Raw genomic sequence first — 57,671 nt, 5'->3', positions numbered from 1 at the left:
ATTCTTCTTCCTTATCTTTTAAAAGAATATCAAGCGCGTGCTCTACATTTTTATTTCTTTCTGTCAGTAGCTTTTTCTGCAGATCTAAATAAGTAGATTGGTATTCATTCTGTTTCTCTTTATTGCCTAATTTTCCGTACAGATCAGAAATCTTATCATACAGATCATTATTTACAAAATGGTAAGGCGTAATAGACTGATCTTTTATATTTTGGATAGCCTTTTCATAATAATCTATAGCCTCGTTATATTGTTTTTGACTAGCGTAGTAATCACCAAACGAAGTATAATTAAAGAAGAGGATGGGATCATTATATTTTTGGTTGATCTTGATACTTTTCTGATAATAATAAAAAGCAGAGTCTGGTTTTGTCTCAAGAAGCTCAGAACCTTTATATCTGTAAAAATCGGATAATTCTAAATGAGAATCTTTTTCTGGAAGTTTCTTTAGTTCATTATAACATAACTGAGAGTAATATTTCGCAGAATCGGGTTTAGTAGATCCAATATTTAAATAAGTTCTTTGAAGCAAAATGATAGCTTCTTTGTCATTTTCCCCTTTCAATAGCTTTACAATGCGAGGTAATTCTTTGTCGAACTGGGAGGTTAAACCCAAACTGTAATAGTTAAAAGCTTTTACTTCTTTGAGCTGTGCCTGGATAAGCTTACTCTTTTTAGAATACGGCTCCTGATACGCTTTATTGATATAGATAAAACTTTCTTTTTGTAATTCTAAAAAAGATAAAGCACGGGCTATATTATAATAGCATTCTGTTATTTTTTTTGAGTCACCAGATTTTTCTGCTAAAACACTTGCTTGTTTAGCATATTTTAATTGATCCAGGTTGTTGAATTCCTGTCGGCTTTTTTCTGCTTTTTGTAATAAATTATCTATTTTCTTAAACTGATCTTGGCAAAACGCAAAGTTGGAAAGAATAATAGCAAAAAATACGATGCCGTTTCTTATTAAATTATTTGTTGTGATCATACTAACTTTCGCCCCTTAAAGCTGTATAATTATTATTGGGATTATTACAAATTTAAATAATTAAACTGAAAGATATAGTATATAATATTTGTTTTCATTATTTGATTAATAATGTAAATGTAATGGGGTTGAATTTGATTGTTTTTTGAAGTTACAGGAAGTATCTGTAGAAAAAAGAAAATTAATAGTGGAAGGGCAAGTACTTGGGTTAGAAATATTACCCTTTCTCAGCTATTAATTTTCATCATTGTGTGTTTGTGTTTTGCATCATATAAAATTGGGATATTTTATAGATACGTTTTTCATCATTGTATTTTTAACTTACTTTTTTACGAGGGCATAATCCGGTAAGTTGTCTTTCATTTTTAATAGGTCTTTTGGTGAATCTGATTATTTTTTCATCATTTGTTTGGGAATATTTTCTTAACCAGATCCTTCGATTGACTTACTGGTACAAATAGAAACAAAATTCATGAAAAAATTAAAAAAGTAGCATACTATTTATATACTACTTTTGTTTATTGTGCTTGTTTTCAGTTGTTTAATTTTATTTATTCTCCTCGTTAATTAAGTTTCTTAACCAAATTCCCAGATCTTCTTCTGTTTGCAGACTAAATTTTTTCCTTAGATTTTGCTTCCTGTTACGAACAGTATTTATAGATTTAAAAGTATACTCTGCAATATCCTTAATATTGAACCCTAAAAATAGATAGGCACAAAGTACAAGCTCGGAAGTTCTTAGATTTTGGTTGATTTCTAATACTTTTTTTTGAAATTCCGGGTAAACTTCTTGAAAACGGAAATAGAAGCTGGGATCATTATTATTTGCTAAGTTGATGACTTCTGTGTAAGCGTCGTTTACTTTTTGTTGAAGCTCTTCAGTTTCAACATTCTTTTTTGAAATTATTTCTTCTTTTTCTTGTAAGGTGCTGGTATATTTTGTGATGGTTGTTTCTTTATGTTTTAAATTCTTTCTCAGCAGATTATAGATAAAGAACAAGATGATAATCAGAGCTAATATTCCACTAAATATCCAGGTATATTTTTTATTTTGAATAGAATTGTATTCATTTTTTTTATCGTTTAAGATAACATTGAGTGCATAATCTACATTCCTGTTTTTTTCTAATGTAAGCTGATGCTCTTTTTTTGAATATATTTCAGCAAACTTACTTTGTTCATCTTTATCTCCTAAAATGCCATATATATTTGATATTTTTAGATTAATATAATTAAAATGTGTTGGGTTTGCAGAATAGTCTTTCATATTTTGAATTGCTTTTAAATACAATTCTAATGCTTTTTCGTATTGTTTTTGATTTTCGTAATAATTTCCAAATAGCATGTATTGGTTAAAAAGTACGGGATCTTTATATTTGATTTTTAGGTCGTAGCTCTTTTTGAAATAATATAAGGTAGAATCTTTCTGACCTTTTTTCATAAAGGCGTTGCCCAGTGCTACATAAAAACTAGAAATTGTGATATATGCATTTTTCTCTGTTAACTTTTTTATTTCTTGACCTCCAAGTCTGTAATATATAAATGCCGAATCTAGTTTATTATCATCAAAATATTTATTTGCAATATTGGCATAAGTTTTTGCCATTATTTTGATAGAGGAGGAATCTTTTTCTGCTTTTAAAAGATATAAAATTTTCTTTCTTTCCTTTAAACACAATGAATTTAAGGATAAAACAGAGTAGTTATAGGATTTTATTTCTAGTAATTTTGCCTGGAGAAGAGGTGTGTTTTTTGTGTATTCTAAGGAGGAGGCCTTTTGTATATAATAAAGACTCTCTTTTTGTAATTCGAGACAAGATAATGCTCTAGCTAGTATGTAGTTACTTTCGGCTATTATTTTTGTGTTATTACTTTTTTCTGCAAGAACATTTGCTTCTTTAGCCAATTTTAACTCTTCAAAATCTCTGTATTTTCTATGGCTTTTTTCTGCCTTTTCCAGTAATTCATCAATTTTTCTTACTTCGCGATTCTGAGATGCGAAGAAATTGGATACTAGAAGAAAAATAATAAATATATAGTTTCTTACGAAGGATTTTTTTTTGATCATATCACTTTTGCCCCTTAAAAATGGATGATTAGGATAAGGCAAAAATAGGTAGTTATTTCAAATATAAATCGATTAAGGTTTATTTCAATGAAATTTATGATTTCAATAAATAAAATTAATTGATACGGTTTTACGGATTGTAATTATGAAGATGATGGATAAAAAAAGAAAACTAATAGTGGAAGGGTAAATACTTGGATTAGAAATATTACCCTTTTTCCGCTATTAATTTTCATCATTGTGTGTTTGTGTTTTGCATCATACAAATAGGGGGCGATTTGCAGATACAGGTTTCATCATTTGTGTTTGTAAACTTACCGTTTTCTGCTTGGGACATCATGCGGTAAATTTTCTTTCATTTTTACTTTTTAATAAATCTTTAGGTTACTCTGATCATTTTTTCATCATTTGTGTCGGAGTGTTTCTTTAATCAGATTATCCTATTGATTTACTGATACAAATAGAAACAAAATTCGTGAAAATTCAAAAAAAACGGTATACCATCCATATACCACTTTGGGTTAACTGATTGTTGGTTAATCGTTTAATTGTATTTTCTCAAAATGATAGATTAATTTAATAGTTTACATTTTACAATTTATTCTGTTTTGAAAATTGATTTTTTTTAAAAAATTCCTATGCTGGAATGAATTTTATGAGCAAATTTCATAAAGTAGTATATATTATTTTAGTCATTCAGCGTAAAAAAAAGATAAGTTTTAAGTTGAAGTTTGGTGATTCGAATTTTATTAATGGATGGGTTAGAAAAGGAGCTGTATTTTCTTATGATGATTTTATAGGATCATAATACAGCTTTAGGAGAATTACACGCCAGATTTTATCATTTCGAATTTCTGCTTCAGATTTTTCCTATAGGAGATATTTGTTTCTTTATCATATGAATGGTAAAGAAATATATCGTTTGGTAATTAAAAAAAGTGAGATTGTTGCTTAAGATGCTTTTTATAGCAATGCTACAAAAATAGTATTGTAATCATCGTTAGCTAAATAAAGAGAAGGTTGGAATAAAAAAAGAAAACTAATAGAGGAAGGGTAAATACTTGGATTAGAAATATTACCCTTTTTTCCGCTATTAATTTTCATCATTGTGTGTTTGTTTTTTGTATCGTACGAAAATGGGGCGATTTTCTGATACAAGTTTCATCATTTGTGTTTGTAAACTTACCGTTTTCTGCTTGGGACATCATACGGTAAATTTTCTTTCATTTTTACTTTTTAATAGATCGTTAGTTGAATCTGATTATTTTTTCATCATTTGTGTCGGAGTGTTTTTTAACCAGATTCTCCTATTGATTTACTGATACAAATAGAAACAAAATTCATGAAATTATCAAAAAAACGGTATACCATCCATATACTACTTTAGGTTAACTGATTGTTGGTTAATCGTTTAATTGTATTTTCTCAAAATGATAGATTAATTTAATAATTTACATTTCACAATTTATTCTGTTTTGAATATTGATTTTTTTTAAAATTTAATATGATATAATGAATTTTATGACCAAATTTTATAGTGCATTATGTACTATTTTAATCATTCAACGTAAAAAAATAATACGTTTTTAAGTTGAAGTTTACCCGTCTGAATTTTATAAATGTATTGGAGAAGAATGGAGCTATATTTTCTGACTGCAATTTTATCAGACAAAGATGAAGTTTTAACGGAGTAGGAAGGAGTAAATATTTTTATGGCTTAGTGAGGGATAACTCTGTTGAGAATTTTTCGCTAAGATGACTAATTCTAATAATGAAGGATAAACAAAACAGTTTCTTCCAAAATATTGATAAATAAAAAAAAACAGGTGAATAATCACCTGTTTCGTTTATGCTAAAGCTTCGAATTCTACTTCAAAAGTCTTTTTCCATTTTGCCAAAGTTGTTCGGCTTATTTTATATTTTCTAGACATATAACTTGTAGAAAATTCGTGCTTCTTTTGATATTGCAAAAGCTTGAGCATTGTTTTCTTGTCATACGTTTTTAACTTCTGGTTGTTTTTTTGAGCTTCTTTTGATTGCTCAAATAACTTCTCATTAAAATTTAACACATCTTCACTGCTGTTCAGATTGTTCAGAAGTTCTTTTATTTTTGGATCTTTTAGCTTTTCAGGATGTTCTAGCCTTAGCATGTCCTGATAGATTCTTGTGTAATTAGGGCGCATGAGACTTCTTTTTATTCGTTAATATTATTGTTTTTCTGTAACCAACGGTGAAGCGTACTCTTTGGAATTGAGTATTCTCTAATGACTTCACTTTGATTCATCTCACCGGAAAGAATTCTTTTAATAATAAATTCTTTAATTTCCTGCGTGTATATGTTTTTTCTGAAATAAGGTATTTTTTCAGATTTATTATGATTTTTATTAACTGCTGAAGGAGGTGCATACAAAATAAGATGCGAACTGTAGAGTCTGAAAAAATCATATTCTAATAATTTGCACCATCTTAGCAACAGCTCTGTATCCATAGATTTGCTTGCTAATAATTCTTCTACAACTTCTTCATCTTTATGTAAGAAATTACAGATTCTTTCCATCGTAATCTCTTGCTCGGCAACTCTTTCCTTAATGAATTGTCCTATATGTATTTCTTTGTATAACATTTATTTAATAAATATTTTTTTGTATTAAAACTCTGCCTTTAAAGAAAGAATAGATAGATATTATATTTTTTTTAACGGACCTTTTATGAATCAGTTTTTTTTATTCAAAAATAGTGTTTGAATGCAATTGTTGTAATAGTATAAAATCTGTGTAGATTTTACTTACCGCAAAAATTTCAGTAAAATGAATATATGGTTTACTAAAAAATCATTACTATATAAGGTATAACGATTTTTTGTTTCAGGTAGTTTTTATGTAAAGAATTCTTGCTTATTTCAATGCTTTTAGCGAGTATTCTTTTTTTTGATTCTCATCCAGTTCGCTTAATAAAACCTATATACTTATTTCAAACTTTCTTTTTTATAAGTATGAATAATATATTTACCTATTAAAGCTTTTTCATGCAATTTTCTTTATATAATTTGTTTGCTGTGATCCATCTCAATTCTCCCGTTTTTTCAGTCATTTATTTAAATAATTGCTTGAAAAAAAATATCAACTTCTCTGGTTTCAAATATATAAAAAATAGGAGTTAAACCAAAAGATTGAATTAAAAAATATTGTTAAAAACGAAATTTTAGTTAAAATTTAACATAATAAATCAGCTTATTGGTGAAGTAATGTCACTTTCCTCCTTTATGACTAGGGATTTGAGCACATCTGCAAAATCTGATTTTATAATTGTTTAAAGTACTTGAAGTACATACCTTTGCAGCGAAATGAATACTTATCTTACTATTTTCGATTTTTCAAAGAAAATAAATTACAAAAATGAGTTACTGGCAGGCTTTACAGTAGCGATGACCATGATTCCGGAATCTTTGTCGTTTGCAATTTTGGCAGGCCTCTCACCATTAACAGGATTATACGCTGCATTCATGATGGGGTTGGTAACTGCAATTTTAGGAGGCCGACCAGGAATGGTTTCTGGGGGAGCAGGCGCTACTATTGTTGTTTTAATTGCTTTAATAAAAACTCATGGGATAGAATATCTTTTTGCAACCGTTGTTCTTGCCGGAATTTTTCAATTGTTAGTTGGCGTTTTCAAATTAGGAAAGTTTGTTCGTCTGATTCCCCAGCCTGTAATGTATGGTTTTTTAAATGGTTTGGCGGTTATCATTTTTATGGCGCAGATCGAGCAGTTTAAAATCACAGACAGTAATGGAGTTGTCAGTTGGCTTCAGGGGACATCCTTATATATTATGGCGGGATTAACTGTTGTAACGATTGCTATTGTTTATTTTTTTCCTAAAATAACAAAGGTTATTCCAGCTTCTTTAGTTGCTATTGTAATTGTCTTTGGAATCGTTTTGGGATTTAATATTAATACAAAAACGGTTGCAGATATCGCTAGCATCAGTGGAAGTCTTCCTAGTTTTCATATTCCGCAGATTCCATTTTCATTAAAAACATTAGAAATTATCTTTCCGTATGCCATGATTATGGCAGGAGTGGGGTTGATAGAATCTCTGCTTACTTTATCAATGGTTGATGAGATTACAGATTCCAAAGGAAACGCAAACCGTGAATCTGTGGCACAAGGAGTCGCCAATATTACCAACGGATTTTTCGGAGGAATGGGAGGTTGTGCTATGGTAGCACAGACTTTAGTAAATTTAAATGCCGGTTCAAGAGCGAGGTTATCCGGAATTATAGCATCCATTACCATTTTAATGATCATCTTGTTTGGAGCTCCATTTATTGAAAAAATTCCGATGGCAGCTTTGGTGGGAGTTATGATGATGGTTGCAATAAGCACTTTTCAATGGGTATCGATTAGAATTGTGAATAAAATGCCTAAATCTGATATTTTTGTAGGGATTACGGTGGCTTTGATCACCATTGTTTTACATAATTTGGCGTTAGCTGTTCTAATAGGAGTGATAATTTCTGCATTGGTTTTTGCTTGGGATAATGCGAAAAGAATTAGAGCAAAAAAATATGTTGATGAAAAAGGAGTTAAGTACTATGAAATATATGGACCTTTATTCTTCGGTTCTGCAACAGCGTTTACAGATAAATTTGATCCTGCAAATGATCCTGATGAAGTCGTTGTAGATTTCAAAGAAAGTAGAATTGTTGATATGAGCGCTATTGATGCTTTAGATAAATTGTCAAAAAGATATGCTCAACAAAATAAAAAATTATATTTAAAACACTTAAGTGAAGACTGTAGAAAAATGCTTAAAAATGCAGAAGCAATTATTGAAGTTAATATTCAGGAAGATCCTACGTATAAAGTAATGCCTGAAGAGTAGGAGAGTTGTAGGGTGCTAGAGTTTGAGGGTTTATGAGTGTAATTGGATTGTAATTTGGATGATAGAAATTTAAAATAGTATGCAAACATCTGTGTAGATATGTGAGAAATAAAATTTGAAGTAAGAAGAAAATCTGCGTAATCAGCAAAATCAGCGAGAGAAAAAAATGACCATTCACTCCATAACCCAAACAAGGACTGCAAAATAAATTTACAGCCCTCGCTTTTTAAGTTATTACTAAATTTGAAATAAAATCTGGCACTAAAGCATAGTGCGACAATTTCATACTGATTGAAGCTCTACCACTCGTCAACGTTCTGAGATCAGAAATATACCCGAAAGTAGAAGCTAAAGGAACTTCCGCAGTGAATATTTTTCTTCCTGACCTTTCATCGATAGAAGTAATAATTCCTCTTCTCTTGTTGATATCAGCCGTTACAGCTCCCGTGTATTCTTCAATACTTTGAATCTCAACTTGCATGATGGGTTCCAATAATTTGGGTTTGCATTGTTTCGCAATTGCTTTATATCCATCTCTTGCAGCAGTTTCAAAATCATAAGCTGCAGAATCTACGCTGTGTGTGGAACCATCCAAAAGACTTACTTTCATATTTTCTAAAGGATAACCACTTAGCGGACCATTTTCCATGGCGTCTCTAAAACCTCTTTCAACATAAGAAATGAATTCATTAGGAATCACTCCGCCCTTAATTTTGTTGATGAATTCCAAACCGGGTTTATCATTTTCTCCAGGTCCAATCTCAAAAGTGATGTCTGCAAAATGTCCGCTTCCACCGCCTTGTTTAACGAGTTTTTCTCTGTGAGTTTTAGTCTCCGTTAAAATTTCTCGGTAGAAAACTTTAGGTTTTCCCTGATTGATCTCAATTCCGTGATTCAATCTGATCTTTTCTAACGTTACTTCAAGGTGTAATTCACCCAAACCACTCAATAAAGTTTCTCCCGTTTGTTGGTCTCTTTCAACAACCAACGAAGGATCTTCTTCCTGAATTTTAGCCAACACCAAGCCGAAGGATTTCTCATCAGCATTCGTTTTGGGTTCAATTGAAACTCGGATAACCGGAGCCGGAATGGTAATCGCTTCCAATACAACAGGTCTTTGAATAGAGGCTAAAGAGTCTCCTGTTTTAGCATCTTTTATTCCTGTTAAAGCGATGATGTCGCCCGCTTTTGCTTCTTCAATGGTTAACGTTTTATCAGACTGCATTTGCAAAATCCTAGATATTCTGAAGTTTTCATCGGTCCTTACATTAAGGACAGTATCACCGGATTTTATCTTTCCAGAATAGATTCTTATCATAGCGAGTTTTCCCATATGTTTATCAATTACCACTTTGAAAACCAATCCTGAAAAAGTCTCTTCTTCATTTCTATCCAACTCAATGGTTTCTTCTGTTGCAGGATTTTTTCCTTTAATAGGAGTCAATTGATTCGGAGCAGGAAGATAACTTACAATCGCATCCAGTAAAGGTTGAACGCCTTTATTTTTAAAAGCAGAACCACATAAAACAGGAACAATTGTTCTTGACTGGCAAGCTCTTTTTATCGCTTCAATAATCATTTCCTCAGAAATTTGAGTTTCAGAATTCATAAAGGCTTCAAAGAAGGTCTCGTCATATTCAGCCAATGTTTCCATTAATTTTAATCTGAATTCATCAGCTTCTGCTTTATAATTTTCAGGTATTTCCTTTTCAATAATGGTTTCACCATTTTCATCCATCCAATACAAAGCCTTTTGTTTGATTAAATCAATCACTCCTTCAAAATCATCCTCAGAACCAATCGGAATTTGTAAAGCCAAAGGAACTGCATTCAGTTTAGTTTTGATCTCGTTTAAAACCGCAAAGAAATCAGCGCCAATTCGATCCATTTTATTGATAAAACAAATCTTTGAAATTCCATGTTTCTCTGCTTGAAACCAAACATTCTCAGTTTGTGGCTGTACTCCCGAAGAAGCGCAAAAAACAGCGACAACGCTATCTAAAATGCGTAAAGAGCGCTCAACTTCCACGGCAAAATCAATGTGTCCCGGAGTATCAATAATGTTGATATTAAAAACATGTTGATCTTTTTTCCATTGGGTAGAAATGGCTGCAGATGAAATGGTAATTCCTCGGTTTTTCTCCTGAATATCTTTATCCATCGTTGTATTTCCATCGTCTACGTTTCCTATTTTGTGGATCATGCCTGTGTAATACAGTAATCTTTCTGTTAACGTTGTTTTTCCGGCATCTACGTGTGCTATTATCCCTATATTTCGTGTGTTGTATTTCATTTTGTTAAATTTAAATTGTTGATTTTTAAGGTGGTATTTGGATTTTTAAGCGTAAAAATTCGTTAATCCTACCATTTTATTTTAATAAGAAAATTTTTCTTTGCGTTAAAAATTGAAGACAACCAACTTGAATTTTAGAAAGCTGAAAGTAGGGTAGCAAAAAAGACCTATCTGGATAGATAGGCCTTTAATTATATTTTGATTTTATAAAGGTCGATACTATTCAGATAAATATTCAGTGCTACCAAAGAACACAGCTCTGATAGGATTGTTTAAAGTTATAATATTTATCATTTTTGTTGACATTGTTGATTTTTAATCGGTTGCGAAATTATAAAAAAAAATGAAACAACAAAAACTTTTCATCATTTTTTTTGAATTAAGGTAAATCTATACATAATTTGCCAATACCTGTACAAATCATAAAGTTTCATAAAACAGAGAATGATCACTTTGGATTAATGATAAAAATTTTATCTTTGGGAAGAATTGAAAAATTCAACACAAATGAATGATAAGAAAAATTAAAAATCTTTTGTAACAAAAAGAGCTGAATAAAACTTTTAACTTATATCGTTTTGAAAGTAGATATAGACATTCACAACCACCATCATTTTTCTTTTGATCTGTGGCTTACCTTAATAAAATCTCATCCTGAATTTAAAGCAAAAAGAGTTGAGATGTTTTCCTCGTTTTTTAACATTGATAAACCTATTGAAGAGGTTACGAAAGTCGTAAAATATTACGATGATCTTTGTAATAACATCAATGAGGTTCTAGGAGGGAATATTGATACTTTTGAGATCTATTTATTGATCTTAGGATCATTGAACATTGATTTAAAACAGATTAATCAGGATGTATTAAACCAATTCTATGCAAAGAGCGAGGCGCTTTTTCTGGAATATAAACCCGTTATTATATTTGAAAATATTCATCAGTTTTTTGATGAAATTAAAAATCAGGGAAAGACCATTAATATTTTAAGCAATACAGGATTTATCAAAGGGAAAACGATGAGAAAATTTCTGATCAATGAAAATTTGGATCAGTATATTGATTTCCATATTTATTCTGATGAATTGAATATTTCTAAACCCAATCCTCTTGTTTTTCAGGAGGTAAAGAATAGAGCAAATCAAGAATTGGAGATGAACCAGATTCTACACATTGGAGATAATCCGATTGCCGATTATAAAGGAGCAAAGGATTTTGGATTTAACGCATATTTACTAAAAAACTAATAGAAATGAATAAAAGGTATAGTTTACACCACATTCATTCGGCGGATGAGTTTACTTTTTCGCCCGCAGAATACAGCTATTTCAAGTATGGCGATAAATCATATGCTGAAAAATTTGCAAAGGAATTATTTGAAGGATTTATCTCTGAACACGAAGGAATTTTAAACACAGAGAAAGAAATTGTGGTCTTGCCAAGTCCTTACATGGCGATTCCTACAGCCTCTAATTTTCTATGTTTTTATTTTAAAAAGTATCTGGATTTTTACTTGTTTCAGAAAGGAAAAAAATCGAGTATTTTATCAAAAATTAATAGAAATCATACCTACACTACAGATTATGGGAATTTGAGTTTTGAAGACCGTAAGAATCTGATAGCCAATGATACCTATTATCTGGATAAAGATTTTTTAAGAGGAAAACTTTGTATTTTTATAGACGATATAAAAATTACAGGAAGTCATGAATATACAGTGAATAAAATTCTTGATGAGTTTAATGTAGAAGCTGATTTTTTATTCATGTATTATGCAGAATTAATGAATTTTGAATTGGATCCTACGATTGAAAATTTCTTCAACTATTATGCAGTGAAAAATGTACAACATGTAGCGGAAGTAATGGTGAAACCGAGTTTCCAGTTCAATACAAGGATTGTAAAATATATTTTAGGCCTAGATTCAAGTAATTTTGAGTATCTTACGTCTAAAGTAACAAAAGAACATATGGATAGTTTGTTGGAACTGGCAATCAGCAACAATTATCATTTAATAAAAGAATACGAAAACAATATAAACACTTTAACGCAAACTGAATTATATTATGGCTATTAACTTACAAAAAGGACAAAGAGAAAACATAAATGCCCCTAAATTTACGATCGGTTTAGGATGGGATACCAACAATACTTCTACAGGAGGAGCTTTTGATTTAGATGCTTCTTTATTTTTATTAGGAGAAAACAAGAAATTGGTTTCAGATAACCATTTCATTTTTTATAACAACCTGGAGTCTCCGGATAAAGCAGTGATTCACTCAGGAGATAACTTAACAGGTGATGGAGACGGTGATGATGAGCAGATTAAAATTGATTTAACTAAAATTGATTCCGCAATCAAGGAAATCACTGTAGTTGTTACCATTCACGAAGCTGAAGCTAGAAAGCAAAACTTCGGACAGGTGAGAAATTCTTTCATCAGAATTGTAAATACAGAAACAAATGAAGAAATCTTAAAATACGAATTAGACGAAGATTTCTCTATTGAAACTGCCGTAGAATTCGGAAGAATATACAACAGAAACGGAGACTGGAAATTCGAAGCTGTAGGCGCAGGTCAGAGAGATGGTCTTGACAAATTTGTATCAATGTATCAATAATTTATTATGGATAATCAATCAAACCAACCAATTGATCCATTACAGTCAATTGAACCTCTTAAAACATTTGAGCCCGCACAGCCGAGTCAGCCTAATCCAGGAACTCCACCGGTTCTCGTAGATAGAGATGGAAATGTACATTTAGCTCAGATTCAAAGTGCAGACCTTCAGAAATATGAAACGGCTGCCAATGCCATAGATGAAACCAACCCTGGTTCTATCGTGAATTTTGGTTCTGAACTTCAAAAAACATTAGCCAACCAAAGTGATAGCTTTTTAAATAACGTAAGAAGATCAAATTCTGGCGAAGTAGGAGAGTTGATCAATAATTTATTGATCGAGCTTAATTACGTTGATGTAGACGAGATCAATGGAGGCAATAAAGTAAAAGGCTTTTTGAGTCGTTTGCCTTTCATGAAAAAAGTGATCACTCAGGTAGAAAACTTATTTGCTAAATATGATAAGATCGTTACCAATATTGACCAGATTTCGCATAAAGTAAATGCAGGAATCATTACTTCAACGAAAGACAACGCGGTTTTACAGACTATTTTTGATAGCAATGTAAATTCCATCAAACAAATTGAAGACCTTGTGATTGCAGGGAATTTAAGAATGGAAAAAGCGGCTGGTGAACTTGCACAAATGGAAGCAAATGTTCAGAATTATGCAGAGTATCAAATTGCTGATAAGAGAGATTTTATCAACAGATTAGATAGAAGACTGGCAGATCTTAAAGTCGTACGTTTAATTATGATGCAGTCTCTTCCACAGATCAGATTGGTTCAGAACAACAACGTTTCTATTGCAGAAAAAGCACAGACTATTCTTACCACAACGTTGCCTGTTTGGAAAAACCAGCTTTCATTAGCGGTTGCCATGCACAGACAGCAGCAAAATATTGAGATTCAGCAGAAAGTATCTTCTACAACAGAAGAGATCTTAAGAAAGAATGCAGAACGTTTGGGTCAGAATTCCGTAAATGTTGCCAGAGCTAATGAACAGACTATTGTATCTGCTGAAACATTGAGAGAAACAACAGCAATGTTGATTAATACTTTAAATGAAGTAAAACAGATTCAAAAGCAAGGGACAGAAAGCAGAAGAAAGCTGGATCAGGATCTACAGTCATTAGAAAGCGAATTAAAAGCAAATATTAGAGGTTAATAACAAGGTATTAAGGTGGATGATGAAGCAGTAAGCATACTATCTCAAAGCAAAAGAAGATTAACCAAGCTTAAACTTCTCTCTAATTTTTTTGAAAATGTTGACATAATATCAATCTATATTAAAACAGATATTATACACAATTTATTTCAGGAAAATAAGACGTTAGATTACAGTAAACTTGAGCTTTTTCACCTTCAGTATACCGATAGTTTAATAGAATTGCTAACCAAGATCAAAAAGAAAAAGGAAAACGATCTGTTGGCTGTTATTAACGAGATTAATATTAATAATCAATATATTGAATCTTTCGAGGAAAAGAAAGTTGATAATTTTGAAACGGACAGGAAAATCTACAGCGGTATATTTTCTCAACATTTAAGAAACCTGTATAAAGATCTTACAGAGGATAAATTTACCCTGAATTGGAATGATGTTTTATATTTTCACAAAAGATATGCAGCAGAATTTTACAGAACGGAAGCTGACGAGTCGAAATTAAAAGCAAAGACAGTTCCTTCTTACCAGTATCAGGATTATTCGATAGAAAGAAAATTATTGGGGAAGCTTAATATACAGAGTTTTAAAGTTCGTTTCGTGTGTGGATATCGTATTGGAAGAGATGAATATGAATTGTTCAAGATCTTTCAGTCTGATGAGCATTTTATTTTTAGTATTGAGGAAAGAAAGATGTATTTGGTTGATGATGAATTGTCTTATTTAGATACTTCTGAAAATGAATCTAATCAGTCTTCGATCATTAATCAGTTAAAAAGAAAAAATGAAGAATTGGAAGAAACCATCCACGAAAGAAAACGAACATTACCGGGTGATGTAGATTCTGTGTTGAAAGATTATCTCCGAAATCTCGAAAACGTAGATATTATGAATAAAATATTTGATGTGAATGAAGAAACAAATATTCTTCGCGCCATGTTGAATTTAAATTTAAATAATTAAAAAGTAGAATGGCTAATTGTTTTTGGCATTCTATCAATAAAAAAATAATAAACAACTAAACATTAAAAGATGGCTATTAACTTACAAAAAGGTCAAAGAATAAACCTTACGAAGGAAAACGGGTCGGCTCTTACACAAGCTTGTGTGGGAATCAACTGGGGAGCAATTGAGAAAAAAGGTTTTTTTGGGACTAAAAAAGAAGCAGTAGATTTAGATGGAAGCTGTATTTTATATGATTCGAATAAAAATGCTACAGAAGTAATTTATTTCGGAAACCTAAAATCTAAAAATGGTTCTGTAAAGCACAGTGGAGATGATTTAACAGGAGATGTAGACGGAGATGACGGTCTTGATAATGAAGTAATCACGGTTGATTTCAGTCAATTAGATGCAAGTGTAGAGCACGTTGCGATGGTGCTAAACAGCTATAGAGGTCAGGATTTCGGAACAATTCCTTTTGCTTCTATCCGTATTTATGAAGGAAGCCCTAAAAATGTAAGAGAGGTTTTTGCTAAATATGACATTGCGAATGATGCATCTTTTAAAGGTCATGTTTCTATGGTAATGGGCGTTTTCTATAAGAGAAACGGAGAATGGAAATTCAACGCAATTGGAGATCCTACAGCGGATAAAAAATTGGAAGAAACGATAAAGACCGTTCAGCAAAAATATTTGTAAGAAATTATAAATCAATAAAATAAATAAAACGGCAATAATTGTGTATCATACAGTTATTGCTTTTATCATATAAAAGCACATATATAGTGGAACAACATCAAAGTATTTTAGAATTACACCCTGGCCTGGTCTGGGGATTTGCGATAACGGTGGTTATCATGTTACTCCTGGATTTAGGGGTTTTCAATAAGAAGAGTCACGAAGTTTCCTCTAAGGAAGCTACGATTTGGTCAGTGGTATGGATCTCGCTGTCTATGGTTTTCTCAGGCGTTGTGTATTGGGTTTATAATTCAGATTTAGGTCCGGGAAGCCACGCATTAGCAGTAGAAAAATTCACGCAATATCAAGCAGCCTATTGGGTTGAAAAAGCACTGTCGGTAGATAATTTATTTGTATTTATCCTTGTTTTCGGATTCTTTAAAGTTCCTAAGTACCTTCATCATAAGGTATTGTTTTGGGGTATTATCGGAGCCTTGATATTCAGAGCGATATTTATTTTTGCAGGCGTTGGTCTTATCAACTTAACGTATTTACCTGAGATGACTATTTTAGGAAAAGCAGTTCAGATTAATATTGTTATGGTACTTTTCGGTTTGTTTCTTGTGTATGCAGGTATCAAATCTTGGGGAGGCGGTGACGACGATGATGATGAAGATTACAGCAATACTGCAGGGGCAAGATTGATCAAAAGATTCTGGAAAGTTTCAGATAATTATGTTGGAGATAAATTCTTCACCGTTCAAAACGGAATTAAAATGGCGACTCCTCTTTTGGTGGTGGTAGCGGTTATAGAATTTACGGATGTACTTTTCGCAGTAGATTCAATTCCGGCGATCTTTGCAATCTCTAATGACCCGTTTATCTTATATACATCAAACATTTTTGCAATCTTAGGTCTTAGATCATTGTATTTCTTGTTGGCGAACTTCATTCACATGTTCAGCAAGTTGCCATATGGTTTAGCGATTATCCTATCTTTCATCGGGGTTAAAATGCTAATAGCACCATGGATTCACATTTCATCACCAGTTTCATTAGGAATTGTGGGTGGAGTATTGATAATCTCGGTTCTTTTATCAATCATCTTCCCTGATAAAGACGAAGAAAAAGAGAAAATTGAAGAATAATATCAATTATCATTAAAATATAGGAAGGCTTTACATAACGTAGAGCCTTTTTTATTTGCGTTAAAATTTATTTTAAATTATAAGATAACATTCATCATTCACTTGCGAAGCAAAATCGACAATCCTGTTTCTTTCGTTATTTATATTTCAAAAGCTTATTAATCTTCAATCTGGTTTGTAAAGACACTTTATAGGCTTCATTTCTGAGTTTCTGTATTCTCCCGACCGGTTGGAAGAAAGGCTTACTTTCAAAAGGATTAAAAGATAATAGTTCATTTTCACAAGAGCGAGGATTAAGAAGTGAGTCTTTCTCTATTTTTACTTCTCCGATTTTAATGAACGGTGCTTTTTTCCATTCAACATTCAGTTTATTGATGGGTTGTCTTTTTAAATCATAACAAACTTGAATAAGAATATCCGCAGTAAAATCATTTGACTTAAAATAATCTTCAAGGGCTTCTTTAGTTTTTACTTTCTTTCCAAAGTTTTTATCTATTCCTTTTGGACTCAGTTTTATTTTAATCATATGCTCTCCCAGACGGTAGGCTCCAACCGAATGATAATCAAAAGACAGAAAGAAATCATTTCTTTTAGTCCATAGCTTGATGATATTTTTGATAAACGAACCTGTTAAAGTTGATGGAATGATTTTTAAAACCTGCATTAGTAAAGAAAAAGAACTCCATTTTTTTACAAAAAACCGATTAACCGAAGTAAACAGTTTTAAAAAAGTACTCACAGAATTCACTGGGAATAATGGGAAATTCACCAAAGGATAATTGGCAATTAAACTTCCGTTTTCATCTTTTATTTTTACCGAAAAACCATACGCAGGAATGTCTTTTTTAGGATTTTTAATTTTAAGATGAGCATTGGAAAGCCTTATGGTTAAATCAAATTTTTCCTTGTCAAAAAACTGCTTTAGCTCATTGGGGATATTGGGATCTATAATGAATTCACCTTTTAGAACGGCATAGGTTTTAGCATGTGCATTTCTTGTAGCGTGGTTAACGTCACTTATTAAAGAAGATTGCTCTACAAAATCTGCAATGCTTTTTTTACAGACTTCCAGAAGCTCTTTTTCCTCTTCATTAAGTTCGTCAAATTTCTTATTATATTTTATTGGATCTGGCATTTAGTTTTTAAATTCAATTATAACGCCAAGTTCTGAGATATGTGTTACGATAGTATTAAGCTTATTTGAATTTTTTGAGAGCTGTAAAATAAGAGCAATTATACAGCTATAAAACTTCCATCCTCTGGCTTCACTCTTCCATCTACAAAATCTTATCTTTGTAAAAAAAATCAATTATGGGAGTAGCAGATTTGTTATTTAAGCGTAAAAAAGAATTAGCGGAGAAAAACCTTAACGATGGTAAGGAATACATGGAGGAGTATGGTAAGAGAGAAAGTGTAGTGCAATTGCCAAGTGGTTTGCAGTATGAGATCATTACCGAAGGAGATGGTGCAAAACCAGGTCCTAAATCTATGGTTAAATGTCACTACCACGGAACTACGATTGGTGGAAAAGTTTTCGACAGCTCTGTAAAAAGAGGAACGCCAGCTTCTTTTCCTTTGAATAAAGTAATTAAAGGATGGACAGAAGCATTGCAATTAATGCCTGTAGGAAGTAAATGGAGATTAATCATTCCTGCACACTTAGCATATGGAGAGCAAGAAGTAAGCAAAGATATCGGACCAAACAGTACGCTTGTTTTCATCGTAGAATTGTTGGGGATTAAATAATCTTACCTTACTTATCAATAAAAAATTTACCTGAGCTTCGGGTAAATTTTTTTATTTGATTATATTCGTATAGCGTTAATCAAGTATGGTTAATTCTATTTTTACACAAATAATACAGCCCTGAATGAGAAAAATATTTTACCTTTTAACTGCTCTTAGTATAATCACTTCCTGTGTTTCTAAGAAAAATCAGGCGATAAACCAGAATATCCTTACGTTGAAAGACAGCTATTGTAAAGCACCTTTTCAATATAATTATTCTAATAAATTACCTTCTTACAATTCAGATTCTATTGTATTAGCGAATAAAGACTTGAAGCCCATGTTTTCTGATCAAAGCATTTTGATCTTGAATGCATTGGGTAATCTGGATGAGGTACATAAAATTATAGAGCTTAAAAAAGATTCTTCTCTAACCTCTCAGGTTAAAGTATTACAGCTTAAAACCATTATTAATAGTAAAATAACCATTTCTCTAACAGAATTGGATGCCGTTGCAGCAGAATTTGACTGTGAAGGAGAACGTGTGGCCCAAATTGGGTCTTATGTAGATAATCTGAATGATTCTAAAAGTAAGAAACTGATCTTATATTCTATTGTGGCAGGTGCTGCAGCCTCTATCGCAGGAGGAATTGTAAAAGATGATGCCTGGAGTAGCGCCATCGATATTGGTGGGGGAGCTCTGGGAGCAGGCTTTGGTTTGGCTACACTTAATCCGAAGGGGAAAAAAGTAGAATTTGTACACTCAAGAAATCTTTTAAGAGATGTTTGGAGAGAGAAATTAGAGTCTCCGAACTTTCCGCCCTTCATTTGGTATATGTATACCGAGAAGAAATTTTCAAATAAAGAGGCACATTCCATTATTCAGAGTATGAAAGAAAGGTGGTTGCATTATCAGTTTGATGACAGTAAAACACAAGCTGATCAATCTGTTATTTTCAGTGATGGTGGGTATTACAGGTCAGATGATCTTCATAATAGAGCAGCAATGTTGAACCAAATGCAGTCGGCTACACGAACGATTAATCAGAATATCAATTATTTACTGTTGGATTTGGACAAATTAATTCTTTAAGAAAAATTTAACTGTAATAAAATTTGTTACATTTGAAAATTGATGTATATTTGCCATGTAATTAAGATGAACAATACAAGATTTGCTACGGCGATACATATTATGACCTTACTGGCTAAAAGTCCGCAGGAGTGGTTAACTTCTGAGTGGATGGCGGGGAGCATCAATATAAATCCGGCGGTGGTACGTAAAGAGATCAGTGTTCTTAGAGAAGCAGGTTTAATTACAAGCCGAAAAGGTAAAGAGGGTGGAAGTCAACTTTCAAAAGGTGCAGATTCTATAACAATTTCTGAAATTTATTCAGCAGTGAAAAATTCTGAAGTGTTAGGAAAAAAGAATAATAATCCGAATCCTGTTTGCAGCGTCGGCCGTGAGATCAATAATCATCTGAATGATTTGTTTGTAGAAACAGATCAATTGGTGGTAAAATTTTTAGGAGATAAGTCATTGAAGCAATTCACAGATCAGTTCGATTAAAATTTTTTTACACCTAAATGTAACAAGATTTATTACAATTAATTTAAAATAAAATATTATGAAAAAAGTAGCAGTAATTGGGGCAACAGGATTTGTTGGAACTCAAGTCGTAAACGAATTAGCAAACAGAGGATATGCGGTAGAAGCTATCGTGAGAGATGCTTCTAAAGTGGAGCAGAATGAAAAAGTAACAGCAAAAAGTATCGATATCAATAACATCGATGAATTAGCAGAAGCATTAAAAGGAAGTGATGCCGTTATCAGCACATTCAACGCAGGTTGGACGAACCCAAATCTTTACAACGATTTCCTTACAGGTTCTGAAAACATTGAGAAAGCGGTGGAAAACTCTGGTGTTAAAAGATTGATCGTTGTAGGTGGAGCAGGAAGCCTTTACACGCCTGAGAATATTCAGATCGTAGACACTCCAGATTTTCCTGAAGCTTACAAACCAGGGGCAACGGCAGCAAGAGATTATTTAAATAAAATTAAAGAAAACAGCACATTAGACTGGACATTCTTTAGCCCTGCTATCGAAATGAATCAAGCGAATGTTGGAACAAGAACAGGAAAATACAGAACTTCTTTAGAAACTCCTGTGGTAAATGAAGAGGGAAGAAGCATTCTTTCTGTAGAAGATGTTGCGGTAGTTTTAGTTGATGAATTAGAGCAAAATAATCACATTCGTGAGCGTTTTACTGCTGCTTACTAATTAAAAAAGTCAATGATGTTAAGAAAGAAATTATTATCACTACTCACCTTATTGAGCTTTGTAAGTATTGTATTTGCCGGAAATTTGAAGATCAAAGTCTATAATCCGGGTTCGAAAGCGATTTTTCCAATTACCTCAACCATCATCTATGGAGATAAAGAGGCAATACTTATTGATGCACAGTTTCAAAAGCAATATGCTGAACAACTTGTAAAGGAAATTAAAGCAACCGGAAAGAATCTGAAAACGGTTTTTATCTCGCACAGTGACCCCGATTTTTATTTCGGATTGGATGTCATTAAGAAAGCATTTCCGAATGTGAGAATTATTTCCACCGCACAAACGGCTTATCTTATTTCTGCTTCAAAAGATGATAAACTGGCAGTTTGGAAACCTCAACTAAAAGAAGATGCACCTTCAGAAATTATTATTCCGGAAGCGGTAAATTCAATTCCTGATTTGGAAGGGAATACAATTGAAATTAAACAAAATCCTGATGATTCAGCGCATAGTTTTCTTTGGATTCCTTCTTTGAAAACAGTTGTAGGCGGTATTTCAGTTTCTGTAGATTCTCATCTTTGGATGACGGATACACAAAATCAAAAAGCAATTGACGAATGGATAGGACAAATTGATGCCATGAAAGCATTGAACCCTACACAGGTTGTCCCTTCACATTTTATAAAACGGTCTCTTTCACCAACTGCTCTTGATTTTGTTAAAAATTATCTTGAAAATTATAAGAAAGCAGTCACCGAAAATAAAACTTCAGAGTCGATTGTCAATTTTATTGTAGCGAAATATCCAAGCCTTCCTGGAAAAGATGAATTGGCGATGGGAGTTAAAGTTTTCTTAGGCGAAATGAATTGGGATTTAAGATCTCCTTACCCAGCCATCGGACGAAAAGTAGAAGTTAACTTTGGAACCACTCAATTTGTGTTAGATTTTAAAGATAATAAAACAATGTCTTTTGTCGGAGCAGGTGGAATTTCAGATACGGTTGAATACACTGCAACCGAAGTTTCTAAAAATGTCTTTATGGTCTATTGGAAAGAACCGAAGCTTGGTATCAACGTTGTGAATGTTCAGGATTATAATAAGAATATTATTTATTCGAATATCTTGAAAGCAGATGGATCATCAGATCATCCAAAAGGAACGATGAAAATTGTACAATAATTCTTTCTGACTGATATAAAAAAGTTTCGGCGGCACCAAAGGTGCCGCCGAAACTCTATCAAGTGTAATCATTTTCTATAAATTCATAAACAATTTCGGATTTACCGGTGTATTGTTTTTGTGTACTTCGTAATGAAGATGAGGTCCTGTAGAACGTCCGGAATTTCCGGATTTTGCGATCACCTGACCTACTTTTACTTTTTCATTTACTTTCGCTACCAATTGAGATAAATGTCCGTATAATGTAGCGAGTCCATTTCCGTGAGATACGATCACGCAGTTTCCGTAGCCTCCTTTTTGACCTGAAAAAATGACGGTTCCCGCAGCAGTTGCGATAACATCGGCCCCAAAAGCAACACCAATATCCAACCCTTTGTGGAACTGCATTTGATCTGCCTCAGCGGGTGGATTGTTTTTTTCAACAGGCGCTTTAGATCCTGAATTAGAATTACTGGCAATAGATTTTGAAGAAGTGGCAGCTGGGGCCGAAGCAATAGGCGCTGATTTCGGCGTAACCATTACTTTTACTTCTCTTTTATTTCCGTAGCTGTCTGTTAATTCAATTGTTTTTTCAACGGGTTCTGCCTTTACTTCAGGTTTTGAAGCTGCGGCAACAGCTGTTGGTTTTGATTCTGATCCTACATTTGATTTTACCGAGGCGTAAACTGTTTTAAAAGGAATAGGATTTTTTCTAACTCCAAAGTTTGATGAAATATGACCTTCTGTAGGCATTCCCAATGGAACTTGCATTAATTTTTTCTGTAAATCCATTAAATATTGGCTGTATCGGTTAGATTGTTTAGCCAGATACACAGAACTTGAAATACTGTCTTTGCTAAGAATGGTTAGCTTTTCATTCGAAATATCTTTTGATTTTAAGAATGAGTTGAGCTGAGCAACAGTTTGGTCTACAAGACCCAGATCTGTTTTCATTTTTAAGTAATCTACACTGTCTTTTTCAGTGTTTATTTTCACAAGATTTACCTCATAGTTTTTATTATCTCTTTCAGAAAATAATTTGGCTATGAAAACTCCTTGTACAAAAACAACGAATAAAAGTCCTCCCAGAAGGATGTTTATGTTCTTCTTGCTGCTTAGAAATTTCTTCATATTTCTTCTCTTAGTATATTAAAAAACGGTTTTAAGCTTACAAATTTAATTAAAAATAAGGTTTATGACTCGTTTTTAACAAATATTTAGTAGGGTTCGTTAAATTTTGTTTAAACTTCATTGCAAAAATATGTATTTGATCATTTTTTAACGAGACTATTTATTTTTATTAAAGGTTAATATAGGTAATGTTCATTTGTAATATAATGTTTGAAAATGAACAATATTTCTTAGGATTGAGTAAAGAAAAGATATCTTCAGGTCTCAATTTATAAAAAATATCAAATTTTTCGATTGAAGTGCGAATGTAATTTTTAAAAATAGATATTTTGAAATCACATGTAGTGTTGTAATGGGAAACAGAGCATCTCTTATCTGGTTGTTAAGATATATAAACATTCATAGCAGACATTATTATTTTATGAGGTTGCATTTAGTCATCAAATGACATTTAGCCTGACTTTTGAAAATTGCCTGTTTCTATATTGTATTAGGAAAATTATCTACTTGAATCCTGCTTATTTTGTTTTTTTATGTTGCTTTTTCGTATTGCACTAAGGAATTATCTACTTGAACCCTGCTTGTTTTGTTTTTTTATGTTGCTTTTTTGTATTGTATTAAGAAAATTATCTACTTGAATTCTACTTATTTTATTTTTTTTATTTTGTTTTTGTATCGTATTCTGAAAATTTCCTACTTGAATTCTACTTATTGTATTTTGTTATGTTTTTGAAATTTAAACACTTATGTATTGGAAGTGTTTAGGTAGTAAAATATGTTTTGCTTTTCTAAACTAAATTTGTCGTTAGAATTTTTCGGGAGGATTAAATAAGAACTGGACAGTCAATTTCTTCTGAATTCTAGATATTATTTAAAACAAATTATGATGAAAAAAGATTTAATAATTTTATTAACTATTTTGAGTTCGGGACTGATATACTCACAAGTTGGGATTAATATTGAAGAACCTACTGCCACATTAGATGTTAACGGTAATACGAAAGTGAGAAAACTTCCTTTAGGAAGTAGTATGGATGATGTAATTGTAACCGATAATGATGGGAATCTCAAAAAGGTTTCAAGAGACAGTTTTGGAGGTGGCGGTAATAGCGGTGGCGGTAATGGTGGTAACGGATTTTCTACCTCAATTTTAGGATATGAACCACAACCTATAGCTAATAAAGTGGTGCCCCCTACTGCACCTGGTGGTGCTACTGTAACGGAATTGGGATGTAAGCAATGGCCTGTAAACGGACATTACTACTGTGCATATCAACTTTCGGTTGGAACTAATTTTTTTAATACTTTTACTTTGGCGAAAGAGTTGGGAGGATATCTAACAACTTTACCAAATGCTGTTGAACGTACTTGGGTTAATACTAATATTATTGATCCAGCCACAGGATACGGTTTGAAAAATAATATTTGGATTGGGATGGCTAAAATTCAGAGACCTGGCCAAGTTGCTTTAACTCAATGGATCACAGGTGAAGAGTTTAGAGTAAATTGGAGTACTAATCCAGCTTCTACTGAAAACTGGTTTGCCTCTGGAGAACCCAATGGAGGAACAGGTGAAGGTTTTGTTCATGTGCTTCTAACATCTAACTCTGCAACCAGAAAATGGAATGATATATGGGGTACGGCAGTTGATTGGCTTGGAAGTCCATTTAATCAGGTGATTGTAGAATTTAATGAATAATGATTTCAAATAATTTAAGACTAAGGCCAAAGGTTTTTTCCTTCGGCTTTTTTTTATGTACTTCTGGCTTGGATTCAATTTTTATGAACGTTGGGAGATTTAATAAAAATGAAAAAGATAAGATATGTTAATTTTTTCAGAAAATGGCTTTTATCATCCTTTCAAAAGCTTTGTTGAATCTTTGTTTTAATATATTTGCAGTTCACATTTCAATTATGACGAAAAAGAAAATAATTTCAGAATCTTCAATTTCTAAAAAGAATAAAAAGGAGGTTTCAGTGGGTGTTGTGGGAAGTGGAAGTTTTGCAACAGCGATTGTGAAAATGCTTGTTGAGAACTGTAAAGTTGTGCATTGGTGTGTAAGAAGTGAGTTTGTAAAAGGGGCGATTGAACTTCGCGGGCACAATCCGAGCTATCTTACGGCAGCCAATTTTAATCTTAAAAATTTAAAATTAACAACAGATATCAATGAATTGGTTTCTGCTTGTGATATTGTGGTGTTGGCAACACCGTCTATTTATCTGTCGGATACGCTGGATAAAATGAATTGTGACTATAAAGACAAAATTTTTGTTTCAGCAATCAAAGGAATTATTCCTAAGGTGAATGATGTGGTGGCGCATTATTTAAGGGATGAATTTAAAATTGGCTTTAGAAATCAGGCTGTGATTGCAGGACCTTGTCATGCAGAAGAAGTAGCGATGGAAAGGCTTTCTTATCTTACCATAGCAACGGTAGAAGATGAGGTAGCAGAAAAGTTATTTACTATTTTCAATTCAGATTTCATTAAAGTACATACCAGCAAAGATGTTCTGGGTAACGAATACAGCGCTATTCTTAAAAATATTTTTGCGATCGGAGCAGGGATTGCAAGCGGATTAGGCTACGGAGATAACTTTACGGCTGTTTTCGTTTCCAATGCGATCCGTGAAATGGAAACTTTCTTGGAAGCAATCTATGAAGCGCCAAGAGATGTTAATGAAAGTGCATATTTGGGAGATTTACTGGTAACGGCATATTCATTATTCTCAAGAAACCGAAGTTTAGGAAACCTTATTGGAAAAGGATATACGGTAAAATCTGCGATTCAGTCGATGAATATGGTGGCGGAAGGATATTACGCTGCAGATTCTATTTATAAGACCGCAAAACTGAAAAATCTTAAATTACCTATCGTAGATACCATTTACGCGATTCTGTATGAAGGTAAAAATGCAGAGAAACAGTTCAAGAAACTAACTGCAAAATTGAATTAAAAAAACAAGGTTTTAATCTCTAAAACCTTGTTCAAATATATTTTAAAACTTAAACTCTCAGGGTTTAAGTTTTTTTATTGACTCATTTTTGTGATTACAAGCGTATATGAAGACCGTACATTCAGATTACTTGCGGTAAATCCGTTACCTGTATCAAATTCAAACTTCTGTTTGATGGTTGTAGGGGTAAGAAGCTTTAAAAAATATGTTCCCTGAAAAAATGTAAATGAGCTGGATAGCTGACACATTTGGTTCATTTCTGTGATAGTGGCAGTTGTGGCCGCATTAATTAAATAAGAACGGGTACACGTCAGGTTTTGTGAAAGAGACTGCGTGTTGGCAGGACCTGTATTAGTACCTGAATTACTTGTGTCTACAGAGTACCGTACAATATAAGTTCCTGCCGGTAATGTGATGGTAGAAGTATCAGCACCAAGTGATGCTCCTGTAATTTTATTTTCAGCCACGGTAAATCCGGTAATGGTATTATTGGTACTGTTAGCCGGAATTAAAGCAGAAGGGCCGATAAGCAATGACATGGCTTGTGGTTGTGATCCTGCAAGAACAATACGCTGCCATTGGTTTTTTATCCAGATATAATATCCTTTTGGATAAATAGAGACTCCTCCTTTGTTGAATATCAAAAGACCATCTACCGGATTTGCAACTGGGGTAGTCGTGCTATTCAGTACCGTAAGGTCATATTGTGGAAAAAGAACGCCTTTGTTTGAAGCGTTAATATGCAGGCTACTGCTTGCACTAGGTGTATTTGTATTGATACCCACCTGCGATTTTGTAAACATACTTAATAAGAAAGCTGTTATACAGAATATGTAAATACGTTTTTTCATTTTTTTTATGTTATTGATTAAGAGCAGAACGCTGAATGTCAAGTTTTGCATTGGTAATAATGATCTCTCCGTTATTAGGTGCAATTCCTCCTGCTCCTAACTGGTAAGTTCCTCCTGCGTCATGCGCAATCGAAGGAAGAAGGGTAATGGGAGTCGCTGAACTTGTTACAAAAGAAAAACTAAGATTCAAAGTATGGGTCTTGTTGCTGGCAATAGACTGAGCATTGAGACTGATTGTTTTTCCGTACTGTGTTCCACTTACAGGATCTATAAGTTTTACCAGATATTGGTGCAGGTGAAGAGCACTATTTGAAATTCCTAATGTTGCACTTTCAAGGTTGGTTTTAATATCCAAACATACATTTACCAGATATCCGCTGTCTCCGGGAAGGGTAATAACACCGGAAGTGGGGTTGTAAGAAGCTCCGATATCATTAGAAATAACTGTAAAGGCAGCATCATTAAAATTTTTAAAAGTACCGTTTGCAGAACCTCCCAATACTGCATAATCAATTGATCTCTGAAGGATCATGTAGCTTACCAGGTTATACGAATCTGAAATCTGATTCCAGTGGCTATCTTTCCATTGATAGAGTCCCGGACTGATGGTGTTTCCTTTATTATATACCAGAAGTCCATCTGCAGGGTTAGCTACAGGACTTATGCTGCTTAATATATCTATAATATCTACTCTCGGAAGAAGAACCCCTTTGTTGTTGAATTCCGAAACCTGTAAAGCGGCAGAGCTGTTAATGGTAGTAGTACCTATAGCAACTTGCGCAAATATAATATGGGCTATTGATAAAAATAGCAGGATATACATTCTTTTCATAGTATGGTGTTTAAAGTTTAGAAATTTTAATATAAGATCCTGCAGGCATTACATTAACGAGGTCATAAAATGTACTATTTTGCATTCTTCCCAGTCTCAGTCTTAATCCTCCTATGATATTCGCATTCGAATCTGTAGGAACATTATAATAATAAGACCATGTTGCTAGGTGATTGGTACTAACCTTCGAAACAATAGGAACTTCTTTTCTGGTTCTGACTCCGCCTATAAATGTATTGGTAGAATTGTTAAAAGTATCATTGTAAAAATCTATAAAATATCCCATCAGATAATACGTGCTGCCTGTAAGAGGCGCTGTTCCTCCTTGTCCGGCAGGGATTTCCTGTGGAGAATTCAGATTAAGGTTTACTTCTACGAGATAATTTCCCTGAGGAAGAATCAAAGAATAGCCGCCTGATAATGTATTTAATACCACTTTAAAGCCCATAATATTTGAAACACCTGAAATGGCTGGAGGATTTACGACCAATAGTTCATTAGCACCAGCAGCGGCATTGTCCAATAGGGATACAGAACCTGTAAAATCCAGATAGGCTACTTTTGGGGTATCTTCAGCGTCTATGCTCCCTTGCCATTGGTTTGTTGTACTGTTGAAAAAATACAGAGCATTACTATTACCGTTAACCGCTCCGTTGTATCCCATAAGCCCATTGGCGGGCGAGGCTACTGGGGTAGTTGTACTGTTAAGGTTGACGATATTCAGGCTTGGAAGCAAAAGGCCTTTATTGCCGCCAGTAACGGCAATAGTAGGAATGCTGGTATAGCCGGTTCCTCCATTATTAAGCGTAACTCCTGTAACTACACCTCCTGAGACAATAGCAGTGGCTCTGGCTTTTGTACCTCCATTCACGATAGATCCTCCTCCATAGAAGTTAACCGTGGGAACTGAAGTATATCCGTTTCCACCATTTGTTACAGTAACACCCGTTACGGCACCTCCAGATATGGTAGCAGTGGCAGTGGCGGGTATTCCTTTGAAATTTTCGATATGCAAAATTGCACTGGGATCTGGGGTAGCTGTATTAATCCCTACACCTCCGCTTTGGGCTATTGCCGTTGTTGCGAGAAATACGCTAATCAGGTTAATGGTTTTCATTTGTATTATTTTTTAACGAAATATTTTTAACGAAATATTAATTTAATGTGAATTAAATATTACATAAGATTACGCAAAAAAAATAACATACAACTTTCCTATTTATATTTTTAAATAATATTTATTGCGTATTTCGTAATTTTTTATTTCATTTTCATTGGTGTATTTTATTTTTGTTTCTTTTTTGTGTGTAATTTTTATGTATAAAATGATTATCGTTGATTTGTTCTAAATAACGAACTTAAGTGAACTTAATTCTTGTAGGTGAATTAAATCATGTTATAGTGATTTTTTTATGAATTAAATTTATCATTCCAATCGGATAGGATAGATAATTTCCATCATATTTTTCGAATAATTAATATTTTAAATTTGTCTAAAAATTAACCTGTTAAAATCGTTAAAGCAGTCCTTATTCTTAAAACTTTTCCCGAAATTTGATATAAAATTTAGAATTATGTCACAATCGCTTACGAGCAGAACGCCGAAACCAAAATACGACGTTGTACTAATAGGTGGCGGAATTATGAGTGCCACTTTAGCTACATTATTACATGAGTTTGATCCCAATTTGGAGATCGCAATCTTTGAAAGGCTGGGCAGGTTTGCTAAAGAAAGCACTGCAGCCTGGAATAATGCAGGAACAGGTCACTCCGCTTTTTGTGAGCTTAATTATACACCTGAAAAAGCAGACGGAACAATAGATATTTCCAAGGCCGAAAGCATTGCAGAACAGTTTGAGATTTCCAAACAGTTTTGGTCTTATTTATTAAACAAAGGATATATTCAGGAGCCAAAAGATTTTATCAATTCTTGCCCACACATGAGTTTGGTATTCGGTGAAAAAGATGCTGAATATTTAAGAAAACGTCATGATAAAATGTCGGAATCTGTTCTGTTCCACGGAATGGAATTTTCTACAGATCATGCTAAACTAAAAGAATGGATTCCTTTGGTAATGAGCAAAAGAAACGAGTCTGAAATAATGGCTGCTACCAAAATGGATTTGGGAACAGATGTGAATTTTGGTTCTTTAACCAGAAAAATGGGAAGACACTTATTGGAAGATTCTAATGTTGAGGTTTTCCTTTACCACGAAGTGAAAGATATCAACCCTAGAGAAAATGGAGAATGGGAAATGAAGGTGAAAGACAGAATTCATAATCACAAACAGGAAGTGGTTGCAGATTTTGTATTTATCGGAGCCGGAGGATATGCGCTTCCGTTATTGGATAGTTCAGATATTAAAGAAAGTGCAGGGTACGGAGGTTTCCCTGTTTCGGGAGAATGGTTGGTAACACATAATCCGGAATTGGTAGAAAAGCATCAGGCAAAAGTATATACTCAAGCTACAGTAGATGCGCCACCAATGTCGGTTCCTCACTTAGATTTAAGAATAATAGACGGTAAAAAAGCATTGCTTTTTGGGCCATTTGCTGGTTTCTCAACCAAATTCCTGAAAGAAGGAAGTTATCTTGATCTTCCGGAAAGTGTTAATACTAAAAATATCAGATCATTATTCGGAGCGTGGTGGCACAATATTCCTTTAACGAAATATCTTATTCAGCAGGTTGCGATGACCAAGGCTCAGAGAATACAGCATTTAAGGGAATTTGTGAAAGATGCCAACGAAGCAGATTGGGAATTGAAAGTGGCTGGACAAAGGGTTCAGGTGATCAAAAAAGATGAAAAAGACGGAGGTAAGTTAGAATTCGGAACCGAGGTGGTTGTCAATAAAAGCGGAACCATCGCTTCATTATTAGGAGCGTCTCCCGGAGCATCCACCGCAGCGTATGCGATGTTGAATGTTCTTGAAAAATGTTTCCCCGAAAAACTTAACGGAGAATGGAAAGAAAAATTATTAGAAATGATTCCTTCGTATGGACAGAGGTTAGCCGGAAACCCTGAGCTTACCGAAAAAGTAAGAAATTATTCTAAAGAGAAATTAGAATTAGAATATTAAACATCAATAATAAGCAATGGGCAATGAGTAATAAATGATTAATTTTGCGGTTAGTCATTACTTATTGCCCATTACTAATTATTCATCATAAAAAAAATGTCAGATACACTTGTAAAGCCGATTATTGCAAAAGAACTCCTTGAATCTCTTCAGACGAAAATAGAAGAAGAGAAGCAGGTGATTGTGCATTGTTGTTTTCCTGCATCTCCATTTTTGGGTAATTTGATCAGAATTTGGAACTCAACCTATCTTTTTGATAATAATTCGGATCATAAAAGTAAACTGATTCACGCAGAAAATATCACGATATCTCCAAACTGGACGGTAGTTCCTTTTATGAAAGATTTTTGGTTTACCTTAATATTCTCAGGACTTCCGAGAGATTGCAGAAGCTTTGATCTGAGAGAAGTGATTCCCGAAGAAGGAGGTTTTGTAGTAGAATCGATTAAAAGAAATTCGTTAGACGTTTACCGTGTTAAAATTTCAGAATCCTATTGATGAAAATAAGGGATGAAAAATTGGAACAGATTATTCATTGGGCAGAAGAAAATCCCGATGTAAGAGCTGTTTTATTAACGAGTTCTTTAGTTAATCCTTATGCTCCCGTTGATGATTTAAGTGATCTCGATATTGAGTTGGTTTTTAATGATATGAAAGTGTATGAATCTGATAAAACTTGGATCAATACTTTTGGAAAGCCCATTTCAATGATAGAAGAAGATGAAACTTTTTTCGATGGGAAACACGCTATGAAAATGGTTTTATATGAAGATCACGTAAAAGTGGATTTCAAATTATATCAAAAATCCGAATTTTTAAAAGAAATACAAGCTGAAACTCTTCCCGAAGATTGGGATGTTGGGTATAAAGTTTTGGTAGATAAAGATCATTTAACCCAAGATATGAAACCTGCGACATATCAATCGATCATGATTCAAAAACCGAGTGAACAAAGGTTTCAACAATTGATCAATGATTTTTGGTGGGATACAACATACGTTGCAAAATGTCTTAAACGGGACGAAATTTTCTATGCAAAATTTATGTCTGAAAATGTGATCCGAACAGATTATCTGGTTCCTTTACTAGAATGGTATATCGCCAGCAAAAATGGATGGAATATCACCACCAATAAACACGGAAGACTTTTCAAGAAATATTTATCTCCTGAGCTATGGGAAAAAGTAGAAGCTACTTTTTCAGGAAGCGATATAGAGCAAAACTGGATTGCTTTGTTTGCGTATGCAGATCTTATTCATGAATTAGGAACTGATTTGGCTGCAAAAATTAACTCTACTTATCCAATAGAGGTAGAAAATAATATCAGGAAATATCTTAATGAGGTTAGATCTCAGTCATGATTTAGGCAAACTCATTTTGCTTCATTAAGTTATCCATACAATATTCCGTTATTGCCGTAATAGTAACAAAAGGATTTACCCCAATAGTCCCCGGAATCAATGAACCGTCTAAAACAAAAAGATTGTCGTGATTCTTTAATTTTCCAAATGCATTGGTAGCTTCTCCCAACACACAGCCACCTAATGGATGATAACAAATGTTAGCTCCAAAACCATTATTAAACAGAAGATGCGCTCGTGTTCCGCCATTGGCTTTATTCATCTTTTTAATGAAATAATCGGCGTTTTCTCTCATCTTTTTTGTGTTGCTTTCATCCCAGTCTATCGTAAGCTGATTGTTGCTATAAGAAACCGAACCTTTTTTATCTACTCTGTTGATCTGTAAATAAAGAGCCGTGGCAACATCCATTCCCATAGGTAAAGGGGCAATTTCTGCGAAAAAAGGATGGTCGGGATCGTCCCAGTTATCAACACCGCCAACAGGGATGGTAGATTGTTTAGCTCCCGTTCCACCGGATAAAGGTTTTACCCAGTTTCTTCCTGTCATAAAGTTTCCGTTGTTTCCCCAGTTTTTGCCAATGCTTTCGTTAATAGGAAAATTATTTACTGCATGAGAATGAAGCAATAGCTTTAAGGTTCCCATGGTTCCTGCGGCAAGAATCAGTTTTTTACAATGAAATACTTTATCGGCAACGGTTTTTCCTGCGGTATCAATTTGTTGAACATTCAGCGTATATGTTTTATCGTTATTTAATTTAATAATATCTACACTATGAAGATCCAGAATTTCAAGATTTCCTGTATCTAAAGCTTTTTGAAGATAGGTTTTGTCGAGACTGTTTTTCCCGTGATTATTCCCGTAAATGACCTCTGTGTTGAAGGCAGATCGTGGAACTTCATTTTTATATTCCTTTTCCATATAATCGAAATCATACACATTCGGAACTCTCATTGTTTTAAAACCTGCTTTATGAGCTTCACCTTCACCTACTCTCGTAAATTTATAAAACGGACAATCCTGTAAAAATTGTTCATCAATTACGTTTACTTTAAGTTCTTTTCTGGCGAGAGGAAAATAGAAACTATAGAATTTTTGAGCATCAAGATCAGGAAAAATTTCTTTGAAATAACTTTCTTTTGGAGTTACCGCCATACCGCCATTAACCAGTGAACCACCGCCAACACCTCTTCCTATCCAAATATTGATATGTTCGAAATCAAGCCTGTCTAGCACGCCTGTAAAAGGTTTTAATGAAAAAATATTAAGGAAGGGAGCGATTGATTTTGTTTTTAACCAAGCAGAGCTTTGTCCGGGTTTTAATAAGTTTGAATAGGGTAGGTTTGATTTTCCCCAATTAAGTCCCATTTCCAGCATAATTACTTTTTTGCCGGCCTCGCATAAACGCAATGCAGAAACAGCACCTCCGTATCCTGAACCAATAATAATGATGGGCGCATCAATCTCTTTTTGATCTCGGAGCTGAGGTTGCATGGCCTGAAGCAAGTTTGAGTGTAAAAAATAAAATCCTCCAATGGCCAGAGCGCTGGATTTTAAAAATTCTTTCCTATTCATGCTGTTTGTTTTCCAAAAAGCATGCTAGGAAATCAGAATGTTTTCCTAATTTGTTAGAAAGATTTAATAAATATTCGATTTCTTGTTGAATATTTACTTTTGTTAAAATTAAATTGCCATTTTTTTAGTTTAATTTTAACTTCTATAAAAAGGAAAATTCATAGTTTTAAACTTTAAAAAAGATAATGAAGAAATATATTATACTCTTCCTGATGTTACCCTTCTTTGTATTTTCTCAAAAGATGGTTTCAAAGGAAGTCATGGAAGTCAAGAAATTTCAGGAAGAACTGAATGCAGAATATCTTAATGCGAAGGAAACGCCTTTACGTGGAGATAATTTTACCAATTTTAAAGGGCATCCTTTCTTTCCATTTGATTTGAAATATAGAGTAACCGCCAATTTTACCAAAACAAAGGATGCAAAACCGTTTGATCTTCCAACTTCTTCCGGGAAAACAAAATCGTATAAAGAATATGGGAAGGCAACTTTTACCCTAGAGGGGAAATCGTATACTTTAACCTTATATCAAAGTTTAGATTTAATAAAGCAAAAAAAATACAAGGATTATCTTTTCCTGCCTTTCCGAGATCTGACCAATGAAAAAGAAACGTATGGTGGTGGAAAATATATGGACCTAACGATTCCAAAAGGAAATACCATTGTTCTGGATTTTAATAAATCATACCAGCCGTTTTGTGCTTATAATGCGTATGACTATAACTGTCCGATTGTTCCTGAAGAAAACAAGCTTCCGGTGGAGATTCGTGCTGGGGTAATGTATGAAGATATTTATCATCATTAAAATTAGATATGATCAATTTACATTTTTTCAAGCGGGAAGATCTTTCTGAAGTCAGTTATACATTAGATGAGATCCAGTTAAGATATACATCTACCGCAGAATTTGCGCTCAATAGAATAAAAGAACGGAACACCAATTTAGAATTTCCCATAACCATTTTTGAGGATGAAAAAGCGGCAGGTTTTTTTATATTAGATTTTGGAGAAGATAAACTTGACCTTACCGATAATCCGAATTCCACGTTGTTGAGATCCTTATCAATCAATCCAAAATTACAAGGTAAAGGAATAGGAAAAGCTTCAATGATTCAAATTGATGATTTTGTAAGAGAGAACTTCAAAAACTGCGACGAAATTGTATTAGCCGTGAACGAAAACAATACTTCTGCGTACGACCTTTATATCAAAGTAGGATATCAATTCGATGGCAAAACAAGAATGGGGAGGAGTGGCCCGCAGCGTTTGATGTACAAAAAAATTTAAGAAAACTTTAAATTTAAATATTCAGTGGTCTTGATTCTTTCCATTAACTTTGAGTAACATCAAATAATAAAACATGGAAATATCACTTCGTAATCAGGTAGCAGTCGTTACCGGAGCTTCAAGCGGAATAGGAACAGGAATAGCAAAATCATTGGCTTCAGCAGGAGCCACCATCATTGTCAATCACTCTTCAGAAAGATCTGCGGACGAGGCCAAAGCCGTTTTACAAGAAATTACCGATGCAGGAGGAAAAGGAATTACCTATCAATGTGATGTTTCTAAGGAAGATCAGGTGGTAAAAATGTTTCAGGATGTAGTTTCAGAATTCGGAACGGTTGATATTTTAGTGAACAATGCTGGAATTCAGAAAGATTCAAAATTCACAGAAATGACGCTTGATCAGTGGAATGCTGTAATTGGGGTCAACTTAACAGGTCAGTTTCTTTGCGCAAGAGAAGCGATCAAAGAATTTCTTCGCCGCGGAATTGATCCTACACGTTCTATCGCTTGTGGAAAAATCATTCATATCAGTTCGGTTCATGAGATTATTCCTTGGGCTGGGCATGCCAATTATGCTTCGAGCAAAGGGGCGATCAGAATGTTGATGCAGACGCTAGCTCAGGAATACGGGGCCAATAAAATCCGTGTTAATTCTATTTGTCCGGGAGCTATTCAAACTCCGATCAATAAAGATGCATGGAGCACTCCGGAAGCCTTAGATTCTTTACTTAATTTAATTCCATACAACAGAATCGGCCAACCACAGGATATCGGAAATTTGGCTGCTTTTTTAGCGAGTGACCTTGCAGATTATATCACAGGAACCAGCGTTTTTGTAGACGGTGGAATGACCACTTTTGAAAGTTTTTCTACAGGAGGATAATTTTTGGGCGCACATTTCCGGCTTTCACTACTCGCTTTTTTGTGCCCTCGCATTTTCCGAAGCTTACAAAAAGAGCTCAGACAGGCCGTTCAATCCGGGGCGCATGGTAGCTAAAGTAGAAACAATCGTCGCTTGAATGTCAATGGTGAATCAACTGCGTTTGCCAATTAAAAAATCATGATCCAGTTTGTCATTCCGGAGGAATCTAAACATAGTAATTAAAAGCTCAGCTGAGATTCCTACGGAATGACAAACTCTGTAGAAAAGTGTATGACAAAGGTTTATACATTCAAACCTATAAGGTTTTTTCTCTCAATTATCAGTTTTTAGATATTTATAAAATTATGAAGGAAAAAGAAAGACTATCAGGCATTTCATGGAAAAAATGGGGTTCTTATGTAAGCAACAGAGAATGGGGATTGGTTCGTGAAGATTACAGCGCAGATGGCGACGCATGGAATTACACAACTCATAATACCGCCGAAGCAAAAGCGTACCGATGGGGGGAAGAAGGGATTTGTGGAATCTGTGACGATATGCAGAAGCTCGTTTTTTCCGTAGGATTTTGGAATAAGAAAGATAAAATGGTAAAGGAACGTTTCTTTGGCCTAACAAATGGCGAAGGAAATCACGGAGAAGATGTGAAAGAATATTTTTATTATCTGGATGCTACGCCCACCCATTCTTATATGAAGATGTTGTATAAATATCCTCAGAATGCTTTTCCCTACGAAGATTTGTTACAAACAAATGCAGCAAGAAGCAAAGAAGAAACGGAATACGAATTAATTGACACCGGAATTTTTGACCAAAACGAATACTTCGATATTTTCATAGAATACGCTAAAGAAAGCGAGAATGATATTTTAGTTAGGCTTACGGTTGTTAATAAGGCTGAAAAAGAATTTCCTTTACTTATTCTTCCTACGATTTGGTTCAGAAATACATGGAATTGGGGATATGATGATTATAAACCTCAACTAAGTTCCGAGGAATCAACTTCTATTACAATTGATCATAAAGACTTGGAAATTAAAAACATGTATGCAAAGCAGTCATTAAAAACTTTGTTTTGTGATAATGAAACCAATAATGAAAAGCTTTATCAGTCTCCCAATAATTCAGAATATTGTAAAGATGGCATCAATGATTTTGTAGTCAATGGAAATTCAGAAGCAATCAATCCAAAAGATATTGGAACCAAAGCTTCTTTTTTGATTGATGAAAATTTCAAGGCGAAAGAAACCAAAATTTTTGAATTTAGACTTTCAGATAAAGCGTTAAAACAGCCTTTTGAGGATTTTGATGAGGTTTTTACTTTAAGGAAAAAAGAAACCGACGAATTTTATGCGGATATTCAGGAAGGAATAAAAACTGAGGATGAAAAGTTAGTCCAAAGACAGGCTTTTGCAGGAATGCTTTGGAATAAAATGTTTTACCATTATAATGTTGAAAAGTGGTTAAAAGGAGATCCCGCAGAAATGAAACCGCCAAAATCACGCGCGAAAATCAGAAATTATGAATGGCAGCATCTCAATAATGAGCATATTATTTCCATGCCCGATAAATGGGAATATCCTTGGTATGCCACTTGGGATCTCGCATTTCACACCATCAGTTTTTCGTTGATTGATCCTGATTTTGCTAAGCAACAGTTAAAGCTGTTCCTTTTTGAATGGTATATGCATCCAAACGGACAACTTCCGGCGTATGAATGGAATTTCAGTGATGTGAATCCTCCGGTTCATGCATGGGCGGTTTTCAGAGTTTTTAAAATTGATGAATATTTTAAGAATAAACCCGATCTGGAATTTCTGGAAAGTGCTTTTCAAAAATTGTTGATGAATTTCACTTGGTGGGTAAATAAGAAGGACCACAATGGAAATAATATTTTCGAAGGTGGCTTTTTAGGACTTGATAATATTGGCGTTTTTGATCGCAACACGGCACTTCCAAACGGTGAACAGCTTGAACAGTCTGACGGAACAAGCTGGATGGCCATGTTTGCTCTAAATATGATGAGAATAGCGTTGGAATTGGCTCAATACAACAATGTATATGAGGAAATGGCGATGAAGTTTTTTGAACATTTCCTTTCTATTGCCAATTCTCTTGACAATATGGGAGATGAATGTTTTAGCCTTTGGGATGAGCAGGATGAGTTTTTCTACGATGCGATTTCTTCCAGTGACGGAAATCATATGTATCTTCGAATGAGAACGATTGTTGGTTTGATACCGATGTTTGCCGTTGAGGTGATTGATGATGAGATGATTGAAAATCTGCCCAATTTCAAGAAAAGAATGAAATGGGTTCTTGAAAATAAACCTGAATTGGCATCTTTGGTTTCCCGTTGGGAAGTTAAGGGACAGGATTCTAAACATTTACTTTCACTTTTGAGAGGTCATCGTTTGAAAAGACTGTTGAGCAGAATGCTAGATCCTAATCAGTTTTTAAGTGAGTATGGAGTTCGTGCGCTGTCGAAAGAATATGAAAAAAATCCATACGAATTGAATTTAAACGGAATAGATTATTCTGTAAAATATACTCCCGCAGAAAGTGATAGCGGACTTTTTGGTGGAAACAGCAATTGGCGCGGCCCGATTTGGTTTCCGATTAATTTTTTAATTATTGAAAGTCTTCAACGGTTTTTCTTTTACTACAGTCCGGATTTTATGGTTGAATATCCTACAGGAAGTGGAAATTATTCGAATTTGGATCAGATTGCAGATGCTTTAAGCAAAAGGCTATCCAAGATATTTTTAAAAGATGAAAATGGAAATCGCCCAGCTAACGGACAATATCCAAGGTTTCAAACCGATCCCGATTTTAAAGATTATATTTTATTTTATGAATATTTTCATGGTGATAATGGCCGTGGAGTAGGAGCTTCCCATCAAACAGGCTGGACGGGCTTAATTGCAAAAATCCTTCAACCAAGATTTACCAAAAAAGAAATCGCAGAATCTGAAACGGAAATGCCCGAGGAAGCGAAATGATAAAAGGATGTAACAAAGAGATGTATAGTAAATAATAAGCTATAAAATTTAACACAATCTTTGTCATTCCGTAGGAATCTCAACAATGATTTTCACAGTTTAATTTCTACAAAATGAGTTTAGATTCCTACGGATGACAAACTAGATGAATATAGAAAATCGTTTGTTTTTATTCAAATATCTGTTGAATAACTTCTAAGGAAGTGGGTGTTTTAAAATCTGTAATATGATAATGATAATAGACTAAAAGACTGTCTAAGAAACTTTTTCTAATGAATTGAGGAATTTTTATCTGATACGGATTTTCTGATGAAATAATGCTTTTCCATATCAATGAAACATCCTCTGTAAAAAGCTGATGGCTTGATGTAAAAGAGAACGTTCCTGTTTCGGGATCTAAATATTTTCCTTCATCGATTAGAGGGGCAACCCCTTGAATCTTTAGAATTTTAATTAGAAATATCAAATGAGACTGATAATTCCGTTGCGTTAATTCATCCATAAATTCGTCAATACAGAAGAAAATAGCAGGATTTTTATTTTCATTTCTTAACACCTGATTGAGAAAATCTGAAATGAAAAATATAACGGTATTGGCTTTAATATCAGTGTAGATATCATTGTTCTTAATCAGTTCAAACTTAGAGACCGACTGAATGCCATTGCCTCTGGCTATATTAACAGAAAAGTTAAGCTGGTGTAAAGGCAGAAGCAAAGCTTTCTTTTTATTTCTTTTGGTATAAACACCTTTTAAGAAATAGGTCTGAAAGCCTTCATCTTCGGTAAAACAATGCAAAACAGCATCATTTTCGCCATATTTTATAAATGAAAGTAGAAATCCGTTTTGAGAATTCATTAATTAACGACGGCTATTTTTGCAGTAGCTTTATCAGAACCATCTTCGTTGGTCATGAGTACAAAATAAATCCCAGAAGCGACTCTAGCTCCTTTCATATTGTTAAGATCCCATTCATAATACCCACCTCTGGCAACAGCTGAATGCACTACATTTCCTGCAACATCTGCAATTCTTATATTTGTTTTTTCTGCTAACCCTTTTATCGTAACTTTTCCTTTAAAGTTTGAATAGACCACAGGATTTGGATATACCAATACGTTACCGAAATTTGAGGTAACATCTGCTACATCACTTTGGTAAGTAACAATTCCGTCAAGAGTAACGAAGTAAACCTTTCCGGTTTTGTTATCAACTTTAATATCTGTAACACTATTTGTGGGTAGTGGAGAATTTTCTTTTGTAAAACGTTTTATTACCTGTTCACCATTAGATGATAGATAATATATACCACCGCCGTCTACAGAAACCCATTTGTGATTTCCGCCATCTACTTCAATTTGTAAAATAGTATTATCTCTAAATAGCTCTTCTGCAATGCCATTTTGTTCTATTACAATAGCTTCAGTCTGCGGAGAAGTTTCAGTGATCGCAGATTTTGGGTTAGAAAGAATTCTTAATCCAGTTCTGGTACCAATCCAGACATTGTCGTCCTTATCTATTGTAGCGGAGACTGTACCACCATTGGGTAGATTATTACTTTTGTTGATAAATTTTAGTGGGGTAGATGTAGAGGTGGGGTTATTACCATACTCCTTCATAATTAATCCTCCTGGATCAAAAAAAGGTGAAGGAATATAGATAATACCGTCTTTTGTAAATGGTTTTTGTGAGCCTCCAGCATTAATTATTGGAACAAGAGTGAAATCATCAGATGATTTATTGTAAAAATAATATCCAGTGTTTGCAGAACCTGTCTTTATTGCTGTTACAGCTACAAATAATTGATTGTCTTTATCAAAGGTAAGTCCTGTAATACGATTTTCTAAAGGATCACTGGGATCATTATTTTTATATACTTTTTTAAAAACATCATTCTCCATTTTATAAATACCTTTTTGACCTTGATTATAGATAAGGTTTGTGAAATATACTTCACTAGGATTTGATGGATTCGGGGCAACGTCCAGAATATTGAAAGTAATAGGATTATTAATGAAATAATCTGGATAGATCCATTTGCTACCATCAAAATGATAATACCCAATATTCCTACCTGGTGGTGGATCGTTATATGCTTCTTTACCTCCTGTAGAAACCCATACCTGATCATTTAAAAGTGAAATTTTATACGATGTATTTTTATAAGGACCATCAGGTTTAAAAGTATTATTTGCATCATTTTTTATGCCAGATAATATTGTCCCTCCATATACTTTTCCGCCAACGGTCGTGGCGGTATTACATTCTTCACCAAAGCTTGAAGCACTACCCGCAGTTCCACTTGTATTAAAAGTATATACTCTCGCCTGATCTGTTACAATGATGTTATTTGAGTTTACAACTACATCATGAACGTTTGTAAAGGTCTGTCCAATAGGCGTAGATACACCATTGTTATAAATGTAAGAAGTAGTAGGTGATGAAAATGTAAGTACGGATTCTGAATCTATATGAGTGAAATTCCCTGGCATTTCTGTTGCCCAAGTTGTAAATACAGGGAAAGTCGTATTCAGTTCATGGGTTTTTAATCCTGTATTGGTTACAGAATATACTTTGTTCCCAAATATCACTGCTTCATTACTCGCTTGATAAACTCCACCATTCAAAAAGAATGCAGAATCTTTAAATTCTTTTTTCTTTAAATCGAAAATAGAAACTCCATATCCTACAGAAACCACTGCCTGATCTCCTGTAATAGAAATATGATTGATTTTTTTACTTCCATTATAACCTGTAGCAATAGGAATATCTACCACGTAGGTCACTCCATTGGGTGTTACCACATCTAAAGATCCGTTTTGATACCCTATAAGTCCTATTTTAGTTTGCGGATTATAATCGAAAGCTGTTATTTTCACCTCATGCAAGCCGTTTGCTTTAGACAGCTTGGTAATTTCTCCTGTGGAAATTGTATAGTAGAAAAGTCCGTTTTCTGCGGCTGCAACTATTTTTCCGTTATCTTCTTTCATGGCTATAACGTTGTTATAGGAGAATAAATCTGTCCATTTTTTTGAAGAAATAGTTTGAGCATGTACGAGTTGTAGGGATGCTAAAATACCAAGAGAAATTATAGAGAGTTTTTTCATATTATGCTATTATAGAGCTATCTATTGCCTGATTATTCCAAGAAATATGTTGTACGTTTTTGTTAGTGTCAAAAAAGAAATCAATTCTACCTAAAAGAAGACCTGCCCAACCCACTTGGTTAACCAAAACTTTTTTGCCCTGTCTGTTAGTGAAAGTTTGAGGCTCCGGCAAGAATGTATGGGTATGACCGCCTAAAATAATGTCAATGTTTTCAGTTTTGGCTGCCAGAATTTTATCACTTATTTTATCAGGTTCGTCTTTGTAATCGTAACCGATATGCGATAGGCAAATCACAAGATCACATTTTTGTTCGTTTTTAAGGAAATTTGAATAATGTTGAGCAACATCTACCGGATCGGAATATACCGTTTCACCATATTGCTTTTTGCCAACCAATCCATCCAACTGAATTCCTACTCCGAAGATCCCAACTTTAATTCCGTTTTTGTTGAAAATCTTATATTGAGAAGTCTTTCCGTCAAGAATCGTATTTTTAAAATCATAATTTGAACAGATAAAAGGGAATTTCGCATTAGGTAATACCTTTAAAAATCCATCTAAACTATTATCAAAATCATGATTTCCCATGGTTGAAGCATCATACTTCATCATGGACATTAATTTAAACTCCAATTCGCCTCCGAAGAAGTTGAAATAAGGAGTTCCCTGAAAAATATCACCTGAATCAAGCAGTAAAACATTACTTTCCTGATTTCTGATTTGTTGTATTAAGCTTGCCCTTCTTGCAAAACCTCCCTGATTTGGGTTTTTGGTATAGCTTGCATCAAAAGGTTCTATTCTGCTGTGTTGATCATTGGTATGAAGAATCGTGAGTTTATTTGCAGATTTTAAATCAAGAATTTTTAATTCTTCCGCCATCATCATATTCGGAGCTAAAGCCATTGCTAGAGTTCCGCCACCTATTGCTTTTAAAAACTTTTTTCTATCCATTACTTCTTACCAATAAAATTTAAACGAACGTCTGTATTAGGAACCACTTCAGAGTTTTTCTTGAAAAAATCAACGAAAAGATCTCTTAATTTAATTCCTGTCGGGATGGATTCTCCTTTTCCGAAGAATTTCATGTTGTCGCCTCCCAAAGCCAGATAATCAGATGTTGCGATGTAATAATCCTGAGTTGGGTTTATCGCTTTCCCATTGATTAAAGACTTGGTTAATTGTCCGTTGTTTGTTTCAATGTATAAATGAGAAACCGGATTGTTCACCTGAGTTTTTGCATAATATTCAAAAAGTCCTGGAAGATCGATTCCTTTTATTTTAACAATGATTACTTCATTTTCGAAAGGCATTACTTCAAACACATTTTTCAATAAAATATCGCCTTTCCCGATCGTTGTACGGATTCCTCCGATATTAATCAAAGCGGCATCTACATTTTTTTTAAGATGAGTCTTTGCCCATTCGTCTGCTCCATCGAATGTGTAGTCTGCTAAAAGATTTCCCAAATTGCTATTGTCTCCCTGTTTGGTAAGGTCTGTATTGGTATGAGAGATCTTTTGATTCATCTCTTTGTCCAATTTTTGCTTATAAGGTTCAATAATTTTTACAAACTCCTCGTCATTCTTTAGCTCGTTATTAATAGAAATATTTTTCTGTGTCTGCACGTTCGCAACTTGTAACAAAGTTGTTTTACAAGCAGTAAGTGTAGCCAGAGCAATTCCCAGTAATAAGAATTTATTTTTCATAATTTCTTTTAGTATATGCAAATATAATTATATGTATAATAAAACATTATTATTTATTATAAATTCTTGGTCTAAATTATTAAATTTGACGAAAATAATTTTAACAGATGAGTATTTTAAAAGGAGTAGGTGTAGCTTTGGTAACACCCTTTAATGAAGATTTATCCGTTGACTTCGATAGTTTAACGAAACTTGTTGAATATAATATCGAGAACGGAACCAGTTATTTAGTTGTTTTGGGAACTACAGCGGAGGCGGCAACGCTTTCTGATGAGGAGAAGAAACAGGTGGTAGATCATATCATTAAGGTGAACAGTAAACGCTTGCCTTTGGTATTGGGAATTGGTGGAAATAATACGCTTGAAGTTAAAAAACAAATTGAAGAAACAGATCTTTCTGCTTTTGAAGCGGTATTGTCTGTGTCTCCGTATTATAACAAACCTAATCAGGAAGGGCTTTATCAGCATTATAAAGCATTAGCTTCTACAGGAAAGAATATCATTATTTATAATGTTCCGTCAAGAACAGGACAAAATGTAGAGGCAGAAACAACTTTACGTTTGGCGAAAGAATTCCCGAATTTATTCTTAATTAAGGAAGCGTCTCCAAACATTCTTCAGTATTTTGATATTCTGAGAAAGAAACCTGAAGGATTTTCTTTAGTTTCTGGTGATGATGAATATACACTTCCTGTAACTTTAGCAGGTGGTGACGGTGTAATCTCTGTAATTGGACAAGGATATCCAAAGGAGTTTTCAACTATGGTGCAGTTGGCTTTTGAAGGTAAGGTAAAAGAGGCTTATGAGATTCATAATAAATTAGTGGATATCACAAGATTGATTTTTGCTGAAGGTAACCCTTGCGGAATTAAAGTGATTTTGACAGAAAAAGGAATTATTAAAAATTATTTAAGACTTCCTCTTGTTCCTGCTTCAGAAGGATTGTATGCAAAGATTAAAGCTGAAATGGCAAACATTTAAAAATGAATGGTGAATTTTCCCGTAACATTTTAAAGTTGCAATAAACATATTAAGGTGAGAAGTTTAAAACTTTTCACCTTTTTTATTTTTCTATTAGAGTTTTTGCAAACCCTATTTTAAGATAAACTTGTTTCAACTTTTTATTTAACCACAAAAGGTATTTGGATATTGCTGCTCTTTATTAGAAAACAAAAGTTCACAAGAAAGGTAAAAATCAAAGATTTTTAAAAAACTTAAGTGTTCTTCTAGATGCAAAGAATTTAACTTGAAATAAACTTAAGTGCTAAAAATATTTTGCCTCTTTTGCGGTTAAATTTAAAATTAGTTTAAAAAGACTTAATATATTAAACCTTAAAATAATGAAATTTATAAAAGCTACAGAAAACGATATCCCTTTGATTCAGGATTTGGCAAGAAGATCTTGGGAAAATGCATATGCAGAAATTCTTTCTAAAGAACAGATGGAGTATATGCTCAGTACAATGTATTCTCAGGAAGAGATTTCCCACCAGATGAAGAATCCTGATTATCATTATTATTTAATTCAGGATGATCGTACAGGTTCATTTGAAGGATTTCTAGGCTACGAAATCGGCTATGAATTGAATACTACAAAACTTCATCGTATTTATTTAGCTCCTGAAAGTAAAGGAAAAGGATTTGGGAAAGAAACGTTACGATTTTTAAATAAAGAAGTTTCTGAGAAGGGAAATAAGAGGGTAATTCTGAATGTGAATAAATACAATTCTGCGAAAAAATTCTATGAATCTCAAGGTTATAATGTATACGATGAAGGCGTTTTTGATATTGGGAATAATTTTTTCATGGATGATTATTTAATGGAGTTAATAATTCACAAATAATTGACTTAAAATTGTGTAATATTAAATAGTAATTCTATAACAGGTGATGTTGGTATTTGAATCATCTTTGTATCAGAACCAAATCACATTACAATAATACATTCATATGCTTGGTTTTAAGCTTTTTTAGCTATTATCAGTATATTTTTTTTCATCCTTAGTGTTTAAATTCCTGTATTCAACAATACAGGAGTTTTTTGCGTTTTAACAAAAATTAGCAAATTTATTACTCTAATTCACTTTTAATTGAAATAAAGTATTATATTTACTGAAATATTAGCACAATTATACTGAGATGAAAATGTATGTAAAATTTGATTTCAATGCTCTTTGTAAGAAGATTTTGGATGAAAAACTTAAAGAGCATGGTTTGAAGTATCGTTTGCTGAATTTTGGGGAGGTTGAATTTTATGAATCCCTGACTCAGGAGCAGCATTCTATTTTCAAGAAAAATCTTGAAGATTACGGTATTGAAATTATTGAAAGCCAAAGAACGGCTTTGATACAAAAAATAAAAGATGCTATTGTAGAGTTGGTTTTTTCTGAAGAAACGATACAAGTAAAAGCGTCTATTTATATAGCAGAAAAACTGAATCATAGCTATGGATATTTGTCTAACCTCTTTTCTGAGGTGACCTATACTTCTATAGAAAACTTCATTATGCTGCAAAAGATTGAGTACGCAAAAGAGTTGATCATTAGCAATAAGCAAAGTCTTACAGAGATTGCTCTTAAGCTTAATTATTCTAGTGTGGCCCATTTGAGTACACAGTTTAAAAATATGACAGGAGTTACGCCTTCTCAGTTTCAAAAAATTATTATCAAGAGAAGAAAAGCACAAAGTATGATCATGAATACCAGAGTTCAATATGAATAGAGAATACCTGAGTGTAATATTGGTAGATGATGACGAAGGAAACCGTATTGTTTTTAAAAAGATTCTTAAAGAATTAAAAATAGGGGTTAAGATTCAGAGTTTTGGTAACGGAGGGAATCTTATGGAGTATCTGAATAGTCAGGAAGCTCTTGTCCCAGAGATATTGTTTATGAATTATAATATCTCGATAAAAAACAGTTTAGAATGTCTCTCGGAGATTAAAACTGATTTTAGGTTTGATAATATGGTGACAGCCGTTTATGCTGAAAATTTATCTGAAAGTGAAATTGAGGATGTCTTTGTAAACGGAGCCAATGTTTTTATTAAAAAGAAAGAAGATTACACGGCTATGAAAAAAGTGCTTTCTGAAGTGATCACAATAAACTGGCAATATTATACCTCCGGTCTTAATAGAGATAATTTTATTATGAAAGTGTGATGGATAATAAGTTTTTAAAATTTATCTACAACGGAAAAATATAGTATTTATTACATAATATTCACACAAAGGTGAAAATTTTATAACTAATAATTAAAATGATATAAAAGTTTTTCCTTAACATATTACCACTTTTGTAGAAGTAAATGAGCAACACAAATTAGCTATATAAAAAGCAATAAATGAATGAGAGATAATTGTTTCACCTAGAAACTTAGATTATATAAATCACAATGTTAGTTAAAACAAAATGAATTATATCAATTTCCAATTTTATAAAGCGTAGAAGATCTTTAAACAAAACGGTACAATCATGAAAACTCATAGTAGGTTAAGGAAATATTCGTTTCATTTTATACTTTCCTTAATCGAAAAACAGTTAGTTTTTATAATAAGCAAATTGGAAACATAATTCATTTTGTTTTTTTAAATTTATTTTAATAGCTGTGGCTATAAAAAATACTTCAAGTAATAGTATAAATATTTTCACACCAAATCACAAGATATTAAAGTTTATAGCTATTAAAGTAAATTTTTTAAAACGACCAAAAGTAATTTCTTCTAAATAACAGTTTTATAAGGGGGCCGCGTAAAGATTATTTCTTCTCGCGGTTTTTTTATGAAATTTTACTCCACTTATTTTTACCTTTATAGTACCTGATATAATAGTTCTTGATCACCAAATTTTCGGGTTTTGATAATAAAGGATCGGTTTCCAGAATTTTTTCTACCGATTTTTTTGTAGTTTTTATAATCGCAGCATCATTTACAAGATCTAGCCTTTTAAAATCTAATACACCACTTTGTTGCGTTCCTAAAATATCTCCGGGACCTCGCAATTGCATATCTACCTCAGAAATTTTAAAGCCATCATTGGTTTCGGTCATGGTCTTGATGCGGGTTCTGCTTTCTTTGGATAGTTTTTCTGAAGTCATGAGTATACAGTAGCTTTGCTCAGCTCCACGACCCACACGACCACGCAATTGGTGAAGTTGAGACAATCCAAACCTTTCTGAACTCTCAATAACCATTACCGAAGCATTCGGAACATTCACCCCAACTTCAATTACCGTTGTAGCCACCATAATTTCTGCTTCTCCTGAAGCGAAATAATTCATCGCTGCATCTTTTTCAGCAGGTTTCATTTTACCATGAAGCATAGAGACCTTATAATCCGGGAAAGAATTCATCACATGCTCAAGGCCTTCCATTAAGTTTTTATAATCCAGCGTCTCAGATTCATCAATTAATGGATATACAAAGTACACCTGTCTTCCTTTTTTGATCTCATCTCTACAGAAATTGTAAACATAATCTCTATCTTTTTCGCGTCTATGGGCTGTAATAATGGGTTTTCTTCCAACAGGCATTTCATCGATCACAGAAACATCAAGATCAGAATAAAAACTCATTGCCAATGTCCTTGGAATAGGCGTAGCGGTCATCACCAGAATATGTGGTGGGATTTTATTTTTAGCCCAAAGTTTAGCCCTTTGTGCCACTCCAAATCGATGTTGCTCATCAATAATCGCTAATCCAAGATTTTTAAATTTAACCTTGTCTTCCAAAACAGCATGCGTTCCTATTAAAATAGAAAGTTCACCATTTTCTAATTCCTGATGAATAATTTTTCTTTCAGATACTTTGGATGATCCTGTCAGAATACGAACATTGATGCCTGTTTCTGTCAATAAATCTTTAATTCCGTTAAAATGCTGCTGTGCTAAAATTTCAGTTGGTGCCATAAGACAGCTTTGAAAACCATTATCCATTGCAATCAGCATCGTTAATAGAGCAACCATTGTTTTGCCGGAACCTACATCTCCTTGTAGCAGCCTATTCATTTGGATAGGCCTTTTCATATCCATCCGAATTTCCTTTAATACTCTTTTCTGAGCATTGGTAAGTTCAAAAGGAAGATTGTTTTCATAAAAATTAGTAAAATAATCTCCAACGACAGGAAACGGATTACCGTGAGATTGTGTTTTATGATGAAGCTTTTTTAAACCAAATCCTAATTGAAAAAAGAATGATTCTTCAAATTTCAATCTGTTGTTTGCCTTTTCAAAATGATCTAAATCTTTCGGGAAATGAATATTTAGATACGTATGTTGTCTAGACATAAACTTAAAAGAACTGATCATATAATCCGGAAGATTTTCCTGAATAAGACTAGGAATTTCTTTACAGATATTTCTTAATACGCCCTGAAAGAATTTTTGATGCAATCCTCTTTTAGTCAGTTTTTCTGAACTTGGATAAATAGGACTTAAACGATTCTCGCTTTCTTTTTTCTCATCAATTTCGATTTCCGGATGGGGCATTGAATATTGATTATTGAAAAAATTGATCTTTCCAAAAATATAGATATCACGGTTGATGGGAAGTTGCTCTACCATCCATTTTGAATATTGAAACCACACAAGATCCATCATCCCGGTTTCATCATTGAATTTTGCAGAAAGTCTTTTTACTTTCCCGGTCTGAATTTCCTGAACATGCGTAATCTTTCCTTTTAACTGAATCTCAATCGTGCTTTCCTGAAGATTGGCAATTTTATATACCTTGCTTTTATCAAGATAACGAGTAGGATAGAAGGTAAGAAAATCTTCCACCGTAGAAATTCCCAACACATTTTTAATGAGTTTAGCTTTATCAGGACCAATTCCTTTTACGTATTCAATGGATGTTTCTAGCGTCATTTTTATCTGAGATCCGAGGGTAGTTTTAAATTTAAAATAAAGTCTCGAATTTCGGGAAAATAAAAAAGACTTCCAACAAAAAATTGAAAGTCTGATTTCTTTATATAGATTTTTTGGGCTCGAAACCCAAATAACCAGTTAATCTTTTATTTTAGATTTAAATTTCTTCTGATAATCTTCCCATTGTTCTCGGGTACGGATTTTTTTATATAAATCTTTTGAAATTAATTCTAAATAAGGTTCTAGCTCTTTTGCCGATAGTTCTCCTTGAAGAATGGTAATGGGTCCTCCTTTTTCATCCAGAAAAACAGTACTTGGAACCGCTGCTACATTAAGATACTGAGTGAATTCGTGTAATGAATTTTTTCCTTTTTTCTGTTCTGTATTAGGATTTGAAAAGGTTCTGTCAAATATTTCAATAGATTTTTTTTCCTCAGCATTAAACTTTACCGGATAATAATTTTCATTTAAAATATCTGCAATCACCTGATGACCGTATGTTTTCTTGTCCATTATTTTACATGGAGCACACCAATCTGCATAAAAATCGATCAATATTTTTTTTGGATTTGCTTTTTGAGCCTTTAAAGCCTCTTCAATGGTCATCCATTTTACCTGAGCAAAGCTAAAACTTGCTATAAATATAAATAGTATGCTTATAATTTTCTTCATAATTTGGTATTTGAATAATAAAAATAAGCATAATATTCTTATTTCTATTTTACTTCCTGCATTAGTTTTTTCACGAATGGAGAGATCAAAATTAGCACAACTCCGGCAATTATTGCATATAATCCTAATTGTTTATATCCATCAGTATAAGTGATTAAAGCATCATAGTTGGTAGAGCCTTCTTTTGCTGTTGCCAAACCTGCTCCAATGATTCCTGCAACGTATTGACCATACGCTGATGCCAAAAACCACATTCCCATCATCATTCCCTGAAGGTTTTTGGTGGAAAGTTTGGTCATAATAGATAATCCGATAGGAGAGAGACAAAGCTCTCCCAAAGTAATAACCAATAAAGCTATAGTAAAGAAATTCAATGAAGTGATTCCCTGTAATGTAGCAAAAAACTTAGTCGCAAATAATACATAATAACCAAGTCCCAAGAAAATAAATCCGAGACCGAATTTAATGATGGTATTTGGTTCTATTTTTCTTTTGTTCAGCCAGATCCAAAGCAAACCGATAAGAGGAGCTAAGAAGATAATGAAAAATGCACCTCCGGAGTTATTTACCCCATTCGGATCTAATCCTAAAAGATCTTTATTTAAGTTTTTAGCAGCGAAAATACTTAGAGAACCTCCACTTTGCTCGTAAATTCCCCAGAATAGGATAGAAAACAATATGAAAACCAACGCAGCCCAAAGTTTTTTACGTTCTGCAGCGGTCACTTGTGTCATTTCATAAAAAAGATAGATCAACGTAAGTGGCCCGATGGTATACATGAAATAGTCTGTATACTGCGTCTTTGCCACCATTACCATAATAATTGGTACGAAGATCAACGATAAAACATACACTCCATATTCCTGCCATTTGGGAATAGGGGCAGATTTTGTTTCATTATCTGGATGTCCCGGCTGAAGCCCGATTGTTCCTAAACTTTTTTGGGTAAAAACAAAATTGATCAAACTAATCACCATTACAATAGCAGCAAATCCAAAAGCAAGATGCCATCTTAGTTCTTCGGGGATAAAACTCGCAAAAAGTTCTCCTTTCCCTATAGCAATACATAAATATCCTCCAAGCAAAGCTCCAAGGTTAATTCCTGCATAAAAAAGAGAGAATCCTGCATCAGCTCTTGAATCATTAGGTTTGTAAAGCTGGCCAACCATTGATGAAATATTCGGCTTAAAGAAACCTGTTCCTACAACGGTAAATGCAATTCCAAGGAAAAAGTATTTGTGTGGATCTGTTGCTAAGATTAAACTCCCAACGATCATTAATAATCCACCCCAAAACAAGGACTTTCGAAATCCTAATATTTTATCGGCAAAAAGCCCACCAATAAAAGTAAAGGCGTACACAAACGCTTGTGTAGCACCGTATTGAAGGTTGGCCTCTTTTTCGTGGAAATTAAGTTGTGAGATCATGAAGAATACCAACATTCCGCGCATTCCGTAGAAACAAAAACGTTCCCACATTTCAGAGAAAAATAAGCTCCAGATCTGTTTTGGATATTTTCCTTTGAAATTTTGTATTTCATCTAAAGTTAAGCTCATAATTGCTTTATAATTATTTATTTTGAGTGATTATTTTCCTGATCCAATTCGAAACGGATTCTATCCTGATCAATGATTTGTTTTAATTCTTCTTCTTTCGGAAGGTACAACAAATATTTGCTTGCAAAGAGGTTGTTTTTATCGTTCAACACGGAGTATTTTACAATGGTTTCATCTTTTTCTGAACAGAGTAAAATTCCTATGGTAGGGTTGTCTCCTTCATTTCTGTTCAAATCGTCATACATTCTTACATACATATCAATTTGCCCGATATCCTGATGAGAAAGTTCACCGGTTTTTAAATCAATAATGACAAAACATTTTAAGATATAATTGTAAAAAACGAGATCAATATAGAAATCTGAAGTATCGGTAGAAATATGTTGCTGTCTTGCGACGAAAGCAAAACCTTTTCCGAATTCTAATAAAAATTTTTGAATGTGATCAATAATAGCGGTTTCAATTTCTTTTTCGGAAATCTTTTCATCATTTTTTAATCCTAAAAATTCAAAAATATATGGATCTTTTAAAACACTGTGGATGGTTTCGTTGGAAGATTTTTTGTGATCCAAAACTCTTTCGTAGGATAGGGAATTGATTTGTCTTTTCAGATCTCTGGAGTTCCAATTGTTTTGGATAGATTCATTAATATAGTAATTCCTTTTTTCTGAATGATCTAGTCTTATCAACAACCTGTAATGAGTCCAACTCAATTCGTGACGCAATGCGTCACATATTGGTAATGCCTGGTAAAAAGAACGCATATTCCTTAGATTACTTTCATCAAATCCTTTTCCAAATTCTAAAGTCAGTTTTTTTGAAAGATTCTTTAGAGTAGAAGCTCCATAGATTGCTCGCTCTTTTCCTTTTTGTTCATCTTCTACAATCAGTTGCCCGATTTGCCAATACGTGAGCAATAAAGTAGAATTCGCTATTCGAAAAACTTTTTCGCGCGATTGCCTAATGATTTCCTTTACGGATTGAAATAAAGAATCTTCGGAAATTTCCATCGTACGAAAATAAAAAAAACCTCTGACTTAGCAGAGGTTTTACTTATATTTTATTGATGTGGTTAGTTTACACCGTTCATCATTTTCTTTAATTTAGGGGATAATATTGCTAAAATTACAGCTGCAATACCACAAAGTACTACGAATACCATGAAGAATTCAAATAAGTTATGAATTTCAACTCCCGCAAATGTTGTATTAGCAATAGGTAATTGTTCTTTTTCAAACAAAGCGATTTGCTCTGGTGTAAGCGTTACTTTTTTGTCTAAAACATCCTGAAGGTTTACTCCAAGTTTTTCTGCTTTTACGAACTTATCTCCTGTTGCAGGAATAATAGCTCCTAAAGAACCCGCCAAAGCGTACCCTGCAGCATTTGAGATGAAGAAAACTCCATATAATAAAGATGCAAATCTTTTTGGAGCCAATTTACCTACCAATGATAATCCGATTGGAGATAAACAAAGTTCACCCATTGTTTGGATAAGATATAATAACATTAACCATTTGATGGCTAACAAACCTGTATTTCCTAAGTCTTTTACGTTATAAGCGATGATGAAATAACTTAAAGCAATCAAAGCAAGACCCATTGCTTGTTTCATTGGTGAAACCGGCTCTTTTCCTTTAGCTCTCAATTTATCCCAAAGAATACTGAAAGGTAAAGCTAGTGCTACAACAAATAATCCGTTGAAGATCTGAACCATTGATGGTGGCATATTCCAACCAAAAATATTTCTGTCTGTCTGGTTATCTGCGATGAAAGTAAGTGATGAACCTGCCTGCTCAAATGCAGCCCAGAAGAAAATAATGAAGAATGAAACGATATAAATTACCCAGATTCTTTGTCTTTCAATTTTATTTTCAGCAGAACTCATAATTAAGAATGCTAATGAAATACCTGCAGCGTAGATGAAAGGATAAATTAACCCTTTGATCAATTGACCCATTCCTACAGAGCTGAATCCCAATTCGCCCACTAAAACATATCTGAATACAAAGAATAATGCAACAAATATAATAGTAGCAATTCCCATAGATTTTCCAGTGAATTTTGCAGTTTGTGTTTCACCTTCTTCAAAGTCTTCACTTGTACTGTTTTTCGGTAATCCTCCAATTGGTCTGCCTTCTGGAGTTACAACGTATTTGTTTTTAAGGATAAAGAAGATTACTGTTCCTATTATCATGGCAATAGATGCAGCTAAGAATCCCCATTTGAAAGCGAAGATATCTCTAACCCCTGAAGAATCTTTTACATCTCCTAAATAAGGACAGATAAACTGACCTAAAAATGCTCCGATGTTGATCCCCATGTAGAAAATGGTAAAAGCAGAATCCAGTTTAGATTTTTCCTGTTTTGGATAAAGACTTCCTACCATTGAGGAAATATTCGGCTTAAAGAAACCATTTCCAAAGATGATGATGAATAAAGCGAGCCACATGAATGTTTTAGCTCCGCCTAAATTTTCAGAGAAAGTAGATGCACTTAGGAAAAGTAAAAATTGTCCCAGTGCCATAAGGCTACCTCCTAAAATAATACAGTTTCTGTTTCCTAAATACTTATCTGCGATAAAACCTCCCATTAGTGGTGTTAAATAGCATAAAGCAAGAAAACCTCCATAAATAATTGATGCATCAGCCTCCTTCATTAAAAGAGAGTTTACCATAAACAGGGTAAGCAATGCTCTCATCCCGTAAAAGTTGAAACGCTCCCACATTTCTGTTCCGAAAAGAACCCATAATCCCTTTGGATGTCTGGAACCCTTATTCTCTACAAATTCATCCGGTTTCGGACTTAATGCTTCAATATTATCCATTGTTTATTGTTAATTTTTGTTAAGACTAGCAAATATAGTTTTTTTTGGGTTTTTGGCAAGGTTTTAATTTTATATTTAAATAAAAAAGCTGCAGAACGCGTCTGCAGCTTTGATATTCTTTATGAAGGTAAGGATTAATGCCCTTTTTCTTTCATTATTTTGTTTAATCTTTTTAACATAGAAAGCCCTAAAAGGGTGGCAAATATCAACAAAGCGAAGTTAACCAAGAAATAATTTACTTTGTTATCATAATTGTACCAGGTACTTGCTAAAATTCCTGACAGCTTGTTTCCTACAGAGTTGGCCAAGAAGAAACCTCCCATCATTAATGCCGTTAATCTTGCAGGGGAGAGTTTAGACACAAAAGATAATCCCATGGGAGAAAGGCAAAGTTCTCCAATTGTGATTACTCCATATCCGGCAACCAGCCATAAGGACGATACTTTTACAGTTCCGTTTTCTCCGGCCATTACTGCCAATACCATGACTAAGCAAGATAATGCCGAAATAAATAATCCCAAGACAATTTTTGTTGGAGTTAAGGGTTCTTTTCCTTTTCGTCTCAATAAAGCCCAAAATCCTACGACAACAGGCGTTAATGCAATTACCCAAAACGGATTGATGGATTGAAATAATTCAGTATTGTATAAAAAGACCTTTTTTTCAGGGTTCTTTTCTAGTTCGGCCCGCTGTTCGGGAGTAATATTTCTGAAATAGATATCTTTTCCGGTTTCTTTAAGAGGGCTTCCATCTTTATTTTTTTGAGATTGGTATTGATCATTGTACACTGGAACCTCTTTGTCTTCGTAGCTTTTTCCTTCTACCATATAGATGTTTTCCAATGGTTTTTCTAATGATGCAGGAACGCTTCGGTCTGTATAATAGTTAGCCCATCTCGTTAAAGCCGTACCATTTTGTTTGAAAACCGCCCAAAAGAACATACTGATCATAAATACAGATAAAAGAGCTCCGATAGAGGCTTTTTCTTCAGGTTTAGCTTTAAAGTAAAGCGAAGCATAAAAGTAAATAACAGGAATACATGCAAAAATAAATGCATCCGTACTGTCACTTCCAAAAATATTATTAGGAATAAACCATCCTATAAATCCGGCAACAATTGCGGGAACAAAAACTTTAAGCAAAATTTCAGAAAGCTTTGTGTCACCTTCCTGCACTGGCTTCATTTGTGCTGCGTGGATGTAGTGTTTTCTACCAATCGTAAAGATTACCATCCCGATCAACATTCCAACTCCGGCAGTGATAAATGCTTCGCCCCAACCGAATTTATTACGCATGAAAGCAGCAATGATATTACAAATAAATGCTCCGATATTAATTCCCATATAGAAAATATTATAACCGGAATCTTTATTAGCTTTATAAGGTTCTTCGGAATATAGATTTCCTAATAGAGTAGAAATGGTTGGTTTAAAGAAACCGTTTCCGATAATAATTAATGCTAAGGATCCGTAAAATAGAGGAAGGTCTTTGAAAATACCCATCCCGATGTATCCGGCTGCCATTAAAATTCCACCTAAATAAATAGATTTGATGTATCCTAAAACGCGGTCTGCTAAAAATCCTCCTATGAATGGAGTAAGATAAGTCAATGCAATATAAGTCCCGAAAATATCATCTGCTGTTTTGTCTGGAAGTCCAAGACCACCTTTCATACCAGTGGGTTCAATGACATAAAGTACAAAAATTCCAAGAATTAGATAATACCCGAAACGCTCCCACATTTCTGTGAAAAAGAGAAAAGGCAGGCCTTTAGGATGTTTAGTCTTCATATATTCAAATTTCAATTTTCCCAAAAATAGCTTTTTAATTTCAATTGATAAAATAAATCAAATTTTACTAAAACGATTAATGAAATTAATATAAAGAGTCTTTATGTATCACGAGGAATTTTTTAATTGTTTATAGATAAAATTATAAATTTTATAATATGTTTATGATTAATGTGTTAAAATATTATAAAAACTACCGATAATATATTTATTCGTATGTTTGTTTAGTTTAAAATCATTAAAAACACTATTTGACTAAAATTTATATAATCGATAAAAGAAAAAGCGTATGAAAAAATCTTCAGTTGCCATTGTATTTCTTCTTGGAAATATGGGAGTGCTTTATGCACAAAACAAAGACAGTCTAAGTAAAGAAAAATCTATTGATGAAGTTATTATGGTGGGGACAAGGGCGGCTCCTAGATCTAGTATATCAACACCTCTTCCTATTGACGCGATCGATGCCTCTATTATACAGTCCTCAGGATATAATACGGTAGAGCAAGTCTTGCAATATAGGATTCCTTCTTTTAATGCGACCAGTGTAGCAGTGCAAGATGCTACGTCTTTACTGGATCCTTATGAGGTAAGAAACTTAGGTTCTTCCAGAACGTTGATTTTGGTGAATGGTAAACGGAAGAACTCTTCTTCCATTATTTTTACTCAAAATACCATTGGTAAAGGAGAAACAGGTGCAGACCTTTCTTCTATTCCAAATATTGCCATCAAAAAGATTGAGATTCTGAGAGATGGAGCTTCTGCACAATATGGATCTGATGCTATTGCCGGAGTAGTAAATGTAATTCTAAAAGATAATATCAGTTTTTCTGAGGTTAATTTTAATACAGGAATGTACTCCAAAGGAGATGGCTTCTCTCAAAGTTTAAACGGAATCTCGGGAACGACCTTTAAAAAAGGTGGTTTTATTACCATTGCTACAAGCTTACAAAACAGTAATTATGCTTATCGAAACGGTATTGTAAATCCTTATTGGGAGGCAGAAACTTTTGGCGCATCTCTGCCTGTTGTAGAAGGGTACCTCTCTAAATTTCCTGATGCACAAAATAAAAATGCATCCCCTCAAAAAATAAGCATGAGTATTTTAGCGAATGCGATGATTCCTGTGTCCGAGAGAAGTAAATTCTATGGAAATGCCTCTTTTGTTGCGAAGAAAGTGAATAGTTTTGCTAACTATCGCCCGCCTTATTGGGTGGGTCCTGAAAATAATCCTCTAGCTCCCATCGCAAATTCTGAGGA

At 33.7% G+C, this 57,671-nt stretch carries 48 protein-coding genes (2 of these 48 only partly in view); 27 read left to right on the top strand and 21 right to left on the bottom strand.

Translation table 11 applies throughout. The features are described 5' to 3' along the window. The 4 genes from AMQ68_RS10315 to AMQ68_RS10300 form a co-directional block, all read right to left on the bottom strand. Positions 1-988 carry the 5' portion of a tetratricopeptide repeat protein gene (locus AMQ68_RS10315; RefSeq protein WP_054510539.1) on the bottom strand. 515 nt of this gene lie to the left of the window's left edge, so 988 of the gene's 1,503 nt are visible here — the first part of the coding sequence; it begins with the start codon at positions 986-988; its stop codon lies beyond the left edge, outside the window. 547 nt (positions 989-1,535) lie between these two features. Then, positions 1,536-3,056 carry a hypothetical protein gene (locus tag AMQ68_RS10310; protein WP_123905661.1) on the bottom strand — a complete coding sequence of 507 codons (1,521 nt, stop codon included), beginning with the start codon at positions 3,054-3,056 and terminating at the stop codon, positions 1,536-1,538. Positions 3,057-4,903: 1,847 nt separating this feature from the next. Further along, positions 4,904-5,239, bottom strand: coding sequence for a hypothetical protein (locus tag AMQ68_RS10305; RefSeq protein WP_054510537.1), 336 nt, complete (start codon positions 5,237-5,239; stop codon positions 4,904-4,906). Positions 5,240-5,250: 11 nt separating this feature from the next. Further along, complete coding sequence (locus tag AMQ68_RS10300; protein ID WP_054510536.1) at positions 5,251-5,679, bottom strand: transposase; 429 nt, start codon at positions 5,677-5,679, stop codon at positions 5,251-5,253. A 720-nt stretch (positions 5,680-6,399) separates the two neighbouring features. On the opposite strand from AMQ68_RS10300, the gene AMQ68_RS10295 reads away from it, so the two are divergent. After that, positions 6,400-7,938 carry a SulP family inorganic anion transporter gene (locus AMQ68_RS10295; protein WP_054510535.1) on the top strand — a complete coding sequence of 513 codons (1,539 nt, stop codon included), beginning with the start codon at positions 6,400-6,402 and terminating at the stop codon, positions 7,936-7,938. A gap of 226 nt (positions 7,939-8,164) precedes the next feature. Here the strand turns inward: AMQ68_RS10295 and fusA are convergent, their stop codons facing one another. Next, positions 8,165-10,231, bottom strand: a complete 2,067-nt coding sequence (gene fusA, locus AMQ68_RS10290) for an elongation factor G (protein WP_054510534.1) — start codon at positions 10,229-10,231, stop codon at positions 8,165-8,167. 578 nt (positions 10,232-10,809) lie between these two features. Here fusA and AMQ68_RS10285 point away from each other — a divergent pair. From AMQ68_RS10285 to AMQ68_RS10255, 7 genes are all read left to right on the top strand, one after another. Then, positions 10,810-11,475 carry an HAD family hydrolase gene (locus tag AMQ68_RS10285; RefSeq protein ID WP_054510533.1) on the top strand — a complete coding sequence of 222 codons (666 nt, stop codon included), beginning with the start codon at positions 10,810-10,812 and terminating at the stop codon, positions 11,473-11,475. 5 nt (positions 11,476-11,480) lie between these two features. Further along, positions 11,481-12,305 (top strand): phosphoribosyltransferase family protein, encoded by an 825-nt coding sequence (locus tag AMQ68_RS10280; RefSeq protein WP_054510532.1) that lies wholly within the window; start codon positions 11,481-11,483, stop codon positions 12,303-12,305. Next, on the top strand, positions 12,295-12,849 hold the full coding sequence (locus AMQ68_RS10275; RefSeq protein WP_054510531.1) for a TerD family protein: 555 nt from the start codon (positions 12,295-12,297) through the stop codon (positions 12,847-12,849). The genes AMQ68_RS10280 and AMQ68_RS10275 overlap by 11 nt, the downstream gene beginning before the upstream one ends. A 6-nt stretch (positions 12,850-12,855) precedes the next feature. Next, positions 12,856-14,016 (top strand): toxic anion resistance protein, encoded by a 1,161-nt coding sequence (locus AMQ68_RS10270; protein WP_185113396.1) that lies wholly within the window; start codon positions 12,856-12,858, stop codon positions 14,014-14,016. Positions 14,017-14,031: 15 nt separating this feature from the next. Next, positions 14,032-14,976, top strand: a complete 945-nt coding sequence (locus AMQ68_RS10265; protein WP_054510530.1) for a hypothetical protein — start codon at positions 14,032-14,034, stop codon at positions 14,974-14,976. Between the two features lie 69 nt (positions 14,977-15,045). Next, complete coding sequence (locus tag AMQ68_RS10260) at positions 15,046-15,654, top strand: TerD family protein (protein WP_054510529.1); 609 nt, start codon at positions 15,046-15,048, stop codon at positions 15,652-15,654. 86 nt (positions 15,655-15,740) lie between these two features. Continuing rightward, positions 15,741-16,781, top strand: coding sequence for a TerC/Alx family metal homeostasis membrane protein (locus AMQ68_RS10255; protein WP_054510528.1), 1,041 nt, complete (start codon positions 15,741-15,743; stop codon positions 16,779-16,781). Between the two features lie 136 nt (positions 16,782-16,917). Here the strand turns inward: AMQ68_RS10255 and AMQ68_RS10250 are convergent, their stop codons facing one another. After that, positions 16,918-17,916 carry a catalase gene (locus tag AMQ68_RS10250; RefSeq protein ID WP_054510527.1) on the bottom strand — a complete coding sequence of 333 codons (999 nt, stop codon included), beginning with the start codon at positions 17,914-17,916 and terminating at the stop codon, positions 16,918-16,920. Positions 17,917-18,092: 176 nt separating this feature from the next. Here AMQ68_RS10250 and AMQ68_RS10245 point away from each other — a divergent pair, with 176 nt between their 5' ends. The 5 genes from AMQ68_RS10245 (at position 18,093) to AMQ68_RS10225 (ending at position 21,970) form a co-directional block, all read left to right on the top strand. Beyond that, on the top strand, positions 18,093-18,527 hold the full coding sequence (locus tag AMQ68_RS10245) for an FKBP-type peptidyl-prolyl cis-trans isomerase (protein ID WP_054510526.1): 435 nt from the start codon (positions 18,093-18,095) through the stop codon (positions 18,525-18,527). A 124-nt stretch (positions 18,528-18,651) separates the two neighbouring features. Then, on the top strand, positions 18,652-19,602 hold the full coding sequence (locus tag AMQ68_RS10240; protein ID WP_054510525.1) for a hypothetical protein: 951 nt from the start codon (positions 18,652-18,654) through the stop codon (positions 19,600-19,602). 66 nt (positions 19,603-19,668) lie between these two features. Further along, positions 19,669-20,079 (top strand): Rrf2 family transcriptional regulator, encoded by a 411-nt coding sequence (locus AMQ68_RS10235; RefSeq protein ID WP_054510524.1) that lies wholly within the window; start codon positions 19,669-19,671, stop codon positions 20,077-20,079. A 58-nt stretch (positions 20,080-20,137) separates the two neighbouring features. Next, complete coding sequence (locus AMQ68_RS10230) at positions 20,138-20,791, top strand: NAD(P)-dependent oxidoreductase (RefSeq protein WP_054510523.1); 654 nt, start codon at positions 20,138-20,140, stop codon at positions 20,789-20,791. A gap of 12 nt (positions 20,792-20,803) precedes the next feature. Continuing rightward, on the top strand, positions 20,804-21,970 hold the full coding sequence (locus AMQ68_RS10225; protein WP_054510522.1) for an MBL fold metallo-hydrolase: 1,167 nt from the start codon (positions 20,804-20,806) through the stop codon (positions 21,968-21,970). Between the two features lie 75 nt (positions 21,971-22,045). On the opposite strand, the gene AMQ68_RS10220 is transcribed toward AMQ68_RS10225, so the two are convergent. Beyond that, positions 22,046-23,080, bottom strand: a complete 1,035-nt coding sequence (locus AMQ68_RS10220) for a M23 family metallopeptidase (protein ID WP_082384014.1) — start codon at positions 23,078-23,080, stop codon at positions 22,046-22,048. Positions 23,081-23,966: 886 nt separating this feature from the next. On the opposite strand from AMQ68_RS10220, the gene AMQ68_RS10215 reads away from it, so the two are divergent. Then, on the top strand, positions 23,967-24,779 hold the full coding sequence (locus AMQ68_RS10215; protein WP_054510521.1) for a hypothetical protein: 813 nt from the start codon (positions 23,967-23,969) through the stop codon (positions 24,777-24,779). 248 nt (positions 24,780-25,027) lie between these two features. Continuing rightward, the gene (locus AMQ68_RS10210) at positions 25,028-26,035 is read left to right on the top strand and encodes an NAD(P)H-dependent glycerol-3-phosphate dehydrogenase (protein WP_082384019.1); all 1,008 of its coding nucleotides are present in this window, start codon (positions 25,028-25,030) and stop codon (positions 26,033-26,035) included. A gap of 74 nt (positions 26,036-26,109) precedes the next feature. On the opposite strand, the gene AMQ68_RS10205 is transcribed toward AMQ68_RS10210, so the two are convergent. From AMQ68_RS10205 to AMQ68_RS10195, 3 genes are read right to left on the bottom strand one after another with little or no spacing between them, the layout of a single operon-like run. Then, positions 26,110-26,886 (bottom strand): hypothetical protein, encoded by a 777-nt coding sequence (locus AMQ68_RS10205; RefSeq protein ID WP_123905660.1) that lies wholly within the window; start codon positions 26,884-26,886, stop codon positions 26,110-26,112. 10 nt (positions 26,887-26,896) lie between these two features. Then, positions 26,897-27,718 (bottom strand): hypothetical protein, encoded by an 822-nt coding sequence (locus tag AMQ68_RS10200; protein ID WP_054510519.1) that lies wholly within the window; start codon positions 27,716-27,718, stop codon positions 26,897-26,899. A gap of 10 nt (positions 27,719-27,728) precedes the next feature. Further along, positions 27,729-28,835, bottom strand: a complete 1,107-nt coding sequence (locus tag AMQ68_RS10195) for a hypothetical protein (RefSeq protein WP_054510518.1) — start codon at positions 28,833-28,835, stop codon at positions 27,729-27,731. 457 nt (positions 28,836-29,292) lie between these two features. Here AMQ68_RS10195 and mqo point away from each other — a divergent pair, with 457 nt between their 5' ends. The 3 genes from mqo (at position 29,293) to AMQ68_RS10180 (ending at position 32,159) form a co-directional block, all read left to right on the top strand. Beyond that, the gene (gene mqo, locus AMQ68_RS10190; protein WP_054510517.1) at positions 29,293-30,798 is read left to right on the top strand and encodes a malate dehydrogenase (quinone); all 1,506 of its coding nucleotides are present in this window, start codon (positions 29,293-29,295) and stop codon (positions 30,796-30,798) included. Positions 30,799-30,894: 96 nt separating this feature from the next. Beyond that, a complete protein-coding gene (locus AMQ68_RS10185) occupies positions 30,895-31,296 on the top strand; it encodes a hypothetical protein (RefSeq protein WP_054510516.1) in 402 nt (133 codons plus the stop codon). After that, complete coding sequence (locus tag AMQ68_RS10180) at positions 31,296-32,159, top strand: AadS family aminoglycoside 6-adenylyltransferase (RefSeq protein WP_054510515.1); 864 nt, start codon at positions 31,296-31,298, stop codon at positions 32,157-32,159. The genes AMQ68_RS10185 and AMQ68_RS10180 overlap by 1 nt, the downstream gene beginning before the upstream one ends. Position 32,160: 1 nt before the next feature. Here AMQ68_RS10180 and AMQ68_RS10175 read toward each other — a convergent pair whose 3' ends face one another. Next, positions 32,161-33,732, bottom strand: coding sequence for a GMC oxidoreductase (locus AMQ68_RS10175; protein WP_054510514.1), 1,572 nt, complete (start codon positions 33,730-33,732; stop codon positions 32,161-32,163). 185 nt (positions 33,733-33,917) lie between these two features. Between AMQ68_RS10175 and AMQ68_RS10170 the strand changes: the two genes are divergently transcribed. The 4 genes from AMQ68_RS10170 to AMQ68_RS10155 all read left to right on the top strand — a co-directional run bounded on the left by AMQ68_RS10170 (position 33,918) and on the right by AMQ68_RS10155 (position 38,899). Continuing rightward, complete coding sequence (locus AMQ68_RS10170) at positions 33,918-34,535, top strand: DUF1684 domain-containing protein (RefSeq protein WP_054510513.1); 618 nt, start codon at positions 33,918-33,920, stop codon at positions 34,533-34,535. Between the two features lie 8 nt (positions 34,536-34,543). Further along, positions 34,544-35,017 (top strand): N-acetyltransferase, encoded by a 474-nt coding sequence (locus AMQ68_RS10165; RefSeq protein WP_054510512.1) that lies wholly within the window; start codon positions 34,544-34,546, stop codon positions 35,015-35,017. Between the two features lie 73 nt (positions 35,018-35,090). Next, on the top strand, positions 35,091-35,900 hold the full coding sequence (locus AMQ68_RS10160; RefSeq protein ID WP_054510511.1) for a glucose 1-dehydrogenase: 810 nt from the start codon (positions 35,091-35,093) through the stop codon (positions 35,898-35,900). A 344-nt stretch (positions 35,901-36,244) separates the two neighbouring features. After that, a complete protein-coding gene (locus AMQ68_RS10155; protein WP_123905659.1) occupies positions 36,245-38,899 on the top strand; it encodes a glucosidase in 2,655 nt (884 codons plus the stop codon). Between the two features lie 169 nt (positions 38,900-39,068). On the opposite strand, the gene recO is transcribed toward AMQ68_RS10155, so the two are convergent. The 4 genes from recO to AMQ68_RS10135 are packed head-to-tail and all read right to left on the bottom strand — an operon-like array spanning position 39,069 to position 43,711. After that, positions 39,069-39,755, bottom strand: coding sequence for a DNA repair protein RecO (gene recO / locus AMQ68_RS10150; protein WP_054510510.1), 687 nt, complete (start codon positions 39,753-39,755; stop codon positions 39,069-39,071). After that, positions 39,755-42,004 (bottom strand): hypothetical protein, encoded by a 2,250-nt coding sequence (locus AMQ68_RS10145; protein ID WP_071254754.1) that lies wholly within the window; start codon positions 42,002-42,004, stop codon positions 39,755-39,757. Before AMQ68_RS10145 ends, recO begins: the two co-directional genes overlap by 1 nt. 1 nt (position 42,005) lies before the next feature. Continuing rightward, complete coding sequence (locus AMQ68_RS10140; protein WP_054510509.1) at positions 42,006-42,956, bottom strand: bifunctional UDP-sugar hydrolase/5'-nucleotidase; 951 nt, start codon at positions 42,954-42,956, stop codon at positions 42,006-42,008. Next, on the bottom strand, positions 42,956-43,711 hold the full coding sequence (locus tag AMQ68_RS10135; protein ID WP_054510508.1) for a 5'-nucleotidase C-terminal domain-containing protein: 756 nt from the start codon (positions 43,709-43,711) through the stop codon (positions 42,956-42,958). Before AMQ68_RS10135 ends, AMQ68_RS10140 begins: the two co-directional genes overlap by 1 nt. A 107-nt stretch (positions 43,712-43,818) precedes the next feature. Here AMQ68_RS10135 and dapA point away from each other — a divergent pair, with 107 nt between their 5' ends. The 4 genes from dapA (at position 43,819) to AMQ68_RS10115 (ending at position 46,870) form a co-directional block, all read left to right on the top strand. Then, the gene (dapA, locus tag AMQ68_RS10130; RefSeq protein WP_054510507.1) at positions 43,819-44,691 is read left to right on the top strand and encodes a 4-hydroxy-tetrahydrodipicolinate synthase; all 873 of its coding nucleotides are present in this window, start codon (positions 43,819-43,821) and stop codon (positions 44,689-44,691) included. Between the two features lie 359 nt (positions 44,692-45,050). Further along, positions 45,051-45,554, top strand: a complete 504-nt coding sequence (locus tag AMQ68_RS10125) for a GNAT family N-acetyltransferase (protein WP_054510506.1) — start codon at positions 45,051-45,053, stop codon at positions 45,552-45,554. A gap of 295 nt (positions 45,555-45,849) precedes the next feature. Further along, positions 45,850-46,431 (top strand): AraC family transcriptional regulator, encoded by a 582-nt coding sequence (locus AMQ68_RS10120; protein WP_054510505.1) that lies wholly within the window; start codon positions 45,850-45,852, stop codon positions 46,429-46,431. Beyond that, positions 46,424-46,870, top strand: a complete 447-nt coding sequence (locus AMQ68_RS10115) for a response regulator (RefSeq protein ID WP_054510504.1) — start codon at positions 46,424-46,426, stop codon at positions 46,868-46,870. The genes AMQ68_RS10120 and AMQ68_RS10115 overlap by 8 nt, the downstream gene beginning before the upstream one ends. A gap of 617 nt (positions 46,871-47,487) precedes the next feature. Here AMQ68_RS10115 and recG read toward each other — a convergent pair. The 6 genes from recG to AMQ68_RS10085 form a co-directional block, all read right to left on the bottom strand. Further along, positions 47,488-49,572, bottom strand: a complete 2,085-nt coding sequence (recG, locus tag AMQ68_RS10110) for an ATP-dependent DNA helicase RecG (protein WP_054510503.1) — start codon at positions 49,570-49,572, stop codon at positions 47,488-47,490. A 138-nt stretch (positions 49,573-49,710) separates the two neighbouring features. Then, positions 49,711-50,244 carry a thioredoxin fold domain-containing protein gene (locus AMQ68_RS10105; protein WP_054510502.1) on the bottom strand — a complete coding sequence of 178 codons (534 nt, stop codon included), beginning with the start codon at positions 50,242-50,244 and terminating at the stop codon, positions 49,711-49,713. Positions 50,245-50,288: 44 nt separating this feature from the next. Then, a complete protein-coding gene (locus AMQ68_RS10100; RefSeq protein WP_054510501.1) occupies positions 50,289-51,800 on the bottom strand; it encodes a peptide MFS transporter in 1,512 nt (503 codons plus the stop codon). Positions 51,801-51,817: 17 nt separating this feature from the next. Continuing rightward, positions 51,818-52,810, bottom strand: coding sequence for a YhcG family protein (locus AMQ68_RS10095; protein ID WP_054510500.1), 993 nt, complete (start codon positions 52,808-52,810; stop codon positions 51,818-51,820). 62 nt (positions 52,811-52,872) lie between these two features. Continuing rightward, positions 52,873-54,624, bottom strand: a complete 1,752-nt coding sequence (locus tag AMQ68_RS10090; RefSeq protein ID WP_054510499.1) for a peptide MFS transporter — start codon at positions 54,622-54,624, stop codon at positions 52,873-52,875. Positions 54,625-54,758: 134 nt separating this feature from the next. After that, entirely contained in the window at positions 54,759-56,414 is a 1,656-nt protein-coding gene (locus tag AMQ68_RS10085; RefSeq protein WP_054510594.1) for a peptide MFS transporter, read from the bottom strand. A gap of 289 nt (positions 56,415-56,703) precedes the next feature. Here AMQ68_RS10085 and AMQ68_RS10080 point away from each other — a divergent pair, with 289 nt between their 5' ends. Then, positions 56,704-57,671, top strand: partial view of a TonB-dependent siderophore receptor gene (locus tag AMQ68_RS10080; RefSeq protein ID WP_054510498.1) — the start only. The gene runs 1,507 nt beyond the window's last position; 968 of the gene's 2,475 nt are visible here — the first part of the coding sequence; it begins with the start codon at positions 56,704-56,706; its stop codon lies off the right edge, out of view.

The organism is Chryseobacterium sp. ERMR1:04 (assembly GCF_001297705.1).
GTDB lineage: Bacteria > Bacteroidota > Bacteroidia > Flavobacteriales > Weeksellaceae > Chryseobacterium.
The sequence above is the reverse complement of the archived record's forward strand: the minus strand, read 5'-3'. Positions and strand labels throughout refer to the sequence as shown.

Excerpts from the sequence above, each read along its gene's own strand:
- fusA (WP_054510534.1), bottom strand. The coding sequence starts at position 10,231 with ATGAAATACAACACACGAAATATAGGGATAATAGCACACGTAGATGCC.
- AMQ68_RS10295 (WP_054510535.1), top strand. The coding sequence starts at position 6,400 with ATGAATACTTATCTTACTATTTTCGATTTTTCAAAGAAAATAAATTAC.
- AMQ68_RS10180 (WP_054510515.1), top strand. The coding sequence starts at position 31,296 with ATGAAAATAAGGGATGAAAAATTGGAACAGATTATTCATTGGGCAGAA.
- AMQ68_RS10230 (WP_054510523.1), top strand. The coding sequence starts at position 20,138 with ATGAAAAAAGTAGCAGTAATTGGGGCAACAGGATTTGTTGGAACTCAA.
- AMQ68_RS10225 (WP_054510522.1), top strand. The coding sequence starts at position 20,804 with ATGATGTTAAGAAAGAAATTATTATCACTACTCACCTTATTGAGCTTT.
- AMQ68_RS10280 (WP_054510532.1), top strand. The coding sequence starts at position 11,481 with ATGAATAAAAGGTATAGTTTACACCACATTCATTCGGCGGATGAGTTT.
- AMQ68_RS10095 (WP_054510500.1), bottom strand. The coding sequence starts at position 52,810 with ATGGAAATTTCCGAAGATTCTTTATTTCAATCCGTAAAGGAAATCATT.
- AMQ68_RS10115 (WP_054510504.1), top strand. The coding sequence starts at position 46,424 with ATGAATAGAGAATACCTGAGTGTAATATTGGTAGATGATGACGAAGGA.
- AMQ68_RS10270 (WP_185113396.1), top strand. The coding sequence starts at position 12,856 with ATGGATAATCAATCAAACCAACCAATTGATCCATTACAGTCAATTGAA.
- AMQ68_RS10200 (WP_054510519.1), bottom strand. The coding sequence starts at position 27,718 with ATGAAAAGAATGTATATCCTGCTATTTTTATCAATAGCCCATATTATA.
- AMQ68_RS10260 (WP_054510529.1), top strand. The coding sequence starts at position 15,046 with ATGGCTATTAACTTACAAAAAGGTCAAAGAATAAACCTTACGAAGGAA.
- AMQ68_RS10155 (WP_123905659.1), top strand. The coding sequence starts at position 36,245 with ATGAAGGAAAAAGAAAGACTATCAGGCATTTCATGGAAAAAATGGGGT.
- AMQ68_RS10240 (WP_054510525.1), top strand. The coding sequence starts at position 18,652 with ATGAGAAAAATATTTTACCTTTTAACTGCTCTTAGTATAATCACTTCC.
- mqo (WP_054510517.1), top strand. The coding sequence starts at position 29,293 with ATGTCACAATCGCTTACGAGCAGAACGCCGAAACCAAAATACGACGTT.
- AMQ68_RS10160 (WP_054510511.1), top strand. The coding sequence starts at position 35,091 with ATGGAAATATCACTTCGTAATCAGGTAGCAGTCGTTACCGGAGCTTCA.
- AMQ68_RS10250 (WP_054510527.1), bottom strand. The coding sequence starts at position 17,916 with ATGCCAGATCCAATAAAATATAATAAGAAATTTGACGAACTTAATGAA.
- AMQ68_RS10245 (WP_054510526.1), top strand. The coding sequence starts at position 18,093 with ATGGGAGTAGCAGATTTGTTATTTAAGCGTAAAAAAGAATTAGCGGAG.
- AMQ68_RS10220 (WP_082384014.1), bottom strand. The coding sequence starts at position 23,080 with ATGAAGAAATTTCTAAGCAGCAAGAAGAACATAAACATCCTTCTGGGA.
- AMQ68_RS10175 (WP_054510514.1), bottom strand. The coding sequence starts at position 33,732 with ATGAATAGGAAAGAATTTTTAAAATCCAGCGCTCTGGCCATTGGAGGA.
- AMQ68_RS10235 (WP_054510524.1), top strand. The coding sequence starts at position 19,669 with ATGAACAATACAAGATTTGCTACGGCGATACATATTATGACCTTACTG.
- AMQ68_RS10090 (WP_054510499.1), bottom strand. The coding sequence starts at position 54,624 with ATGGATAATATTGAAGCATTAAGTCCGAAACCGGATGAATTTGTAGAG.
- AMQ68_RS10135 (WP_054510508.1), bottom strand. The coding sequence starts at position 43,711 with ATGAAAAATAAATTCTTATTACTGGGAATTGCTCTGGCTACACTTACT.
- AMQ68_RS10085 (WP_054510594.1), bottom strand. The coding sequence starts at position 56,414 with ATGAAGACTAAACATCCTAAAGGCCTGCCTTTTCTCTTTTTCACAGAA.
- AMQ68_RS10185 (WP_054510516.1), top strand. The coding sequence starts at position 30,895 with ATGTCAGATACACTTGTAAAGCCGATTATTGCAAAAGAACTCCTTGAA.
- AMQ68_RS10165 (WP_054510512.1), top strand. The coding sequence starts at position 34,544 with ATGATCAATTTACATTTTTTCAAGCGGGAAGATCTTTCTGAAGTCAGT.
- AMQ68_RS10275 (WP_054510531.1), top strand. The coding sequence starts at position 12,295 with ATGGCTATTAACTTACAAAAAGGACAAAGAGAAAACATAAATGCCCCT.
- recG (WP_054510503.1), bottom strand. The coding sequence starts at position 49,572 with ATGACGCTAGAAACATCCATTGAATACGTAAAAGGAATTGGTCCTGAT.
- AMQ68_RS10105 (WP_054510502.1), bottom strand. The coding sequence starts at position 50,244 with ATGAAGAAAATTATAAGCATACTATTTATATTTATAGCAAGTTTTAGC.
- dapA (WP_054510507.1), top strand. The coding sequence starts at position 43,819 with ATGAGTATTTTAAAAGGAGTAGGTGTAGCTTTGGTAACACCCTTTAAT.
- AMQ68_RS10195 (WP_054510518.1), bottom strand. The coding sequence starts at position 28,835 with ATGAAAACCATTAACCTGATTAGCGTATTTCTCGCAACAACGGCAATA.
- recO (WP_054510510.1), bottom strand. The coding sequence starts at position 39,755 with ATGAATTCTCAAAACGGATTTCTACTTTCATTTATAAAATATGGCGAA.
- AMQ68_RS10140 (WP_054510509.1), bottom strand. The coding sequence starts at position 42,956 with ATGGATAGAAAAAAGTTTTTAAAAGCAATAGGTGGCGGAACTCTAGCA.
- AMQ68_RS10300 (WP_054510536.1), bottom strand. The coding sequence starts at position 5,679 with ATGTTATACAAAGAAATACATATAGGACAATTCATTAAGGAAAGAGTT.
- AMQ68_RS10120 (WP_054510505.1), top strand. The coding sequence starts at position 45,850 with ATGAAAATGTATGTAAAATTTGATTTCAATGCTCTTTGTAAGAAGATT.
- AMQ68_RS10215 (WP_054510521.1), top strand. The coding sequence starts at position 23,967 with ATGAAAAAAGATTTAATAATTTTATTAACTATTTTGAGTTCGGGACTG.
- AMQ68_RS10145 (WP_071254754.1), bottom strand. The coding sequence starts at position 42,004 with ATGAAAAAACTCTCTATAATTTCTCTTGGTATTTTAGCATCCCTACAA.
- AMQ68_RS10205 (WP_123905660.1), bottom strand. The coding sequence starts at position 26,886 with ATGAAAAAACGTATTTACATATTCTGTATAACAGCTTTCTTATTAAGT.
- AMQ68_RS10125 (WP_054510506.1), top strand. The coding sequence starts at position 45,051 with ATGAAATTTATAAAAGCTACAGAAAACGATATCCCTTTGATTCAGGAT.
- AMQ68_RS10170 (WP_054510513.1), top strand. The coding sequence starts at position 33,918 with ATGAAGAAATATATTATACTCTTCCTGATGTTACCCTTCTTTGTATTT.
- AMQ68_RS10310 (WP_123905661.1), bottom strand. The coding sequence starts at position 3,056 with ATGATCAAAAAAAAATCCTTCGTAAGAAACTATATATTTATTATTTTT.
- AMQ68_RS10305 (WP_054510537.1), bottom strand. The coding sequence starts at position 5,239 with ATGCGCCCTAATTACACAAGAATCTATCAGGACATGCTAAGGCTAGAA.
- AMQ68_RS10100 (WP_054510501.1), bottom strand. The coding sequence starts at position 51,800 with ATGAGCTTAACTTTAGATGAAATACAAAATTTCAAAGGAAAATATCCA.